General features: G+C 67.7%; 46 protein-coding genes, 1 tRNA gene, 1 other RNA gene and 1 riboswitch (2 of these 49 only partly in view). Of the genes, 30 read left to right on the top strand and 18 right to left on the bottom strand.

Annotated elements, in window-relative coordinates:
* Positions 1–1,566, bottom strand: the 5' portion of a protein-coding gene (locus ACQGNJ_RS15505; RefSeq protein ID WP_426690150.1) for an SLC13 family permease. It extends 276 nt beyond the left edge of the window; the window shows 1,566 of its 1,842 coding nt (coding positions 1–1,566); its start codon is at positions 1,564–1,566; the stop codon falls past the left edge of the window.
* 311 nt (positions 1,567–1,877) lie between these two features.
* On the opposite strand from ACQGNJ_RS15505, the gene ACQGNJ_RS15500 reads away from it, so the two are divergent.
* Complete coding sequence (locus ACQGNJ_RS15500) at positions 1,878–2,252, top strand: endonuclease domain-containing protein (protein WP_426690149.1); 375 nt, start codon at positions 1,878–1,880, stop codon at positions 2,250–2,252.
* Positions 2,253–2,334: 82 nt separating this feature from the next.
* Here the strand turns inward: ACQGNJ_RS15500 and trmB are convergent, their stop codons facing one another.
* Positions 2,335–3,039 (bottom strand): tRNA (guanosine(46)-N7)-methyltransferase TrmB, encoded by a 705-nt coding sequence (gene trmB / locus ACQGNJ_RS15495; RefSeq protein WP_426690148.1) that lies wholly within the window; start codon positions 3,037–3,039, stop codon positions 2,335–2,337.
* Between the two features lie 96 nt (positions 3,040–3,135).
* A complete protein-coding gene (locus tag ACQGNJ_RS15490) occupies positions 3,136–5,316 on the bottom strand; it encodes a DUF6600 domain-containing protein (RefSeq protein WP_426690147.1) in 2,181 nt (726 codons plus the stop codon).
* 405 nt (positions 5,317–5,721) lie between these two features.
* Between ACQGNJ_RS15490 and ACQGNJ_RS15485 the strand changes: the two genes are divergently transcribed.
* From ACQGNJ_RS15485 to ACQGNJ_RS15465, 5 genes are all read left to right on the top strand, one after another.
* Positions 5,722–5,795: transfer RNA gene (locus ACQGNJ_RS15485), tRNA-Gly, on the top strand.
* Positions 5,796–5,834: 39 nt separating this feature from the next.
* Positions 5,835–6,287: an ATP-dependent zinc protease family protein gene (locus ACQGNJ_RS15480; RefSeq protein ID WP_426690146.1), complete on the top strand. Its 453-nt coding sequence runs from the start codon at positions 5,835–5,837 to the stop codon at positions 6,285–6,287.
* 10 nt (positions 6,288–6,297) lie between these two features.
* Positions 6,298–7,218 carry a 30S ribosomal protein S6--L-glutamate ligase gene (gene rimK, locus ACQGNJ_RS15475; RefSeq protein WP_426690145.1) on the top strand — a complete coding sequence of 307 codons (921 nt, stop codon included), beginning with the start codon at positions 6,298–6,300 and terminating at the stop codon, positions 7,216–7,218.
* Between the two features lie 311 nt (positions 7,219–7,529).
* Positions 7,530–8,216 carry a response regulator transcription factor gene (locus ACQGNJ_RS15470; RefSeq protein ID WP_007809337.1) on the top strand — a complete coding sequence of 229 codons (687 nt, stop codon included), beginning with the start codon at positions 7,530–7,532 and terminating at the stop codon, positions 8,214–8,216.
* Positions 8,200–9,483, top strand: a complete 1,284-nt coding sequence (locus ACQGNJ_RS15465) for a sensor histidine kinase (protein ID WP_426690144.1) — start codon at positions 8,200–8,202, stop codon at positions 9,481–9,483. Before ACQGNJ_RS15470 ends, ACQGNJ_RS15465 begins: the two co-directional genes overlap by 17 nt.
* A gap of 319 nt (positions 9,484–9,802) precedes the next feature.
* Here ACQGNJ_RS15465 and ACQGNJ_RS15460 read toward each other — a convergent pair whose 3' ends face one another.
* The 4 genes from ACQGNJ_RS15460 to ahcY all read right to left on the bottom strand — a co-directional run bounded on the left by ACQGNJ_RS15460 (position 9,803) and on the right by ahcY (position 13,994).
* Positions 9,803–10,720 carry a branched-chain amino acid transaminase gene (locus ACQGNJ_RS15460; RefSeq protein ID WP_426690143.1) on the bottom strand — a complete coding sequence of 306 codons (918 nt, stop codon included), beginning with the start codon at positions 10,718–10,720 and terminating at the stop codon, positions 9,803–9,805.
* A 78-nt stretch (positions 10,721–10,798) separates the two neighbouring features.
* Positions 10,799–11,380, bottom strand: coding sequence for a DUF4124 domain-containing protein (locus ACQGNJ_RS15455; protein ID WP_426690142.1), 582 nt, complete (start codon positions 11,378–11,380; stop codon positions 10,799–10,801).
* Between the two features lie 25 nt (positions 11,381–11,405).
* Positions 11,406–12,230, bottom strand: a complete 825-nt coding sequence (metF, locus tag ACQGNJ_RS15450; RefSeq protein ID WP_426690141.1) for a methylenetetrahydrofolate reductase [NAD(P)H] — start codon at positions 12,228–12,230, stop codon at positions 11,406–11,408.
* A gap of 324 nt (positions 12,231–12,554) precedes the next feature.
* Positions 12,555–13,994: an adenosylhomocysteinase gene (ahcY, locus tag ACQGNJ_RS15445; RefSeq protein ID WP_426690140.1), complete on the bottom strand. Its 1,440-nt coding sequence runs from the start codon at positions 13,992–13,994 to the stop codon at positions 12,555–12,557.
* An 81-nt stretch (positions 13,995–14,075) separates the two neighbouring features.
* Positions 14,076–14,207, bottom strand: a riboswitch (S-adenosyl-L-homocysteine riboswitch).
* A 111-nt stretch (positions 14,208–14,318) separates the two neighbouring features.
* Between ahcY and ppc the strand changes: the two genes are divergently transcribed.
* The 10 genes from ppc to ACQGNJ_RS15395 all read left to right on the top strand — a co-directional run bounded on the left by ppc (position 14,319) and on the right by ACQGNJ_RS15395 (position 30,247).
* Entirely contained in the window at positions 14,319–17,024 is a 2,706-nt protein-coding gene (gene ppc / locus ACQGNJ_RS15440; RefSeq protein WP_426690139.1) for a phosphoenolpyruvate carboxylase, read from the top strand.
* A 182-nt stretch (positions 17,025–17,206) separates the two neighbouring features.
* On the top strand, positions 17,207–18,460 hold the full coding sequence (locus ACQGNJ_RS15435) for an efflux RND transporter periplasmic adaptor subunit (protein ID WP_426690138.1): 1,254 nt from the start codon (positions 17,207–17,209) through the stop codon (positions 18,458–18,460).
* 73 nt (positions 18,461–18,533) lie between these two features.
* Complete coding sequence (locus tag ACQGNJ_RS15430; protein ID WP_426690137.1) at positions 18,534–19,298, top strand: ABC transporter ATP-binding protein; 765 nt, start codon at positions 18,534–18,536, stop codon at positions 19,296–19,298.
* A complete protein-coding gene (locus ACQGNJ_RS15425) occupies positions 19,295–21,751 on the top strand; it encodes an ABC transporter permease (RefSeq protein WP_426690136.1) in 2,457 nt (818 codons plus the stop codon). Before ACQGNJ_RS15430 ends, ACQGNJ_RS15425 begins: the two co-directional genes overlap by 4 nt.
* A gap of 33 nt (positions 21,752–21,784) precedes the next feature.
* Positions 21,785–24,226 (top strand): ADOP family duplicated permease, encoded by a 2,442-nt coding sequence (locus tag ACQGNJ_RS15420; RefSeq protein ID WP_426690135.1) that lies wholly within the window; start codon positions 21,785–21,787, stop codon positions 24,224–24,226.
* Positions 24,227–24,228: 2 nt separating this feature from the next.
* The gene (locus ACQGNJ_RS15415) at positions 24,229–26,640 is read left to right on the top strand and encodes an ABC transporter permease (protein ID WP_426690134.1); all 2,412 of its coding nucleotides are present in this window, start codon (positions 24,229–24,231) and stop codon (positions 26,638–26,640) included.
* A 56-nt stretch (positions 26,641–26,696) separates the two neighbouring features.
* On the top strand, positions 26,697–28,097 hold the full coding sequence (locus ACQGNJ_RS15410) for a sigma-54-dependent transcriptional regulator (protein ID WP_426690133.1): 1,401 nt from the start codon (positions 26,697–26,699) through the stop codon (positions 28,095–28,097).
* Positions 28,087–29,421 carry a sensor histidine kinase gene (locus ACQGNJ_RS15405; protein WP_426690132.1) on the top strand — a complete coding sequence of 445 codons (1,335 nt, stop codon included), beginning with the start codon at positions 28,087–28,089 and terminating at the stop codon, positions 29,419–29,421. The genes ACQGNJ_RS15410 and ACQGNJ_RS15405 overlap by 11 nt, the downstream gene beginning before the upstream one ends.
* 101 nt (positions 29,422–29,522) lie before the next feature.
* Positions 29,523–29,762 (top strand): hypothetical protein, encoded by a 240-nt coding sequence (locus ACQGNJ_RS15400; RefSeq protein WP_426690131.1) that lies wholly within the window; start codon positions 29,523–29,525, stop codon positions 29,760–29,762.
* Entirely contained in the window at positions 29,750–30,247 is a 498-nt protein-coding gene (locus ACQGNJ_RS15395) for a TA system VapC family ribonuclease toxin (RefSeq protein WP_426690130.1), read from the top strand. The genes ACQGNJ_RS15400 and ACQGNJ_RS15395 overlap by 13 nt, the downstream gene beginning before the upstream one ends.
* A gap of 27 nt (positions 30,248–30,274) precedes the next feature.
* Here the strand turns inward: ACQGNJ_RS15395 and ACQGNJ_RS15390 are convergent, their stop codons facing one another.
* From ACQGNJ_RS15390 to ACQGNJ_RS15340, 11 genes are all read right to left on the bottom strand, one after another.
* The gene (locus ACQGNJ_RS15390; RefSeq protein ID WP_426690129.1) at positions 30,275–30,550 is read right to left on the bottom strand and encodes a GIY-YIG nuclease family protein; all 276 of its coding nucleotides are present in this window, start codon (positions 30,548–30,550) and stop codon (positions 30,275–30,277) included.
* A gap of 4 nt (positions 30,551–30,554) precedes the next feature.
* Positions 30,555–31,184 (bottom strand): glutathione S-transferase family protein, encoded by a 630-nt coding sequence (locus ACQGNJ_RS15385; RefSeq protein WP_426690128.1) that lies wholly within the window; start codon positions 31,182–31,184, stop codon positions 30,555–30,557.
* Positions 31,185–31,335: 151 nt separating this feature from the next.
* The gene (locus ACQGNJ_RS15380) at positions 31,336–33,210 is read right to left on the bottom strand and encodes an ATP-binding cassette domain-containing protein (RefSeq protein ID WP_426690127.1); all 1,875 of its coding nucleotides are present in this window, start codon (positions 33,208–33,210) and stop codon (positions 31,336–31,338) included.
* A gap of 109 nt (positions 33,211–33,319) precedes the next feature.
* On the bottom strand, positions 33,320–34,519 hold the full coding sequence (gene metK / locus ACQGNJ_RS15375) for a methionine adenosyltransferase (protein WP_426690126.1): 1,200 nt from the start codon (positions 34,517–34,519) through the stop codon (positions 33,320–33,322).
* Positions 34,520–34,797: 278 nt separating this feature from the next.
* On the bottom strand, positions 34,798–35,361 hold the full coding sequence (locus ACQGNJ_RS15370) for a methyltransferase family protein (RefSeq protein ID WP_426690125.1): 564 nt from the start codon (positions 35,359–35,361) through the stop codon (positions 34,798–34,800).
* 104 nt (positions 35,362–35,465) lie between these two features.
* Positions 35,466–36,452 carry a tRNA dihydrouridine synthase DusB gene (dusB, locus tag ACQGNJ_RS15365; protein WP_426690666.1) on the bottom strand — a complete coding sequence of 329 codons (987 nt, stop codon included), beginning with the start codon at positions 36,450–36,452 and terminating at the stop codon, positions 35,466–35,468.
* Between the two features lie 40 nt (positions 36,453–36,492).
* Positions 36,493–37,773, bottom strand: a complete 1,281-nt coding sequence (locus ACQGNJ_RS15360) for a nucleoside permease (RefSeq protein WP_426690124.1) — start codon at positions 37,771–37,773, stop codon at positions 36,493–36,495.
* Positions 37,774–37,879: 106 nt separating this feature from the next.
* Positions 37,880–38,464, bottom strand: a complete 585-nt coding sequence (locus ACQGNJ_RS15355; protein WP_426690123.1) for a uracil-DNA glycosylase family protein — start codon at positions 38,462–38,464, stop codon at positions 37,880–37,882.
* A 90-nt stretch (positions 38,465–38,554) separates the two neighbouring features.
* Positions 38,555–39,925: an FAD-binding oxidoreductase gene (locus tag ACQGNJ_RS15350; RefSeq protein WP_426690122.1), complete on the bottom strand. Its 1,371-nt coding sequence runs from the start codon at positions 39,923–39,925 to the stop codon at positions 38,555–38,557.
* Positions 39,926–39,951: 26 nt separating this feature from the next.
* Positions 39,952–40,308 carry a YraN family protein gene (locus ACQGNJ_RS15345; RefSeq protein ID WP_426690121.1) on the bottom strand — a complete coding sequence of 119 codons (357 nt, stop codon included), beginning with the start codon at positions 40,306–40,308 and terminating at the stop codon, positions 39,952–39,954.
* Positions 40,308–42,245, bottom strand: a complete 1,938-nt coding sequence (locus ACQGNJ_RS15340) for a penicillin-binding protein activator (RefSeq protein ID WP_426690120.1) — start codon at positions 42,243–42,245, stop codon at positions 40,308–40,310. The genes ACQGNJ_RS15345 and ACQGNJ_RS15340 overlap by 1 nt, the downstream gene beginning before the upstream one ends.
* Before the next feature lie 81 nt (positions 42,246–42,326).
* Here ACQGNJ_RS15340 and rsmI point away from each other — a divergent pair, with 81 nt between their 5' ends.
* From rsmI to ACQGNJ_RS15270, 14 genes are all read left to right on the top strand, one after another.
* Positions 42,327–43,154: a 16S rRNA (cytidine(1402)-2'-O)-methyltransferase gene (gene rsmI / locus ACQGNJ_RS15335; RefSeq protein ID WP_426690119.1), complete on the top strand. Its 828-nt coding sequence runs from the start codon at positions 42,327–42,329 to the stop codon at positions 43,152–43,154.
* 82 nt (positions 43,155–43,236) lie between these two features.
* Positions 43,237–43,603: RNase P RNA component class A (gene rnpB, locus ACQGNJ_RS15330), an RNA gene on the top strand.
* 326 nt (positions 43,604–43,929) lie between these two features.
* A complete protein-coding gene (gene mraZ, locus ACQGNJ_RS15325; protein ID WP_426690118.1) occupies positions 43,930–44,376 on the top strand; it encodes a division/cell wall cluster transcriptional repressor MraZ in 447 nt (148 codons plus the stop codon).
* Between the two features lie 43 nt (positions 44,377–44,419).
* On the top strand, positions 44,420–45,346 hold the full coding sequence (rsmH, locus tag ACQGNJ_RS15320) for a 16S rRNA (cytosine(1402)-N(4))-methyltransferase RsmH (RefSeq protein ID WP_426690117.1): 927 nt from the start codon (positions 44,420–44,422) through the stop codon (positions 45,344–45,346).
* Positions 45,347–45,351: 5 nt separating this feature from the next.
* Positions 45,352–45,612 (top strand): cell division protein FtsL, encoded by a 261-nt coding sequence (gene ftsL / locus ACQGNJ_RS15315; protein ID WP_426690665.1) that lies wholly within the window; start codon positions 45,352–45,354, stop codon positions 45,610–45,612.
* Positions 45,609–47,423, top strand: coding sequence for a peptidoglycan D,D-transpeptidase FtsI family protein (locus ACQGNJ_RS15310; RefSeq protein ID WP_426690116.1), 1,815 nt, complete (start codon positions 45,609–45,611; stop codon positions 47,421–47,423). Before ftsL ends, ACQGNJ_RS15310 begins: the two co-directional genes overlap by 4 nt.
* Positions 47,420–48,928 (top strand): UDP-N-acetylmuramoyl-L-alanyl-D-glutamate--2,6-diaminopimelate ligase, encoded by a 1,509-nt coding sequence (locus ACQGNJ_RS15305; RefSeq protein ID WP_426690115.1) that lies wholly within the window; start codon positions 47,420–47,422, stop codon positions 48,926–48,928. The genes ACQGNJ_RS15310 and ACQGNJ_RS15305 overlap by 4 nt, the downstream gene beginning before the upstream one ends.
* Positions 48,925–50,298 carry a UDP-N-acetylmuramoyl-tripeptide--D-alanyl-D-alanine ligase gene (locus tag ACQGNJ_RS15300; protein ID WP_426690114.1) on the top strand — a complete coding sequence of 458 codons (1,374 nt, stop codon included), beginning with the start codon at positions 48,925–48,927 and terminating at the stop codon, positions 50,296–50,298. The genes ACQGNJ_RS15305 and ACQGNJ_RS15300 overlap by 4 nt, the downstream gene beginning before the upstream one ends.
* A complete protein-coding gene (gene mraY, locus ACQGNJ_RS15295; RefSeq protein WP_426690113.1) occupies positions 50,288–51,388 on the top strand; it encodes a phospho-N-acetylmuramoyl-pentapeptide-transferase in 1,101 nt (366 codons plus the stop codon). The genes ACQGNJ_RS15300 and mraY overlap by 11 nt, the downstream gene beginning before the upstream one ends.
* Before the next feature lie 129 nt (positions 51,389–51,517).
* Complete coding sequence (gene ftsW, locus ACQGNJ_RS15290; RefSeq protein WP_426690112.1) at positions 51,518–52,753, top strand: putative lipid II flippase FtsW; 1,236 nt, start codon at positions 51,518–51,520, stop codon at positions 52,751–52,753.
* Positions 52,750–53,823, top strand: a complete 1,074-nt coding sequence (gene murG, locus ACQGNJ_RS15285; protein WP_426690111.1) for an undecaprenyldiphospho-muramoylpentapeptide beta-N-acetylglucosaminyltransferase — start codon at positions 52,750–52,752, stop codon at positions 53,821–53,823. Before ftsW ends, murG begins: the two co-directional genes overlap by 4 nt.
* Positions 53,820–55,259 (top strand): UDP-N-acetylmuramate--L-alanine ligase, encoded by a 1,440-nt coding sequence (gene murC / locus ACQGNJ_RS15280; RefSeq protein ID WP_426690110.1) that lies wholly within the window; start codon positions 53,820–53,822, stop codon positions 55,257–55,259. Before murG ends, murC begins: the two co-directional genes overlap by 4 nt.
* On the top strand, positions 55,256–56,275 hold the full coding sequence (locus tag ACQGNJ_RS15275; protein WP_426690109.1) for a D-alanine--D-alanine ligase: 1,020 nt from the start codon (positions 55,256–55,258) through the stop codon (positions 56,273–56,275). The genes murC and ACQGNJ_RS15275 overlap by 4 nt, the downstream gene beginning before the upstream one ends.
* On the top strand, positions 56,272–56,989 hold the 5' portion of the coding sequence (locus tag ACQGNJ_RS15270; protein ID WP_426690108.1) for a cell division protein FtsQ/DivIB. 17 nt of this gene lie beyond the right edge of the window; only the first 718 of its 735 coding nucleotides appear in the window; it begins with the start codon at positions 56,272–56,274; the stop codon falls past the right edge of the window. The genes ACQGNJ_RS15275 and ACQGNJ_RS15270 overlap by 4 nt, the downstream gene beginning before the upstream one ends.

Below are 56,989 nucleotides of genomic sequence, written 5' to 3'. Positions count from 1 at the left end.
CAGCAGGGTGAGCACCGCCAGGCACAGTTGCAGCACCCAGGGGGCGGCGCCGCCCAGATGTTCCAGCACCACCTGCGCGATCCATGCCGCGGTGCCGGTGGCGTCCATCGACCAGCCCAGCGGGATCAGGCAGGCGGTGACGAAGATGGTCTTCCAGTTGATCGCCTTGTAGCCCTCGTCCATGTTCAGCACGCCGGTGAGCAGCATGCCGATCGCGCCGGTCATCATCGCCACCGACAGGTCGAGGTTGGTGAACAGCGCCAGGCACTTGGCCAGCACGAAGAAGCCCACCGCCTGCCAGATCTTGCCGGGGCGCTGCTGTTCCTTCGGGATGTCGGTGACTACCACCAGATCCTTGTCTTCCGCGGCCAGCGCCAGGTCACGCCAGTTGCTGTGCAGCACCACGGTGTCGCCGGCGCGCAGGGTGACGCCGCGCACGTCTTCGCGCAGCACCTTGTCGCCGCGGGTCACCGCCAGTACCGAAATGCCGAAGCGCTTGCGCAGGCGCAGTTCGCCCACGGTGTGCTTGATGAAGCGCGACACCGGTGGAATCACCACTTCGGAAATGCCCGCGCGGGTCGGGTTGAACAGCTCGCCGAGCTGGCGCATGCGGGTGGACAGGCGGCACAGCTGGTTGTTGGCGAACTGGTTGAGCTGTTCGCGCGGACCGAGCACGCCGAGCACCGAGCCGACCCAGATCACGTGGTCGGCCGGCGGCGCCATGCGCGCGTCGTTGCCGCTCTTGATCGCCAGGATCAGCGGCGCCTGATGCAACTGCTCGGCCTCGCCGATGCTCATGCCGACCAGCGGGCTTTCGGCGGTGACGGTGAGCTCGGCGGTCTCGCCGACGATGCCGTAGGTTTCGGCGAAGTAGCTTTCGGTGCGCCCGGGCGTCACCTTCAGTCGCTCGTCCTCATGTCCGGGCAGCAGCTTGCGTCCGAAGAAATAGAAATACGCCACGCCCACCACGGCCAGCGCCAGCCCCACCGGGGTGACGCTGAACAGGCCGAACTTCGGGATCGTGTGCGCGCCGGGCGGCAGGTTGACGTTGGCGCTGGCGATCAGGTCGTTCAGCACGATCAGCGGCGAGTTCGCGATCAGCGTGGTGTTGGTGGCGGTGAGGATGCAGAACGCCATCGGCAGCAGCAGCCGCGAAATCGGCACGCCGGTGCGCGCGGACAGGCGGCTGCTGACCGGGATCATCAGCGCCGCCAGCGCCTGGCTGGGAATCACCGCGCTGAACAGGCTGGCGACCATGTTGATCACCATGCCCAGGCGCGACTCCGCACCGCGCGCCATGCGCATCACGAAGTTGGCGGTGAGGTTGAGCACGCCGGCGCGGTCCAGCCCCTCGCCCATGATCATGATCGCGATGATCGCGATCACCGCGTTGCCGGCGAAACCATTGAACACACGCTCGGACGGAATCAGCCCGGTCAGGCCGATCACCACCACCACCAGCAGCGCCACCATGTCGGCGCGGATCCACTCCAGCACCAGCATCAGCATGGTGAAGCCCACCAGCCCCAGCACCAGAATCATTTCCGGGGTGAGCGAGAGCGCCATCAGCTGACGTCCCGGCGGCGCAGCGGCTTGCAGTGGATACGGCGGGGCAGTGGAAGCTTCACGCTGCGGTCGATTCGTCCCTGGGTGGATGTTCGTGAGTATAAGCGGGGTAGTGCGGTTGCTGGTGAACCCAAGGCCAAGAGCGAACCCCACCCCGGCCCTCCCCTATTGCATAGGGGAGGGAGAAGTGTGGCCATGAGGGAGGCAGATGTAGGGCGACGGAGCACGCGCTTTTGCTCCTCCCCCTGCTGGCAGGGGGAGGTTGGGAGGGGGTAAAGCTCTTCTTTCAGACCCAAGCGAAAGGACTCGCCGTGCACATCAAATGGATCCGCGCCCGCCGCTTGCGCAATGAAGGCACCGACGCCGAACGCCGGCTCTGGCACCACCTGCGCCAGCGCCAACTGGCCGGCCACAAGTTCCGTCGCCAATATCCACTGGCCGGCTACATCGTGGACTTCGTCTGCGTGCCGGCGCGGCTGGTGATCGAGCTGGATGGTGGGCAGCATCTGGATGCGCTCGACTACGACCGGCGGCGCAGCGGGATTCTTGCGCGTGAAGGCTACCGCGTGCTGCGCTTCTGGAATGACGATGTGCTGCTGCGCACGGCGGATGTGCTCGGGGAGATTTTTCGGGCGCTGGAGGAAAGGTCAAAAGCGACCCCACCCCAGCCCTCCCCTACGTTGTAGGGGAGGGAGCAAGGCGGTCACGCGTCCGATCTGCTCCCTCCCCTGTGAAACAGGGGAGGGTCGGGGTGGGGTCGCTCTTGCCTCAGCTCTTGCGGTAAAGCAGGTCCCACACCCCATGCCCCAGCTTCAGGCCGCGCCGCTCGAAGTGGGTCTCGATGCGCCACGCGGGCTTCTCGGCGTACTGGCCGGGGCCGAGCTGGTTGCGCCAGTCGGGGGCGGCCTCCATCACTTCCAGCATGTGTTCGGCGTAGGGTTGCCAGTCGGTGGCCAGGTGCAACAGTCCATTCGCAGCCATCCGCGAAGCGAGCAGGGCGACGAACTCGGGCTGGATCAGGCGGCGCTTGTTGTGCCGCTTCTTGTGCCATGGATCGGGAAACCAGATGCGCGCCTCGGCCAGCGTGCCGGGGGCGATCTCGTGCTCCAGCACTTCGACGGCATCGTGCTTGTACAGGCGCACATTGCCGGCATCGCGTGCGGCCAGCGCGTTCATCAGCCGGCCCACGCCGGGGCCGTGCACTTCGACGCCGAGGAAATCGCGCGCCTGGTCATGCTCGCTGGCCCAGGCCAGCGCCTCGCCGTTGCCGAAGCCGATTTCCAGCACCAGCGGCGCGCTGCGGCCGAAGTCCGCGGCGAAGTCGCGCGGTGCGCCCCGGTAGTCGAGGCCGAAGCGCGACCACAAGGTGTCGAAAGCGCGTTGCTGCGCCGGGGTCATGCGCCCTTCGCGCAGCACGAAGCTGCGGATGCGGCGCATGTAGTCGGGAGTGGGGGAGTCGATGTGGTCGGGCATCTGCGTATTGTAGGGCCTTGGCCTGGTTTGGCCGGCTGCACGCTCTTGCTCCCTCCCCTGCTTGCAGGGGAGGGTTGGGGTGGGGTCGCTCTTGACTCAGTGCTGCCGGTCTTCCCGATCCCGACGCTCCGCCGCTTTTCCGGGCGAGGGCCGCGGGGCGCTCTGCTGCTGTCGGGGTGCTTCCATGCGCGGCGGTGGCGCCGGTCGCGGCGGTGGCTGGTAGCGCGGCGGCGCCGGCTCGTTGCGGGTGGGCATCGGGCGCGGGGTTTCCTGCATGTATTGGCGCGGGCTGGGCTCGGCTCGCTGGAAGCGCGGCTGCGGCTGCGGACGTTCGAAGCGTGGTTCGGCGACGTTGCGCGTCGGCGGCCGCGCGGCCGCCGGCTGATCCTCGCGCTGGAAACGGGCGCGGTCATACGGCGCCGGGCGCGGGTTGTCGTCGCGGTTCTGCGGCAGCGGGCGCGCGTAGCTCGGGTTCGCCGACGGGGTGGGCTGGCTTGGGGCGATATAGCTCACCCCCGGCCTCGGCATGTTGCCGCGACGGTCGCTGTCGTTGCTGCCGCGTGGATGGGCGAAGCGGGCCGAACGCACCTCACCGTTGTCACCGGCGAAGTCGGCGCGACGATCCCGACCGACCGGCGTGATGCGGGGAACGACCGGCAGCTGTTCGTTCGTCGTGACCGGTCGGCGAACACCGCCGAGGTCGCGGCCGTCCATCGGCGGATGCCGCGGGGTGTCGTCGCGGCCAAGCACGCGGACGCGTTCGGGTGCGTTGTCGCCCGCCGCGTTGCCACGACCGGAGACCGCGTCGCGGATGCCCGGCGGCGCGCGGCGCGCCACCACCGCGCGGTCAAAACCGCCGGCGGGCAGGTTGCGCACGTGACTGGTACGCGCGGTGCGCTCGCCCTGGCCGATGGGGCGCACGCTGGCGATGTCGCGCGGACGCATCGGCGCGTCGCCGAGTTTGCGCGGATCGACATGCAACCGGTCGCGCTGCACGCGGCCGCCCGCGGCGAAGCTCGCGCCGGATACCGCAGTGAAGCCGCGCGACGCATGGTGATCGGCGTGGTTGTCGCCACGATCGAAGTCGCCGCGACGATAGCGGTTGTAGTGCTCGTCGATGTCGCGCCGCGGATCATGCCCGCCGTGCACGCGGATGTTGTAGACATTGACGTTGGTGTAGTAGCGGCGGCCGCAGCGGTACCACGGGTTGTAGATTTCTCCCGGCCCCAGCGGGAACCAGCCCACCGGCGCGCCGCCAATGCCGACCGACCAGCCCCCGCCGCCGACGAAGGCAACCAGCGCCGGCGCGTAGATCGCGCGCGCGCCACGCGGGCCCGGAATCCAGCCCCAGCCGCGCGGCGTGTAGGCCCAGCGGCCGTAGTGATAAGGCGCGTAGCCCCACGGCGCGTCGTCGATCCAGCTCCAGCCCCACGGCGCGATATACGCCCAGTGACCGTTGCGGTACGGCGCCCAGCCGGCATCGACACCGCGCGGATACCACACCGCGCCATATTCGCTGCTGTCCTGCCAGCCGCCGTACTGGTCCAGGTCCTGGTAGCCGACCACATCCTCGGAGACATACTGGCGGCTGGTCGACTGCGCGTAGCGGTCATCGCGCTCGCTGGCCCAGCGGTCGAAGGCGTCGCCGCCGCCAAGGTCGTTGATCGTCACCATGCTCAGGCTGGCGTCGCCAAAGCGATAGCTGCGACCGGGATTGATCGAGCGCTGCGCATTGTTTTCGCCGAACACGGTGGCGGCGCCGTCGAGCGCAGCCACGCGCGTGCTGCCGTCGCGCGGGTCGACATCGACGCGGAACGTGCCGGGCTGATCCACCACCAGCGCCACCGCCGGCGTGTCGATTTCGTAGCTCTCGCCGTCGTCGAGGTGGCGCACGGTGAGGCTGAGGCTGCCCTGGGTCAGTTCAATCTGGGCCAGTTGGTCGTTGAGGTCGAGCAGACCCAGATCGGTCCGCCCATCGATGCGCAGCGTGCCGCCATCGAATTCCAGCTCGGCGCGCGCGCCGTCGGCACTGGAGAGCTTGTCGCCGCTGGTCAGCGGGCGGTTGACGTTCGCATCGCTCCAGTCCTTCGCGCCGGAAGGCAGGAAGCCCAGGTCGCCGCCGACATAGGACAGACGCGCCACCCGGGTCGGCGGATCGGCGCTGTCGTCGGTATCCGCTTGCGCCTGTGCCAGTCCGGCGACCAGGCACAACAACAGCAAGACCGGCACACGCCAGCCACGGCGCCACGAAACGGAAGACTCGGCAAACCTGGACATGCGGCTCTCCTTGGCGAGTGCGGATGAGGCGAGTGCGGGGCAGGGGGGCGTCATGTTGCTGTGAACGTGCAGTGTCAGGCAAACGATGACCCCGCGCCGAGTATGCGCAGGTGATCGTTCAGCACGCGTTGGGCCGCTGGCTCCGGCTTCGCCCCGCTTTGCTCCGTCCCCTGCTCGCCCAAGTCAAAAGCGCACCCCCTCCTGACCTCCCCCTGCGAGCAGGGGGAGGGACCGGTCGTGAGGTTGCGCGCCCTTGCTCCCTCCCCTGCTCGTCCCGCAAGGGGACTTCCTTCGGTCGCAGGGGAGGGTTGGGCGACCGAAGGGAGTGCTTTAGCCGGGGGGCGCTGTTCACTCGCAGCAACTTCCCAATCACGCGAATCCCGAGTTACCATCCGCGGGCCAAATGCGGGTGTAGCTCAATGGTAGAGCTGTAGCTTCCCAAGCTACTGACGAGGGTTCGATTCCCTTCACCCGCTCCACTCGCCGCGCCATCGATCCCCGAGTTTTCCACGAACCACATGGCGGATCTGATTACCTTGGGTTGGCGGGAGCGGCTGGCGTTGCCGCAGCTGGGCATCGACATGCTCAAGGCGAAGCTCGACACCGGCGCGCGCAGCAGTTCACTGCATGTGGATACGCTGGACACGTTCCAGCGCGACGGCGGCACCTGGCTGCGTTTCACCCTGCATGTCGGTCGGCGGCAGCCGATGGCGATCTGCTGCGAGGCGCCCGCGCTGGATCGGCGCACGGTGACCGACACCGGCGGGCGGCGCACTGAGCGCTGGTTCATCCGCAGTGAGGTAGAACTGGCCGGGCAACGATTCGACATCGATATCAACCTTACCGATCGTCGGCATATGCTGTTTCCGATGTTGCTGGGTCGCAGCGCGCTGTTCGAGCGCTTTGCGGTGGACCCGGCGCGTTCCTATACCCAGCCGCGGCCATCGACGACAGCCGCGGCATTGCCATGACGGCCTGCCCATGAAAATTGCGATCCTGTCGCGCAATACCCGACTGTATTCGACCAAGCGCCTGGTCGAGGCCGCCCGCGTGCGCGGCCACGTGGTGCGCGTATTCGATCCGCTGCGCTGCTACGTGCGGATCGCGCCGGGTGCGTCGTCGATCCGCTTCAAGGGCAAGGAAGTGCGCGACATCGACGCGGTGATTCCACGCATCGGCACCAGCAGCACGTTCTACGGCACGGCGGTGCTGCGCCAGCTGGAGATGATGGGCGTGTACACGCCGAACCCGTCCGACGCCGTGCTGCGCGCGCGGGACAAGCTGCGTTGCCTGCAGATCCTGGCCGCCCAGGGCATCGACATGCCGGTGACCGTGTTCGGCGACAACCCGGATGACACCGACGACGTGCTGGCCCTGCTCGGCGATCCGCCGCATGTGATCAAGTTGAACGAGGGCAGCCAGGGCACCGGCGTGGTGCTGGCCGAGAAGCGCGCCGCCTCACAAAGCGTGATCGAGGCGTTCCGCGGCCTGTACGCGAATTTTCTGGTGCAGGAATTCGTGGCCGAGGCGAAGGGCAGCGACCTGCGCTGTTTCGTGGTCGGCAACCAGGTGGTGGCGGCGATGCAGCGCGATGCTTCGCCGGGCGATTTCCGCGCCAACCTGCACCGCGGCGGCAGCGCGAAGGCGGCCACGCTCAGCGCCGACGAGGAACGGATCGCGGTGGCGGCGGCCGGTGCACTGGGGCTGGGCATTGCCGGCGTCGACCTGCTGCGCTCCAACCGCGGACCGTTGCTGCTGGAGGTGAATGCATCGCCCGGCCTGGAAGGCATCGAGGCGGCCACCGGCGTGGACGTGGCGGCGGCAATCATGGCGTTGCTCGAAGCGCAGGATTGTGGCGGGCGAACCGAGCCACGCAGCCGCCGTCGGCCGGCAAAGGTCTGACGGTCAGCGCGGCCGGCCGGCCGCGGGGCCTGAATTGACGCCGGGTTAACTCACCCGTAACCAGGCAAGCTCTATAAAGCTCCCACTGTTTTTTGCGACGTCGCGGCCGGCAAGGCGCGGGGACGGCAGACGATGGTATCGGGGCAGTAACTTGGGCCCAGGTGGGCGACGGCGAGTCGTGCATCTGGGCTTTTTCTTGCCCGGACGGAGGCGCGTTCAGATTTCTTTCGCTGCCGCCGCGCCGCGTTCACACAAGATTGTTAAGCTGGAAGCTCCAGCCGGCCCGTGCGCCGGCTGTGCAGGAGTGACACATGCGCGTACTGGTGATCGAAGACAACAGCGATATCGCGACCAACATCGGCGATTATCTGGAAGACCGGGGCAACGTGGTCGATTTCGCGGGCGACGGCGTGACCGGCCTGCACCTGGCGGTGGTGCACGATTTCGACGTGATCGTGCTGGATCTCACGCTGCCCGGCATGGACGGCCTGGAAGTGGCGCGCAAGCTGCGCCACGAGGCGCACAAGCAGACGCCGATCCTGATGCTGACCGCGCGCGACGCGCTGGAGCAGAAGCTGACCGGCTTCGAGTCCGGCGCCGACGACTACATGACCAAGCCGTTCGCGCTGCAGGAACTGGCCGCACGGCTGGAGGTGCTGGCGCGCCGCGGCAAGGGTCCGCAGAGCCGCGTGCTGAAAGTGGCCGACCTCACCTTCAACCTCGACACGCTCACCGTGAACCGCGAAGGCAAGTCGATCCAGTTGAACCCGATCGGCCTGAAGTTGCTGCAGGCACTGATGGAAGCCAGTCCGTCGGTAGTCACCCGGCAGGATCTGGAACAGAAAGTGTGGGGCGAGGAATTGCCCGACAGCGATTCGCTGCGCGTGCATATCCACGGCCTGCGCGCGGCCATCGACAAACCATTCGAGAAGCCGCTGATCCACACGCGGCACGGCATTGGCTATCGGATGGTCGAGCCGGATGCAGTCCAGGCGTAAGCTTCGCTTTCGATTGATCGTCTCCTTCGCGCTGTTCGGCTTCGGCCTCAGCGCGTTGTTTGCCGTGGCCGCGCTTTACGTGCGGGCCAAGGTGGAAGACCAACTGGTGGTGTCGGCGCTTCAGCATGACGTCGACCAGGCGGTGGAGAACAAGCACCTGCACCCCGACCTGCCACTGAAGTCCGATCTCATCGATGCCTGGCTGTGGAGCGAGCGCACGATCTACAAGGCACCGCTGGCCTGGCAGAATCTGGGGACCGGCGTCTACGACATGAAGGACCTGGACGAGTCGGGCCGGCCTCGCCATTACAAGCTGGCAGTGAGCCGCAAGTACGGCTTGATCGCCTTCGTCATCTATGACATCAGTCGCGAGGACCTGGGCAAGCAGCAGCTGATCCTGTCGCTGGTCGGCGCGGTGCTGTTGTTCAGCCTGCTGTCGCTGGCGATCGGCCTGTGGCTGTCGCGCAAAGTGCTGAAACCGGTCAGTGAGCTGGCCGCGCGCCTGCGCGATTTCCGCAAGGCCGGCAAGGCCGAGCCACTGGCGCCGCACTTTGCCGACGACGAGGTGGGCGAGCTGGCGCATGCGCTGGACGAGTATTCGGCGCGGCTTACCGCGATGGTCGAGCGCGACCGCGAGTTCAATTCCGACGTCAGCCATGAACTGCGCACGCCGCTGGCGGTGATCGCCAGCACCACCGAACTGCTGCAGGGCTCGCCCGACCTCACCGAAAAGCTCAGCGAACGGCTGAAGCGGATCGAACGCGCCTCGCGCCAGGCCACCGAACTGATCGAGGCGCTGCTGCTGCTGTCGCGTGCCGAGCGTCGCGGCCCGACCCGCGGCGAAACCACCGAGGTCGGCAAGGTGGCTGCCGATGTGATCGAAAGCCAGCGTCCGCAGGTGCGCGGCAAGCCGCTGACCATCGAGCTGCAGGCCGACGAGCTGGTCAACGTGAATGCACCGGCCTCGGTGTTGTCGGTGGCGCTGACCAATCTGATCGGCAACGCGATCAAGTACACCCTGGAAGGCAGCGTGCAGGTGGTGGTGGCCAACGGTGCCATCGAAGTCATCGACACCGGCCCGGGCATCAAGCCCGAAGATGCCGAACGCCTGTTCCAGCGCGGCGTGCGCGGCGAAGGCGCCGGCGGCAGCGGTGCCGGCCTCGGCCTGGCGATCGTGCGACGACTGTGCGAACTCTATGCCTGGGATGTGTCGATGCGCCCGCGCAGCGACACCAACGGCGCGATCGCCAGCATACGGTTCAGCTGATTCTTGCCGCGCTCACCTTGCGGCGAAGAGCGACCCCACCCCAGCCCTCCCCTGCAAGCAGGGGAGGGAGCAGAGCGCGCAGCCACACGAATGATTCCTCCCCCTGCGCAGTCCCTTGAGGGGCAAGCAGGGGAGGGAGCAGAGCGCGCAGCCACACGCACGATTCCTCCCCCTGCGCAGTCCCTCAAGGGACTTCCTTCGGTCGCAGGGGGAGGGCAGGAGGGGGTGCGCTTTTGACTTTGGCACCGCGGCGAAGAGCGACCCCCACCCCAGTCCTCCCCTGCAAGTAAGGGAAGGAGCAGAGCGCGAAAGTGCGGCTTCAGACCTGTTCCAGCCAGCCCCACTTGTCGTGGGTGCGGCCGTCGAACAGGCCGAAGAACAGTTCCTGCAGGCGGCGGGTGACGCGGCCGGCGGTGCCGTTGCCGATCTGCTTGCCGTCGACCGAGCGGATCGGGGTGACTTCGGCGGCGGTGCCGCACATCAGGATCTCGTCGGCGAGGTAGAGGTATTCGCGCGGCAGGTCGCGTTCGACCACCTCGATGCCGTCTTCGCGGGCCAGCGTTTTCAGCGTGTCGCGGGTGATGCCGGTGAGGATCGAGGCGCTGGCCGGCGTGGTGTGCAGCACGCCGTCGAACACCAGGAACAGGTTCTCGCCGGCGCCTTCGCTGAGCAGGCCGTTGGAAGCCAGCGCGATGCCTTCGCCGAAGCCGAGGCGGCGGGCTTCACGCGCGATCAGCTGACCGGAAAGATAATTGCCGCCAGCCTTGGCGCCGGCCGGAATGGTATTCGGCGCGAAGCGCTGCCAGCTCGACACGCAGGCGGTGATGCCGTTCTCCAGCGCCTCCGGCCCGAGGTAGGGGCCCATCGGCCAGGCCGCCACGGCGACGTCGATCGGGGTTTCCGCGGACAGCCCGAAACCACCCAGGCCGCGATAGGCGACCGGACGCAGATAGGCCGCACCCAGCCCGTTCTTCTTGATCACCGCGCGGCAGGCCGCGGCCAGATCGTCGACGGAATACGGCAGCACCATGTCGTAGATGCGCGCGGACTGGTACAGCCGGTTCAGGTGGTCGGTGAGACGAAAGATCGCCGCGCCGTCGGGCGTGGCGTAGCTGCGGATGCCCTCGAACACCGAGGAGCCGTAATGCAGGGCGTGGGACATCACGTGGGTGGTCGCCTCGGCCCACGGCTTGATGTCGCCGTTCTGCCAGATCCACTCGGGGTACTGCTGGGCCATGTCGATTCTCCAATGGGGACCGCTCATGATAACTGCTGCCGGCGCGGCCGGCGTCAATGCCCGGCCCGGTCGGCAACCTCAGTCAGCGTTGCGCAGCCACAGGCAGCCGGCCTGGCGCACGATGTTGAAGCGCAGCTCGCGCGGACCGCCGCTGCCGTCGTTGTCGGCGGTATGCAGCACCAGCTGGTTGCCTGCCGGTGGCGGTGCCGCCGGTGCGACCTCCATCGCGAACGGATCGTCGAGGCTGGCGGCGGGTGCGGGGTCCGCTGGCCGGTCTTGCGGCACGCTCACATCCAGCAGCGGCTGCTTCATCAGCCGGGTCAGCGAGCGGATATCGGCGATGGCTGCGCCGCGGCCATAGCCGTCCCACAGCATGATGCCCGCCAGCCGGTTCGCGTCGCGACTGGCGAAAGCGTTGATCACACTCTGCCGCAGGTCGCCCAGGTTGGCTGCACACAGGGTTGGTGGCGCGGTGGAGGTGACGGCCGGCGCGGTCGCCGCGCTGGCGGTCACCGGCGTGGCCTGCAGGGCGGCGCACGGCTGGTCGGTGAAGACTGCATTGCCGTTGGCGCCGATGCAGCGATGAATCGGCGTCTGCGCCGCGGCGGGCGCGGCGCAGGCGAGCGCAATCAGACACAGCAGGGCGGCCAGGTGATGCATTCTCCCAGCATACCCGGCCCGTGCCTCAGGAAAGTTGCTGCAGCACCGCCTGCGTCGCGCGAGCGCGGTTCAACGTATAGAAGTGCAGGCCGGGCGCGCCGCCATCGAGCAGGCGCCGGCACAGTTGCGCCACCACTTCGGCGCCGAGTGCGCGGATTGCGTCGGCGTCGTCGCCGTGCGCCTGCATGCGCTTGGCGATCCAGCGCGGGATCTCCGCGCCGCACATGTCGGAAAAACGCCGCAGCTGGCTGAAGTTGGTGATCGGCATGATGCCCGGCACGATCGGCACCTCCACGCCCAGCTTGCGCACGTCGTCGACGAAGCGGAAATACGCATCGGGATTGAAGAAGTACTGGGTGATCGCGCCGTTCGCGCCGGCGTCGATCTTCGCCTTGAAATGCTGCAGGTCGCGCAGCGCATCGTCGGCCTGCGGATGGGTTTCCGGATACGCCGCCACCTCGATGTGGAAGTGGTCGCCGCAATGCTGGCGGATGAAAGCCACCAGCTCGGCGGCATAGCGGAAGTCGCCCGCGGTGGCCATGCCCGAAGGCATGTCGCCACGCAGCGCCACGATGCGCCGGTAGCCCGCCGCGCGATAACCATCCAGCAGCTCACTGATCTCCGCCCGGGTGCCGCCCATGCACGACAGGTGCGGCGCCACCGGCAAGCCGTGGCGCGCGTGCAGCCGCGCCACCGTGTCGCCGGTATAGCTGAGCGTGGAGCCGCCGGCACCGAAGGTGACCGAGGCATATTCCGGCTGGTGCGCCTTCAGCACCTGCGCGGCGCGGTCCAGCTGCGCGCGCTGTTCGTCGGTCTTGGGGGGGAAGAACTCGAAGCTGATCGAAGGCATCGCAGGGGCATCCGGTAGGCGGTGCCGGCGAGTATATATCTTTGTGTCGCGATGGAGCGATAGATCAAGAGCAGCCCCACCCCGGCCCTCCCCTGCGACCGAAGGAAGTCCCTTGAGGGGCGAGCAGGGTAGGGAGCAGAGCCGCCGGGTAGATTCCTCCCCCTGCTTGCCCCTAAGCGCGCGGTCTCAGGGTGGATTCCTCCCCTGCGCAGCAGGGCGAGGGCAGGAGGGGGTGCTCTTGATCTTGCCCACAAAAAAAGCGGGGCGCATCGCTGCGCCCCGTTTCGATTCAGTCCGGGGAAGCCGATCCCCGCGGCCTGCCCATCAGTAGCGGTAATGCTCCGGCTTGTACGGGCCTTCCTTCGGCACGCCGAGATAGGCAGCTTGCGCATCGCTCAGCGTGGTCAGCTTCACGCCGATCTTCTCCAGATGCAGGCGCGCCACCTCCTCGTCGAGCTTCTTCGGCAGGATGTAGACCTTGTTCTCGTAGGTGTCCCTGTTTGCCCACAAGTCGATCTGGGCCAGCGTCTGGTTGGCGAACGAGTTGGACATCACGAAGCTCGGATGGCCGGTGGCGCAGCCCAGGTTCACCAGCCGGCCTTCGGCCAGCAGGAAGATCGCGCGGCCGTCGGCGAACACGTACTTGTCGACCTGCGGCTTGATGTTGATCTTCTCCACGCCGGCCATCGTGTTCAGCGCATCGACCTGGATCTCGTTGTCGAAGTGGCCGATGTTGCAGACGATGGCCTGGTCCTTCATCGACTTCAGGTGCTCAAGCGTCAGCACGTCCTTGTTGCCGGTGGTGGTGACGTAGATGTCGCCGCGGCCCAGCGTGCTTTCGACCGTGTTGACCTCGAAGCCTTCCATCGCCGCCTGCAGCGCGTTGATCGGATCGATCTCGGTCACCACCACGCGCGAACCGTAGGCACGCAGCGAGGCGGCGCAACCCTTGCCGACGTCGCCGTAGCCGCAGACCACGGCCACCTTGCCGGCCAGCATCACGTCCATCGCGCGCTTGAGGCCATCGGCCAGCGACTCGCGGCAGCCGTACAGGTTGTCGAACTTGCTCTTGGTGACCGAGTCGTTGACGTTGATCGCGGGGATCAGCAGCGACTTGGCCTCGGCCAGCTGGTACAGGCGATGCACGCCGGTGGTGGTCTCCTCGGAGACGCCCTTCCAGTCCTTCACCACGGTGTGCCAGTAACCCGGGCGCTCGGCGTGCACGCGCTTCAACAGGTTCTTGATCACCTTCTCCTCGTGCGAGGAGGCCTTCTCGTCCACCCACGTCGAGCCGTTCTCCAGCTCGTAGCCCTTGTGGATCAGCAGGGTCACGTCGCCGCCATCGTCGACCACCAGCTGGGGCCCGAGGAAACCGCCCTTGCCGTCGGGGAACGACAGCGCGTCCAGCGTGCAGTCCCAATACTCTTCCAGCGTCTCGCCCTTCCAGGCGAACACCGGCGTGCCGGTCGCGGCGATGGCCGCGGCGGCGTGGTCCTGGGTGCTGAAGATGTTGCACGAGGCCCAGCGCACGTCGGCGCCGATGTCCTTCAGCGTCTCGATCAGCACCGCGGTCTGGATCGTCATGTGCAGCGAGCCGGTCACGCGCACGCCCTTCAGCGGCAACGTGGCGGCGTGCTTCTTGCGGATCGACATCAGGCCGGGCATTTCGTGCTCGGCGATGTCCAGTTCCTTGCGGCCGAACTCGGCGAGCGAGATGTCGCGGATCTTGTAGTCGTGGCTGGTTTCTTTCAGTACGGCGTTCATCAGGTATCTCCGGTTTGGTGCGAGCTTCCTCCGGAAAGCCCGGCCATGGATGGCCGGTTTTTCGCCAAGGGATTCGCGTAAAACAACCGGGCGCCGTTGTGGAACGTGCCGCGCCGAGCCTGGCCGTCTTGCGTGAACAGTCCGCCGGTCTACGTGCGGGCGCGGCGAATGGATTCGCCGTCACGGTCAACGGTCGCAGCGCCCCTCGGCGGGCAGTGCAAAGCAGACATTGTAGCCGCTGGCATGAGCTTATGCCGCATCAGCGGGTGTTGCGGGCGTCAGGATTGGTTACGCTGGAAGCTTGATCGGCCAAGGAGCAGTAGCGTGGAAGAAAGTCGCGAACCCGAGTTCCTGCCGCCGGACGGCGCGTTGCGCGAGGACGTCAGCCGACTCGGCGCGATGGTCGGCAGGATGCTGGCCGAGCAGGGCGGCGAGGCGTTCTTCGAGCGGGTCGAGCAGGTGCGCACCGCGGCCATCCACCGGCGCCGCGAAGGCGCTTCGGTGGATGAACTGGCCGACTCGCTGGCCGGCCTGGATGCCGCCCATGCCGAGGCGCTGGCGCGCGCCTTCGCCACCTACTTCCAGGCGGTGAACACCGCCGAGCGGGTGCATCGGATCCGCCGTCGCCGCGACTACCAGCGCGAAGGCAGTGCGCCGCAGCCGGAGTCGCTGCTGGCCGTGCTGGGCCGGCTCAAGGCCGAGGGCGTGGGTGTCGACGAACTGGTCGGCTGGCTGGACCGGCTGTGGATCGAGCCGGTGTTCACCGCCCATCCCACCGAGGCGGTGCGCCGCTCGCTGCTGGAAAAGGAGCAGGCGATCGTGGCCTCGCTGATCGACGGCTTCGATCCCCAGCGCACACCGCAGGAGCGTCGCGAAGACGATGCGCGCATCTACATGGCGCTGTCGGCCGGCTGGCAGACCGCCGAGGCCTCGCCGGTGCGGCCCAGCGTGCAGGACGAGCGCGAGCACGTGGACTTCTACCTGACCAACCCGCTGTACCGGATCGTGCCGGCGCTGTACGAGTCGCTGGCGCAGGCGCTGCAGGAAACCTGGGGGCTGGCGATCAAGCTGCCGCCGCTGCTGCGCTTCGCCACCTGGGTCGGCGGCGACATGGACGGCAACCCCAACGTGGGCGCCGACACCATCGCCGACTGTCTGGATTCGCAGCGTGCGATGGTGCTGGAGCGCTATCGCGCCGAAGTCGCCGCGCTGGCGCGCCAGCTCAGCCAGACCGAGGGCCGCAGCGGGGTCAGCGATGCGCTGCACGCGCGGCTGGCGGACTATCGCACACGCTTTCCCGCGGCCGCAGCGCAGATCCGTCCGCGACACGCCGACATGCCGTACCGCTGTCTGCTGCAGCTGATCGGCGCACGGCTGGAACTGACCCTGCAGAACGATCCCGCCGGCTATGCGTCCAGTGCGGAGTTGCTGGATGACCTGCAGCTGATTGCCGACAGCCTGTTCCAGCATCGCGGCGTGCATGCCGGCGCGTATTCGGTCGAGCGACTGCTGTGCCGCGTGCGCAGCTTCGGTTTCCATCTGGCGCGACTCGACGTGCGCCAGGATTCGCGCGTGCACGACGACGCACTGGCCGCCTTGCTCGGTGATGCCGGGTGGGCCGGGCGCAGCGCGGCCGAGCGCGCCGACCGCCTGCGTCCGCATGCCAGCGGCGAAGCCGGGTTTCCCGCTAGCGATGACGCCAGCGCCCGCTCGCTGCAGGCGGTGTTCACCACCTTGCGCGACAGCCGCCAGAGCCACGGCGTCGATGCCACCGGCCTGTACATCATCAGCATGGCGCGCACCGCCGCCGACGTGCTGGCCGTGCTGGCGCTGGCGCGGCGCGGCGGGCTGGTCGATCCATCAGGCAATGTGCCGCTCAATATCGCCCCGCTGTTCGAGACCGTCGACGACCTGACGAACGCGCCCGCCACCTTGCGCGCGCTGCTCGACGATCCGGTCTACCGCCGCCACCTCGCCGCGCGCGGCGACCAGCAGTGGGTGATGCTGGGCTATTCGGACAGCGGCAAGGACGGCGGCACGCTGGCGTCGCGCTGGGGCCTGCAGCGCGCCCAGGTGGAGCTGCTGGACGTGGCGCACGAAGCCGGCATTCACCTGGCCTTCTTCCATGGTCGCGGTGGCTCCGCCAGTCGCGGCGGTGCACGCATCACGCCGGCGCTGATGTCCTCGCCGCGCGGTGCGGTGGCCGGCGTGCTGCGGGTGACCGAGCAGGGCGAGGTGATCCATCGCAAGTACGGCATCCGCGCGCTGGCCCTGCGCAACCTGGAGCAGACCGTGGGCGCGGTATTGCGCGCGTCGCTGCGTCCACGCGACACCGAGCCGCGCGAGGAGCGCTGGCGCGAGCAGATGAATGCCCTGTCGGCGGCCAGCCGCAAGACTTACCGCGCGTTCGTCGAACGCGACGGCTTCGTCGACTATTTTCGCAGCGCCACCCCGGTCGACGTGATCGAGCGGATGACCCTGGGCTCGCGCCCGGCCAGCCGCCGCAGCATGCGTGGCGTGCAGGACCTGCGCGCGATTCCGTGGGTGTTCGCCTGGACCCAGTGCCGCTCGATCCTGCCCGGCTGGTACGGCCTGGGCAGCGCGCTGGAGCAGGGCGCCGCGCAGTTTGGCGAACACGCCCTGGTCGAGATGGCGCGCGACTGGCCGTTCTTCGCCAACCTGCTCGACGACGTGGAAATGGTGCTGGCCAAGTGCGACCTGGATATCGCCGAGGCATTCTCGAAACTGTCCGGTCCGTTGCATGACGAGTTCTTCGGCCTGATCCGCGACGAGTTCGCCAGCACCCGTCACTGGCTGCTGCGCCTGAAAGGCAGCGCTGCGCTGCTGCAGGGCGATCCGCGCCTGGCCGCCTCGATCCGCCTGCGCAATCCCTACGTCGATCCGATGAGCCTGCTGCAGGTGGATCTGCTGCAGCGCTGGCGCGCCGGCGACGGCAACGACGATGCGCTGCTGCAGGCGCTGGTTGCCTGCGTCAACGGCGTCTCGCAGGGCCTGCAGAACACCGGCTGAGGCGGCGGCAACGCCCTTGCCGCAGGAGCCCGCTGGCGGGCTCCTGCGGTTCCATGGATGGCGCTGTACGAGTCCGGACGCGACTGTCCGTTTGCGAACGCCGGCATCGATCCATGGACGGGCCTGATTCGTTGCAGAGCAACGATTTGTCTGCATGGCACGGGCCTTGCTCCGACAGGCTCATGGACATCGCCAACCCCCTCGCCGCCCGGCGCAGACGCCGCCGCAAGCAACTCGCCATCGGTGCCGGTGTGCTGCTGCTTGCCGGTCTCGTCATCGGTGCCGTCAACCTCGGCCCGGCCCTGCCCACGGTCGAACGTTCCGCCGCCTGGATCGATACCGTGCAACGCGGCGACATGCTGCGCGAAGTGCGCGCGCCCGGCACCCTGGTGCCGCGCGACATCCACTGGCTGGCCGCGCAGACCGGCGCGCAGGTGGCCCGCATTGAAGTGTGGCCGGGCACCCATGTCGAGCCAGACACGGTGCTGCTGCGGCTGAGCAGTCCGCAGGTCGACAGCGATCTGCGCACCGCGCAGGCGCAGGTCGCCGCCGCCGAGGCGCAGGTCGCCGCGAAGCAGGCCACCTTGCAGTCGCAGTTGCTGGACGAGCGCTCGTCGCTGGCGCAGGCGCAGGCCGACCATGCGTCGGCGAAGGTGAAGAGCGATGCCGATGCGAAGGCGATGGCACAGAATCTGATCCCGCGCGTGCAGTACGAACAGGAACTGATCGCCGTGAAGCAGCTGGAGCATCGTGCCGAGGTGGAGCAGCAGCGCGTGCAGGCCTTCGGCGCCGGCATCGCGGCGCAGATGGCCGCGGTGCGCGCCGAGCTGCAACTGCAGCAAAGCAATCTGTTGCTGCGCCAGCGCCAGTCCGACGCGCTCGACGTGCGTGCGGGCATCGCCGGCACCTTGCAGCAGATGGCGGTGCAGGAAGGCCAGCAGGTCGCCGTCGGCGCCGACCTGGCGCGGGTGGCACGTGGCGACGTGCTGATCGCGCGGTTGCGCGTACCCGAGGTGCAGGCCAAGGACGTGGCGCTGGGCATGCCGGTTCAAGTGAACACCTATAACGGCATGATCGACGGCCGCGTCACCCGCATCGATCCGGCGGTGGTGGACGGCAGCGTGCAGGTGGACGTGACGCCGACCGGTGCGCTGCCAGCCGGCGCGCGCCCGGATCTTTCGGTCGATGGCCGCATCCGCATCGCCGAACTCAAGCAGGTGCTGTCGGTAGGGCGTCCGGCCCAGGTCGAGGCGAACAGCGAGGTGAGCCTGTTCCGGCTGGACCCGGCGGGCAACACCGCCAGTCGCGTGAAGATACGCGTGGGCGCCACCTCGGTCGATCGCGTGCAACTGCTGCAGGGACTTGCGCCCGGCGATCGCGTCATCCTTTCCGACACCAGCCAGTGGGACAAATATGAGCGCATCAGGATCCAATGATGATCTCCACACGGGCTCCTACGAGAATCCCGAGCATCACCGTGAACAATTTTCTGAAATCGGCGGAGTCATCATGAACGACACCAGCAACGTCATCACCCTCGGCGGCATCCGCAAGGTATTCCAGGCCGACGAAGTGGAAACCCATGCGTTGAGCGACGTGCATCTGGACATCCGTCGCGGCGAATACGTGTCGATCTCCGGCCCGTCCGGCTGCGGCAAGACCACGCTGCTTTCCATCCTCGGCCTGCTCGACACCGCCAGCGCGGGCAGCTACGTGCTCAACGGGCATGACGTGGCCGCGCTCAACGCGGCCGAGCGCGCGCGCATCCGCAATGCGGAGATCGGCTTCATCTTCCAGGCGTTCAACCTGATCGGCGACCTGAGCGTGCAGGAGAACGTCGAACTGCCGCTGACCTACCGCAGCGGCATCGGCGCCGGCGAGCGGCGCGAGCGGGTGCAGGAAGCACTGGAACGCGTCGGCATGGCGCACCGCATGCGCCATTACCCGGCGCAGCTGTCCGGCGGCCAGCAGCAGCGCGTGGCGGTAGCCCGTGCACTGGTCGGCAAGCCGGCGATCCTGCTCGCCGACGAGCCGACCGGCAACCTCGACTCGCGCAATGGCGAGGCGGTGATGGCCCTGCTCGACGAACTGCACAAGGGCGGCGCCACCATCTGCATGGTCACCCATGACACCCGCTACGCCGAACTGGCCCAGCGCAAGATCCGCCTGTTCGACGGTCGCGTGGTCGACGAGGAAACCTACGATCGCCTGCGTCGCGAGGACGAGCAGCGCATCGATGCGTTGATCGGCCAGCGCGTGGAAGTCGGCGCGTGAAAGTGTGGCTCGGCGAAATCTGGCGAACCTGGCGCGCCAGCCTGCGCCGACCCGGTTTCCTCCTGCTGGCGGCTGGCGTATTGGCGCTGGGTGTGGGGTCGGCCAGTGCCGTCTTCACCATGATCGACGGCGTACTGCTGCGGCCCTTGCCCTATTCGGCGCCACAGCGGCTGGTAGCGCTCGGTCCGTTGCAACAAGGCACCGTACAGGCCGTGTCGCCGCAGCAATATCGGCAGCTTGCCGATTTGCCGGGCGTGGGTTCGCTGGGCATCTTCAAGGATGGTTTGACCGCCGCGAATGTCGCTGGTCATGGCGAGCCGATACAGGTGCCCGCACTGGAAATCGACCATGGCCTGCTGCCCACATTGCGTGTGCAACCTGCGCTGGGGCGCAACTTCACCACCGAGGAGGACCAGCCCCACGGTTCGCCCGTGGTCATCCTGTACCACGGCTTCTGGCTGCGTCGTTTCGCGGGCAGCCGCACGGTGATCGGGCAGACCCTGCAGGTGGAAGGCGTGGCGCACACCATCGTCGGCGTGCTGCCGGCGGGCTTCGATCTCGGGCAGGCCTCGATTGCGCTGCCCACCGCTTTCCCGGTGCACACGGGCGACGATGGCACCAATTACACCGCGGTGGCGCGGCTGGCGCCGGGCGTCACGCGCGCCGCGCTGGCCGCGCAGGTGCAGACGCGGCTGCATGCCTTCTATACCGCGCAGGGCAGCCACGCGTACGGCGGCGACTTCTGGCATCGCGCGCATTTCGGCGCGCAGGACTTCGGTGCGAATCAACATTCCGATCAGCGCGCGACGTCGCTGATGTGGCTGGCCTGCGCGTCGCTGCTGTTGTTGATCGTGCTGGTCAACCTCACCAACCTGATGATGCTGCGTGCGATGGGGCGCAGCCATGAGGCCTCGGTGCGTGGTGCACTCGGCGCGCCGACCTGGCGAGTGGCACTGCCTTCCATGGCGGAGGGCATGCTGATCGGCGTGGCTGGCGTGCTGTTCGGACAGGTCTTGGCCGCGCTGGGCTTGTGGGCCTTGCGCACGTGGATGCCGGCCGACTGGATGGCCGTGGAATGGACGCGTCCCGGTGGCCTCAGTCTGGGTTGGCTCGCATGGGGCCTGGCCATCGCCGTCGGCTTGTTCGGCGCCTTGGTTGCCACCGTGCTGGGTGTGTGGCGCGGCCGTGCGGCCTTGTCGATGGACAGCCTGCGCGAAGGCGGCCGCAGCGGGCCGAATCGCCGCAGCAGCCGGCTGGGCGGGCTGCTGGTGATCGCGCAAGTGGCGCTGGCCTCGCTGCTGTTGAGCGCGGCTGGCGTGTTCCTGCACACCTTGCTCGACAACGCGCGGGTCGATCTGGGCTTCGATGCGCGCAACGTGCTTACGTTCGAACTGGCGCCGCTCAAGGCAACGTATCCGGATGCTGCTTCGGTGCAGGGCTTGTCGCAGCGGCTGACCGATCGCCTGCGTCAAATCCCCGGCGTACGCGAAGCCGCGGCCGGCACCAACCTGCCTGCCGGCGATTTCAGCGGTCAGTGGAACATGGGCGGCCTGCATGTGCCGGGTGGTGAGGATTTCAACGAACAGTTCCATGCCGCCGATCCGGACTTCTTCAAGGTGTTCGGCATAAATCTGAGGCAGGGGCGCCTGTTTGCCCATGCCGATGTGCGCGGCGGCGAGGCGGTGGCCATCGTCAACCGGAAATTCGCCGACAAGTACTACAACGGCCACGCGCTGGGCCAGACCATCCAGCGGGGATCGGGCGCGGGCATGCTCTCCGCGCGCATCGTCGGCGTGGTGGCCGACACTTACCAGTTCGGACCGGAAGATCCGGATTCGGTGACGCCCATTCTCTACCTGCCGCTGGCGCAGATGCCGGACGACGAACTGCGCGTGTTTCGCATGTACGAGCCGTTGCGATTCGCCATCAAGGTACGGGGCAACCCCGAAAGCTACCGTGCTGCGGTCAAGCAGGCCGTGGCCGAGGTGGCGCCGGATCAGCCGGTCAATCATGTGCTCAGCATGGCGTGGATCGTGCACGACACCACCACCGATACGGAATTCAACCTCATGCTGGTCGGCCTGTTCGGCGGCCTGGCCCTGCTGCTTGCCGGCGTGGGCATGTATGCGGTGATGGCCGTGGCCGTCGCCGCGCGGGAACGCGAATTCGGCGTGCGCGCCGCACTCGGTGCGGCGCCGCGTCGGCTGTTGCTGCTGGTGTTGCGCGGTGGCCTGCTGCAGATCGGGTTGGGCCTGCTGGCCGGCGTGATGCTGGGTGCGACTGGATCAGGTGTGCTGCGTGCCGTGGTGGTGCAACTGGGACGCAGCGTGTTCGACCCCTGGTCCATCATCGTCGCGTGCGCGGTGTTGGCTTGTGCCGGTCTGCTCGCCTGCGCGGTGCCCGCTGTTCGCGCCGGACGCACCGCGCCGATGCGCGCCTTGCAAGGGGAATAAGTCGATGGAACAGACATCCTGCGAGGTTTTCCCATGAACATCTGGCTCAGTGAAATCTGGCGCGCCTGGCGCGCCAGCCTGCGCCGCCCGGGCTTCCTGTTGCTGGCGACCGGCGTGCTGGCGCTGGGCATCGGCGCCAGCGTGGCGGTGGCCACCTTGATCGCAAACACCTTGTGGCGGCCGCTGCCGGTGCCGCAGCCGGCGCAACTGGTGGTGTTCGGCCAGTTGCACGACAACGGTCATCCCGGCGGCATCTCGCCGCACGAATACCAGTACCTGGACAAGCTCGACGGCGTGACGTCACTGGGACTGGAGCGCCCCGGCTCGACGGTGAACGTCGCCGGCGCGGGCGCGCCGGCGCAGGTGCCGGTGATCTACATCGATCGCAACATGCTGCCCACGCTGGGCCTGCAGCCGGTGCTGGGACGCAACTTCGATGTGCAGGAAGATCGCCCGAACGGCCCGGCCGTCGTCATCCTCGGGCACGGCTTCTGGCAGCGCAGCTATGCCGGCGACATCCATGTGATCGGTCGCAGCCTTCGCGTCGAAGGCGTGCCGCGCACCATCGTCGGCGTGCTGCCGGCCGGATTCAACACCGTGCTCGGCGCCGGCGACGTGGTGCTGCCGACGGCGCTGCCGCCAGCGAGCCGCGACTACAACCACAACGGCACCGTGGCGATCGCGCGGCTGGCGCCGGGCGCCGACCTCACCGCGGTGTCGGCCCAGGTCGATGCACGCGAGCGTGCGATGTACCGCGACATGGCCATGGGCGGCAACTGGCAGAAGCCGCGCTTCGGTGCCGAAGGCCTGGCCTCGACCGTGCAGCAGGATGCGCGGCCGATGCTGCTGCTGTTCCTGGCCAGTGCGCTGCTGGTGCTGTTGATCGCGCTGGTCAACCTGACCAACCTGATGTTGCTGCGTGCGCTGTCGCGTAACCACGATGCCGCGGTGCGCAGCGCATTGGGCGCATCGTTGCCGCGCCTGATGCTGCCGGCGCTGGGCGAAGGCCTGCTGGTGGGCGGCGTCGGTGCCTTGCTGGGCATGGCGTTTGCCGTGCTTGGGCTGGCCTTGCTGCAAGGCTTCATTCCCGCCGAATGGCTGTGGGGCGGCCAGTTGCACATCGGTGCGGCGGCCTGGGCGTCGGCGTTCGGCGTGGGCCTGCTGGGCGCGCTGCTGGCCGCGGTACTGGCGCTGTGGCGCAGCCGCAGCGCGACCTCGGTGGACGAATTGCGCGAGGGTGGCCGCAGCGGCATCGGCCTGCACAGCGGCCGGCTGGGCCGCCTGCTGGTGGTGGCGCAGGTCGCGCTGGCGGCAGTACTGCTGTGCGCGGCCGGCGTGTTCATGCGCGGGCTCTACGACGCCTCGCAACTGCGGCTGGGCTTTGCCGACGACCACGTGCTCACGTTCGAACTGGCGCCGGTGAAGGCCGATTATCCGGACGTGGCCGCGATAAATGTCCTGTCGCAGCGGCTGGTGCAGCGGCTGTTGGCGATACCCGGTGTCACCGATGCTGCGGTGACCACCAACCTGCCGGCCAGCAACGACCTGTACGGGCAACTGCAGACCAACCCGCGTACGCCGGACGGCAAGGAGTTCGTGGCGCAGTACCACGGTATCGGCCCGGGCTTCCTCAAGCTGTTCTCCATCCCCCTGCGTGAAGGGCGCGACTTCAAGCCCGCCGACACGGCCGGCAGCGAACGGGTCGTCCTTGTCAGCCAGGATCTGGCGGACACGTATTACGGTGGTCACGCGGTGGGCAAGATGATCGACGTGCCTCGTGAGGGTGGCGGCGCATGGTCGCTGCGCATCGTCGGGGTGGTGGGTGCCACCTGGCAGCGCGGGCCGCTGCAGCCCTTGCAGCCGGTGCTGTACATACCGCTGGCGCAGATGCCTGAGCCATCGATGACGATCATCCGCGAGATGGAGCCGCTGCGCTTCGCCTTGCTCGGCCACGGCAACCCGCTGGACTGGCAGACCGGCGTGCGCGAGGCGTTGACGGAAGTGGCGCCGCAGCAGCCCATCGCGAACCTGCGCGACATGCGCGGCATCGTCCGCCAGACCACGCAGAACGCCCGGCTCAGCCTGTGGCTGATCGGCCTGTTCGCCGCGCTCGCACTGCTGCTGGCGGCGGCCGGCCTGTATGCGGTGATGGCGGTGGCGGTCGCCGCGCGCGAGCGCGAGTTCGGCGTGCGCAGCGCGCTGGGCGCCGCACCGCGGCGCTTGCTTGGCCTGGTGTTGCGCGGCGGTTTGTTCCAGATCGTGGCGGGACTGGCGATCGGCGTGGCGGTCGCGCTGGGTGCGGCGCATGCGGTGGCCGCGCTGCTGATGACCCTGCTCGGTCGCAGCAATGCTTTCGATCCGATGGTGATGCTGGGCGTCTGCGCGGTGCTCGCCGCTGCGGGCCTGCTGGCCTGCCTGTTGCCGGCGTTGCGCGCCGGTCGAACCCATCCCATGCGCGCGTTGCGCGGAGAATAGTCATGATCGTTCGTGAATTCCGCCATGCCTGGCGGCGACTGGTGAAGCGGCCCGGCTACACCGCGCTGTCGGCCGGCGTGCTTGGCGTGGGGCTGGGTGTGCTGTTGTTCCTGTTCGGCATGATCGATACGCTGATCGTGCATCCGCTGCCGGCGGCGGCCGATCAGCTGATGGCGATCGGACCGACCCGCGACAACGGCATGGGCATCTACGACGTCGACAGTGACGACTACCTGCAACGGCATGGGCGCTTGCAAGGCGCGGCGGTCGACGGCGCGTATGTGCCCGTGGGCATCAGCCTGGACCGGGGCAATGGCCCGGCTCGCTACGACGGCACGCGCTGGACGGCGTCGATGATGAGCATGCTTGACGTCCACCCGATACTCGGGCGCGCGTTCAGTGCGGCCGACGATCGGCCGGGTGCGGCAGCGGTGGTGCTGCTGGGCGAAACCTTGTGGCGGCATGATTTCCATGCCGATCCGGGCGTGCTGGGTCGCGCGGTGAGGGTGAACGGCGACTGGGCCACGGTGGTCGGCGTCATGCCGAAGGAGTTCGATTTTCCCTATGCCAGCCAGCTGTGGATGCCGCTGCCGTTGCGCGCCGGCGAGCACGAGGATGTGGCCATGGTGGCTCGGCTCACGCCTGGCGTCAGCCTGACCGAAGTACGCCAGCAACTGGACGCACTGAATGCCAGCCTGCGTCATGGCGCGCCAGTCGCCGATATGCAAATGCGCATGACGGTCAAGCCGCTGGGTGTGCAATTCGTGCCCGAGGACGTGCGTCACTGGGTGTGGCTGATGTTTGCGGCCGGTGCCCTGGTACTGCTGCTCGCCTGCGTCAATGTGGCCAACCTGCAGTTGGTGCAAACCTTGAATCGTCGTCGCGAGCTGGCCCTGCGCAGTGCCCTGGGCTGCAGCCGCGGGCGCTTGATGGCCGGTGTGCTGGCGGAGAGTATGTTGCTGGGGGCGATGGCTTTCATGGTGGCGTTGCCGATGGTGCATTTCGGCAAGCGCTGGATCGTGGGGGAATATCTGGGAGTGGGTCGCTCGGCCAGCAAGCTGCAACACCTCGGCATCGACGGCAGCGTGCTGATCTTCGCTGTCGTCGTCGCGCTGCTCACCACCGCACTGACCGGGTTGATTCCGGCATGGCGCGCCTCGCATGCCGGCATGTCCAGCGCGTTGCGCGAGGGCAGCAAGGGCTCCGGTGGCGCGTTCGCACGGGTGGCAAAGACGCTCGTGGTGCTGGAGATCATGCTCACCGTGGTGCTGCTGGTCGGCGCAGGTACCTTCATCCGCTCATTGGATCAGCTGTTCACGACCCCGCTGGCCGGCGGTGCCGATGCCAGCCATGTGCTGACTGCGCAAGTCGCGTTGCCGACCAGGGCCTATGCCGACGACAAGCAGCGCTTGCGCTTCTTTGCCAGCGTGACCGAACAGTTGCAAGCCGACGGCAACGTGCTCGACGTGACGGCAGCCAATACGGTGCCCGGCGCGCAGCTGGGTAGCCACGAGACGGTTTCCGCACTGGGCCAGGCACGCCCGGCGACCGGTTGGCCATGGGCGCAGATGGGTATTGTCGACGATCATTTCCTCGGCGCATATGGCGTGCACCTGGTCGAGGGGCGCTTCTTCGATGCGCGCGATCGCGCCGACAGCCTGCCGGTAACCGTGATCGATCGGAAAACCGCGCAGGCGCTATGGCCTGGGCGCGATGCCGTCGGGCAGCGGTTGGTGTTGTATCCCGGTCAGTCCTGGGCCAGCACGAGGACCGTGATCGGCGTGATCGAGCCGCTGCAAATGGACAACGAGTTGGAGAAGTCATTGCCGGGCTTGCTGATGCCGCTGCCGCAGTCGGCGGGATCTTCGCCGCTGGCCAGTGTAGGTCTGGCGCTGCGCACGCATGGCGATCCGATGGCGTTTGCGGCACGGCTCAACGCGATCGTGCATGGCGTGGATGCGCAGGCTGTGGTGTATGCGCCACGCAGTCAGACGACTGCGATCACTGCCGGGCGCGTGCATCTGGTGGTGCTGACCGAGGTGTTCGGTGCGCTCGGCCTGGTGGCGCTGCTGCTGGCGGCGGCAGGCCTGTACGGTGTGCTGGCGTTCTCGGTGGCGCAGCGCACGCGCGAGATCGGCATTCGCCGCGCGATCGGTGCCGATTCCGCGGCGATCGTGCGCACGGTGGGACGGCAGCTGATCTGGCAACTCGGCCTGGGTCTTGGCGTGGGCTTGCTGCTGGCATGGCCGTGGTCGGGTCTGTTGGCAGATTCCGGCCTGCACACCCAGGCGCACGACATGGCGGTGTTCGTGCCGGTGGTGCTGGTGGTGGTGATGATTACCCTGCTGGCGGGTTTGCTGCCGTTGATCCGCGCGTTGCGGGTGGATCCGCTGGTAGCCTTGCGTTACGAGTGAGGCCACCGAAATCGGTACCGTCCATTCAACCCCTCTTGCAGGAAGCTTCCAGCCCCATGGCGCGATCGACACCTTGTTCCACAGTCTTGCTGGTCGACGACCAGGCCGATGTGCGCGAGGCACTGCGCCTGCTGCTGAAGTCCGAGGGGATCGCCAGCGTGGGCGCGGACGGCCCCGCGGCGGCACTGGAGGCAGCGCGCCAGCGCGATTTCGGTTGCGCGCTGATCGACCTCAACTACACCCGCGACACTACCTCGGGCGCCGAAGGCCTGGCCTTGCTGGACGCCTTGCGCCAGCACGCGCCGGAGTTGCCGGTGGTGGTGATGACCGCGTGGGGCAACGTGCCGCTGGTGGTGGACGCGCTGCGTCGCGGCGCCGGCGATTTCGTCGAGAAGCCGTGGGACAACGCGCGCGTGCTGAGCATCGTGCGCACGCAGAGCGCGCTGGGCGAGAGCGCGCGCCGGCAGCGCCGGCTGGAAGCGGAGAACGCGTTGCTGCGTGGCGGTAGCGAAACCCTGATCGCCGAATCGCCGGCGATGCGGCGGGTGCTGGAGCTGGTCGCGCGGGTGGCGCCCAGCGATGCCAACGTGCTGGTGCTGGGCGAGAACGGCACCGGCAAGGGCGTGATCGCGCAGGCGCTGCATGCGCAATCGCGACGCGCCGCGAAGGCGCTGGTCAAGGTCAACATGGGCGGCATCGCCGAGAACGTGTTCGAGTCGGAGATGTTCGGCCACGTGCGCGGCGCGTACACCGATGCGAAGGGCGAGCGCATCGGTCGCTACGAGCTGGCCGACGGCGGCACGCTGTTCCTTGACGAGGTCGGCAACGTGCCGATCTCGCAGCAACCGAAATTGCTGCGCGTGCTGGAGGACGGCGAGTTCGAGCGGCTCGGCTCCTCGCGCACGCAGAGTGCGGACGTGCGGCTGGTCTCGGCCACCAATGCCGATCTGGCCGTCGAGGTCGAGGCAGGGCGCTTTCGCAAGGACCTGCTGTATCGCCTCAACACGCTGGAGATCCGCCTGCCGCCATTGCGCGAACGCCGCGACGACATCCTGCCGCTGGCGCGCAGCTTTCTCGAACGCAGTGCCGCGCGCTATGGCCGCCACGGGTTGAGCCTGGCGCCCTCGGCCGAACGCGCACTGCTGGCATGGCGCTGGCCCGGCAACGTGCGCGAACTGGGCCACCTGATGGAGCGCGCCGCGCTGCTGGCCGAGCACGACCTGGTCAGCGATTCGGCGCTGGCATTCGGCCCCGGGCCGAGTGTCGGCGACGCGACGGCGGGGCTGGACGACATGACCATCGAGCAGGCCGAAGCGCATCTGGTGCGACGTGCGCTGGAGCGCCACGGCAACAACCTGCAGCATGCCGCCGATGCGCTGGGCGTGACCCGCCAGACGCTGTACCGGCGCATGGAGAAGCACGGCCTGCGCGATCCTTCGTCCGACGATGCCGACTGACGCCGGCCGCCGCGGCAACCGGCTGCCCGCGTTCGAGCGGCGCGTGCTGCTGGGCAGCTGGCTGGTGGCCTTGCCGGCCCTGGTCGCCGTAGCCGTCTTGTTGATCCTCGGCGTGCCGGAGCGCGCGCCGTGCTGGTTGCTGGCGCTGATGGTGTTGCTGGCCACCGCGCTGATCGCGCGCTGGCAGCAGCGTCGCGTGACGTATCCGCTGTACACCCTGGCCGGCCTGCTGGAGGCGCTGCGCGAGGGCGACTACAGCCTGCGCGGGGTGGCAGGCGGTGTGCTCGGCGGCGCGATCTATGACGTCAATGCGCTGGCCGATCGCCTGCAGCAGGAGCGCCTGCAATTCGAGGATTCCGCGCGCCTGCTCGGCAAGACCCTCGATGCGCTGGACAGCGCGGTGCTGGTGTTCGATCACGAGACCCGTTTGCGCCTGCTCAACCCGGCCGCGCAGCGCCTGTTGGGCGACGATCGCCAGGCGCTGCTTGGTCGACGCGCCGACGAGCTGGCACTCGATGCGCTGCTGGCCGGTCCGCGCGAGCAGGTCGTCCGGCAGGTGTTTGCCACGCGCAGCGGGCGCTTCGAGATCCGCCACGCGCCGCTGCGCAACGAAGGGCGGCAAGGCCAGCTGCTGGTCATCAACGATGTGGGACGCGTGCTGCGCGAAGAAGAGCGCCAGGCCTGGCAGCGGCTGCTGCGCGTGCTTGGCCACGAGGTCAACAACTCGCTGGCCTCGATCCATTCGCTGGCCGGCACGCTGGCCACCGTGGTCGCGCGCGAGCCGCTGGCCGAGGACTGGCGCGAGGACACCCGCGGCGGCTTGCAGGTGATCGGCAACCGCGCCGAATCGCTCGGCCGCTTCCTGGCCGGCTACAGCAAGCTCGCGGCGCTGCCGCCGCCGCAAAAGCGCCTGATCGATCTGGCCGAACGGGTGGCCGCGGTGGCGCGACTGGAACAACGTCTGGCCGTGCAACTGGACGAGGGCGTGCCGCTGCCGGTGCAGGCCGACCCCGACCAGATCGAGCAGGCGCTGATCAACCTGCTGCGCAACGCGGTCGAAGCCAGCCTGTCCGGCGGCGGCCAGGTGCGCATGCGCTGGCGCGAAGAAGGCGAACGCGCGCTGGTGGAGGTTCTCGACGACGGCCCCGGCCTGCCCGGCAGCGACAACCTGTTCGTGCCGTTCTTCACCACCAAGCCTGGCGGCTCCGGCATCGGCCTGGCCCTGGTCCGGCAGATCGCCGAAGCGCACGAGGGCGGTGTCAGCCTGGGCGCCCGCGATGACGCCCGTGGTGTGCTGGCCACCTTGTGGCTGCCGCTACCGTAAGTGCGGATGGCTGTGCGCCTCGCTTCCAGGGGATCGTCTTGACCTGAGATGTGTGATGCGTGATGCTTGATGTTACCGACGCGTCAAGGAACATCATCATCATGCGCACCACCCTCAAGCTCGATGAAGACGTGCTGGCGGCGGCGCGTGCTCTGGCCCAGCAGCAGAACAAGACGCTGGGCGAGGTCGTTTCGGAATTGGCGCGCAAGGGGTTGGTACCTCCCGCATCGGCGCCGCAATACCGCAACGGGATTCGCCTGATGCCGGTACGTCCGGGGGCCAAGCCGATGACGCTCGAACAGATCAATGCGCTGCGCGACGACACGCCGTGGTCACCGTGAGGCGCAAGGCCAGGCCGGCGGTAGGTGAGTCTCGCGGTTCCTGTTCCGAGCCTGAGACGACCTGGCTGCTGGACGTCAATGTGTTGCTCGCCCTGCTCGACCCGATCCATCCGCAACACGCAGTTGCACACGCATGGTTTGCCACCGCGCGCGCATCATGGGCCAGTTGCAACCTGACCCAGAATGGCGCACTGCGCATCATGTCGCATCCGCGCTACGCCAACGCGGTGGCTTCAACCGCACAGGCGGCGGAACTGCTGACGGAGCTGTGCCAGCAGCCGGGGCATGTCTTCTGGTCGGCTGACCTCAGCCTGCTGGATTCCCCGCTGGTCGACCGGGATCGCCTGCTGCAGTCCGGCCAGGTCACCGACAGCTATCTGCTGGCGCTGGCCGTGAAGCACGGTGCCCGGTTGGCCACCTTCGACAAGCGGCTGGTGACCGGCGCAGTGCGCGGCGGCGAAGCGGCAAAGTACGTCATCGAGTGATGCCGGGCGCGGGTGGCAGGAGCGCTCCTACAGTTTGATGCTTGCGTGCAGGGCGGCGATGCGCTCATGGCGCGGCAACTTCTTCCACGCAATTTCCAGGCGCAAGGCGGTGCCGTGGTCGGCGACCCAGACCCAGCCCAGCAGTTGCTTCGGTGGATTGGAGCGGGTGAAGCGCGCGCCCTTGCCGGCGAGGTGTTTCGCGTAGCGTTGTTCGGGGTCACGCGCGATGCCGGTGTAGACGCGGCCGTCGGTGCATTCGAGCAGGTAGACGGCCCAGGCGTCGCCGTCGGGCGCATCGCTCATGCGCTCAGGCCCACTCGATCAGGCCTTCGCCCTCGCATACCTGCTTCCACGAAGGACGAGATTTCAACCGCGTGGCCAGTGCTGCCAGGTGTGGCCATTCGGTGGCCGGCCGCGGCATGTTGCGCGACCAGCGCATCAGCATCAGCGCGTACAGGTCGACCACGCTGAAACTGTCGCCGAGCATGTACGGTCCGTGCGCCGCCAGCTGCGCATCGACGTGCGACCAGCACTTCTCGATGCCGATGCGGGCGGCCTGCTTGATCGTGTCGGCGGCTTCCGGCAAATGGTCGCCGGGATAGAACCATTGGCGAAACAACGGTTGCAGATTGTTGGCCAGGTAGAACATCCATTGCAGGTAATCGGCGCGTCGGCTGCTGCCGGGGGCGGGCGCCAGGGCGGGCTCGGGGTGTCGCTCGACCAGCAGCATCGCCAGTGCCGCCGCTTCGCCATGCGGTACGCCGTCGATCACCAGGGTCGGCACCACGCCGTTCGGGTTGATCGCCAGATAGGCCGCGCTGCGCTGCTGGCCCGCCTCGATGTCGATCCGCTCCAGCGTGTGCGGCGCGCCGATTTCAAGCAAGGCCAGATGCACCAGCATGCTGGCCGAACCGGGGGCGTAGTAGAGCGTGTACATGGCGATCATCCGCAGAGGTAATCCGCAAATGATACGCCGGGAGGAAGGGCGAAAAGCGAGTGGAGAGGAGTGAGAAAGGAGGGAAGGCACGGCGCGCGAGGTCTCTGCTCTGCACTCACTTCTCACTCCTCTCCACTCACTCCCGCTTCGCTCAGCCGTCCAGTTCGCTCCAGCGCGCATACGCGGCATCCAGCTCGGCCTGCAACGCGGCGACGGCTTCGTTGGCGCGGGTGATGGTGGCGGCGTCCCGCTTGAAGAACGCGGGATCGTTCATCGCCTGGCCGTGGGCGGCGATCTCGGTTTCCAGCTGCTCGATCCGCTTCGGCAGCAGCTCCAGCTCACGCTGTTCCTTGAAGCTGCGCTTGACCTTGGCTGCGGCGGGTACCGGCACGGCCGGCGCGGCGGCCGCGCTCTTGCCGGCGGTTGGCGCGCTGCGCGGGGCAGGGCGCTGGCGCAGCCAGTCGGTATAGCCACCGACGTATTCGCCGATCTGCCCTTCGCCTTCCAGCACCAGGGTGCTGGACACCACGTTGTCGAGGAAGGCGCGGTCATGCGACACCAGCAGCAAGGTGCCCTGGTAGTCGGTCAGCAGTTCCTCCAACAGCTCCAGCGTTTCCACGTCCAGGTCGTTGGTCGGTTCATCCATCACCAGCAGGTTGGACGGCTGGGCGAACAGCTTGGCCAGCAGCAGGCGGTTGCGCTCGCCACCGGAGAGGCGGGTGATCGGCGCGCGCGCGCGTTCCGGCGAGAACAGGAAGTCCTGCAGGTAGCCGATGATGTGCTTGCGCTCGCCATTGAGCTCGATGAACTCGCGGCCTTCGGCCACGTTGTCCAGCGCGTTCAACTTGTCGTTGAGCTGCAGGCGGTGCTGGTCGAAGTAGGCGATCTGTATGCCGGTGCCCAGCTCGGCGGTGCCGCGCAGCGGCTGCAATTCACCCAGCATGATCTTCAGCAGGGTGCTCTTGCCGGCGCCGTTCGGGCCGATGATGCCGATGCGGTCGCCGCGCATGATCGTGGTGGACAGATCCTCGATCAGCACGCGGCCATCGTAGGCCTGGTGCACGTGCTTGAGGTCGATCACCTTCTTGCCCGAGGACTGCGCGTTGGCCGCGGTCATCCGCACGTTGCCACCCAGGTTGCGCCGCTCGGCGCGCTCGTTGCGCAGCGCCTTCAACGCACGCACGCGGCCTTCGTTGCGGGTGCGCCGGGCCTTGATGCCCTGGCGAATCCACACCTCTTCCTGCGCCAGCTTCTTGTCGAACAGCGCGTTGGCCTGCGACTCGGCGTGCAGGCGCTCCTCGCGGCGGCGCAGGTAGTTGTCGTAATCGCCGGGCCAGTCGGTCAGCGCGCCGCGATCGATCTCGACGATGCGCGTGGCCAGCGCGCGCAGGAAGCTGCGGTCATGGGTGACGAAGATGATGCTGCCGGCGAACTGCTTGAGGAAGCTTTCCAGCCAGCCGATCGCCTCGATGTCGAGGTGGTTGGTCGGCTCGTCCAGCAGCAGCACGTCGGGCTTGCGCACCAGCGCCTGGGCCAGCAGCACGCGCCGCTTCATGCCGCCGGACAGGGCGGCGAAGTCGGTTTCGCCGGGCAGTTCCAATTGGCTCAGCACGTCGCTGACGCGGCGGTCCAGGTCCCAGCCATGCTGGGCTTCGATCTGGTGCTGCACGTCGCCCAGCGCCTCGAAGTCGGCAGGCGTGTGCAGCTCGTTGAGCAGGTGGTGATAGCGCGCCAGCAGGTGACCCAGGTCACCCAGCCCGTCGGCGACCACGTCGAACACGCTGCCCTCGGTGCCTTGCGGCACTTCCTGCGCCATGCGCGCCACCACGATGCCGTTCTGCACGCGCACCTCGCCGTCATCGGCATGCAGCTCCCCGGCAATCAGCTTCATCAGGGTGGATTTGCCTTCGCCGTTGCGGCCGACGATGCAGACACGTTCGTTCGGCTCGATCGACAAATTGACGTGTTCGAGCAGGAGGGGGCCGCCGATGCTGAAGTCGACGTTTTGCAATTGGATAAGAGACATCCGCCCATTGTAGCTGGTGCGGCGGTCATACCCATGACGGACATGCCTGCGTGCGATAAAAAACGGGCCGCACAAGGCGGCCCGTTCGTTTGCAGCGTGCGGGATCGGCTTACTTCAGCCCGGCGTCCTTGCGCAGCGCCTCGGCGCGATCGGTCAGCTCCCACGAGAAGGCGGTGAAGGTGTTGCCGTTGGCGTCCTTCATCTGCTGCGGGGTACGGCCGAAGTGGCCGTAGCTGGCGGTCTGCTGGTACATCGGGTGGATCAGGTCGAGCATCTTGAGGATGCCGTACGGGCGCAGGTCGAAGTGCTTGCGGATCAGCTTCTCGATCTTCTCGTCGCTGATCTTGCCGGTGCCGAACGTGGTCACCGAGATCGAGGTCGGATGCGCCACGCCGATCGCATAGCTGACCTGCACCTCGCAGCGGTCGGCGATGCCGGCAGCCACGATGTTCTTGGCCACGTAGCGCGCGGCATAGGCAGCCGAACGATCGACCTTGGACGGATCCTTGCCGGAGAACGCACCGCCGCCGTGGCGCGCCCAGCCGCCGTAGGTGTCCACGATGATCTTGCGGCCGGTCAGGCCGCAATCGCCCACCGGGCCGCCGATCTCGAACTTGCCGGTCGGGTTGATGTGGAACTTGGTGCCCTTGTGCAGCCACTTGGCCGGCAGCACGGGCTTGAGGATCAACTCGCGCACGGCTTCGATCAGGTCCTTCTGCTTCACGCCCGGATCATGCTGGGTCGACAGCACCACGGCGTCGATCGCGGTGGCGATGCCGTTCTCGTAGCGCAGCGTGACCTGGCTCTTGGCGTCCGGGCGCAGCCACGGCAGCGGCGACTTCTTCGCCTTGCGCACCTTGGCCTGCTGCTCGACCAGGCGATGCGAGAAGTGGATCGCCGCCGGCATGAAGGTCTTGGTTTCGTTGGTGGCGTAGCCGAACATCAGGCCCTGGTCGCCCGCGCCCTGGTCTTCGGGCTTCTTGCGATCCACGCCCTGGTTGATGTCCGGCGACTGCTTGCCGATCAGGTTGATCACGCCGCAGGTGGCGCCGTCGAAGCCGACCTGGCTGGAGTCGTAGCCGATGTCGACGATCACCTTGCGGGTGATCGCTTCGAGGTCGATCCACGCATTGGTGGTGATCTCGCCGGCGACGATCGCCACGCCGGTCTTGACCATCGTTTCGCACGCCACGCGGGCAGCCGGATCCTGCGCGATGATCGCGTCGAGGACGGCGTCGGAGATCTGGTCGGCGACCTTGTCCGGATGGCCTTCGGAGACCGATTCGGAGGTGAACAGGTAGTTGGACATCGCGGTTTATATCCTTTTGTGCGGATAGAAAGATAAATGAAGTCGGGCATCATACATCCCCGCCCCGGATTTTGCAGCCTGCCGGCTTTTCAGCGGCAGCGGGGTTGGGCCGGCGTTCAGCCGTTTGGACGGCTGAACGCCGGCGAATGCCGGTGGGCTCGCCACCGATCGGCTGCGCCGAAGGCCTTCTTCACGCGCTGCGCCCGGACCCGCTGCGGCAACCACGGGTCGATCGGTTCGCGCGGCGTGCTGCCGGTGGGCGGCGCCGAGCGCCGGTTTCAGTAGACCCACGGAATCAGCCGTCGGGTTCGCGACGAGTAATCCTTCCAGCGCTGGCCGAACGCCTGCGCCAGCACCGCCTCCTCGATCCGGATGCGCCAACTGAACACGCTCACGGTCGCCACCACCACGAGCGCCAGCGAAGCGGCATTGCCCAGGCACAGCGCAAACCCCAGAAAGGCCATCAGCGCACCGGTATAGGACGGGTGGCGCATGAATGCGTAAGGGCCGCTGTGGATCAGTGGCTGATCTTCGGCAATCGCCACGTTCACGGTGAACCAGCGCCCCAGGTAGCGGATCGCGTACCAGCGCAGGGCCAGTCCGGCCACGAAGATCACCAGGCCGGCGAAGTAGAAGGCTTGCGCGTGGGGCAGTGCCAGACCGGGCAGCGCGTAGGCAAGCGCCACGCCCCCCAGCATCGCCGCGGCCACGACGGCCCAGATCAGCGGCAGCGAGTGTCGATCCTTGTTGGTCGCCTGGCTGCCGGCACGGCGCAACAGCGACAGCGCCAGTTCGGACAGGCCGAAGGCGACCCCGATCACCACGGGAGCAGGCAGGTACATGGCGCGGTGTCCGCTGGGAAGGCAGCCACTATGCAGAAAGCCGCCGGCCAACGCCATGCCGTTGTCCCGTACGGCCCGCAGCCACCAGGCCGGCAGTCGTCAGCTCAGGCGGCCAGGTGCAGGTCCTGCTGCAGCAGCTCGAAATAGTTGCCGGTCAGGCGCAGCTGCTCGCTGGCCGTTTCGGCACGATTGACCACCTGGCGGAATGCGGCATTTTCCGGCCGATCCTTCGCGTACCAGCCCAGGTGCTTGCGCGCGATGCGCACGCCGGCCTGCTCACCGTAGAACGCGTAGAGCTGTTCGAGGTGGCCGAGCAGGATGCGCGCCACCTCGGCCGGTTGCGGTTCGGGCAGCAGTTCACCGGTAGCCAGGAAGTGCGCGATCTCGCGGAAGATCCACGGTCGCCCCTGCGCGCCGCGGCCGATCATCAGCGCATCGGCGCCGGTCACATCGAGCACGTGGCGGGCCTGTTGCGGCGTGTTCACGTCGCCATTGGCCAGCACCGGGATATGCACCGCGGCCTTCACCGCGGTGATCGTGGCGTACTCGGCATCGCCTTCGTATTTGTCGGCGCGGGTGCGGCCGTGCACGGCGAGCGCGGCGATGCCGTTGTCCTCGGCGATGCGCGCGATGTTCAGTGCATTGCGGTTCTGTCGATCCCAGCCGGTGCGGATCTTCAGCGTCACCGGCACCTCGACCGCATCGACTACCGCCTTCACGATGCGCGCGACCAGCGGCTCGTCCTGCAGCAGCGCCGAGCCGGACCACACGTTGCACACTTTCTTGGCCGGACAGCCCATGTTGATGTCGATGATCTGCGCGCCGTTGGCCACGTTGAAACGCGCGGCCTCGGCCAGCATCGCCGGGTCGTAGCCGGCGATCTGCACGCTGACCGGCTCGGGTTCGCCGACGTGGTCCATCCGCTGCAGCGACTTGCGCGTATGCCACAGCCGTGGGTCGGCGTTGGTCATTTCCGACACGGCCAGGCCCGCGCCCAAGCGCTTGCACAGCAGCCGGAACGGCTTGTCGGTGACGCCAGCCATCGGGGCCAGCACCACGCGCGGGTCGATCAGGTAGGAGCCGATACGCATGGGCACATTGTAGCGGGCCGCGGCTGCGGCCATGCACTGGTCAGTGCGCGGGCACCGCCCGCTGCGCCGCCAGCGGATCGTGCCGGTGCTTGAACAGAGGCACGAACAGCAGCGCCATCACCAGCGCGTAGCCGGCGAACGCCAGCCAGATGCCACGCCAGTCCTTGCAGATCAGGGCCGCGTCGTTGCACGCGTGGTTGGTGAAGAAGTGGTCGATCACGAAGCCGGCGATCAGGCTGCCCAGTACCGCGCCGATGCCGTTGGTCATCAGCATGAACAGGCCCTGCGCGCTGGCGCGGATCTTCGGGTCGGCCTGGCTTTCCACGAACAGCGAGCCGGAGATGTTGAAGAAGTCGAACGCCATGCCGTAGATGATGCAGGAGAGCACGATCATCCACAGCCCGCCGGCGGGGTCACCGAACGCGAACAGGCCGAAACGCAGCACCCACGCCAGCATGCTCATCGTCATCACCGCCTTGATGCCGAAGCGCTTGAGGAAGAACGGGATGGTCAGGATGAACGCGGTTTCGGAAAACTGCGAGATGGAGATGATGATGGTGGAGTACTTCACCGCCAGCAGGTTGGTGTATGCGGGCACCTTGACGAAATCGCTGAGGAACGCGTCGCCGTAGGCGTTGGTCAGCTGCAGCGCCGCGCCGAGCAGCATCGCGAAGATGAAGAACACCGCCATGTTGCGGTTCCTGAACAGCGTGAACGAGGTCAGCCCCAGCCGGTCGGCGAGGCCGCGGCCTTCGGCGGCGCGCAGCCGCGGCGGGCACTTGGGCAGGGTGAAGGCATACAGGCCCAGCAGCAGCGAGGCGGCCGCGGCGACGTGGAACTGCCCGGGCGAGGCCTTGAAGCCGAGCAGGCTGGTGGTCCAGGTCGCGGCGATGAAGCCGATCGTGCCCCACACCCGGATCGGCGGGTAGGTGTTCACCACGTCCAGGCCGTCCTGCTTGAGCGCGTTGTAGGTCACCGTGATCGCCAGCGAGATGGTCGGCATGTAGAAGCACATGTTCAACAGCATCATCCAGAACATCTGCTCGGGGTCGCGCGCGTGCGGGATCGAGAACAGGACCACGGCGCCGGCGATCTGCAGCACGCCGTACAGGCGTTCGGCGTTGACCCACTTGTCGGCCACGATGCCGACCAGCGAAGGCATGAACAACGAGGCGATGCCCATGGTCGAGAAGATCGCGCCGAAGCTGGTACCCGACCAGTGCTGGGTCTGGAACCACCAGGTGCCGATGGTCAGCAACCAGGCGCCCCAGATGTAGTACTGGAAGAAATTGAGTACGGTAAGACGGAGCTTGAGGCTCATGGACGAGGGTTCCCCTGCAAGGCCGGGGTCGGCCCCGTGGCCACGATGTTGTAGCGGGGCAGGTTAGACGACGCCGGCGCCGGGCGGCAAGGTGCAATGCGGCAGCTCAATCCGGCAGAGCCAGCACATCGGCCACGCGCTGGCGCAGCACCGGCAGCAGATCGGTCTCGAACCACGGGTGGTGCATCACCCACGGCCGGTTGCGCGGGCTCGGGTGCGGCAGCGGCAGCACGCCGCGGGCCAGGTGCGTGCGCCAGTTGCGTACGGTATCGGTGAGCGTGGCGTCCCGCGCCTCGCCGAGCATGCCCACCTGCGCGTACTGCCCGATGGCGAGCGTCAATTGCACCCCGGTGAGCAGTGAAAACAGGCGTGGATGCCAGATCGCCGCGCACGCCGGTCGCGGCGGCAGGTCGCCGCTCCTGCCCTTGCCCGGGAAACAGAAATCCATCGGCACGATCGCCACGCGCTCGGCGTCATAGAACGCGGCGCGGTCGATCTGCAGCCAGTCGCGCAGACGCTCGCCGCTGACGTCGTCGAACGGGATGCCGCTTTCCTCCACCTTGCGCCCCGGCGCCTGGCTGACGATCAGCAGCCGCGATCGCGTCGACGCCTGCAGCACCGGCCGCCGTCCCGGCGGCTGCTGCATCGCGCAGGTGTGTCCGCAGCGAATCTCCGCCAGCAGGGCGTCCATGTCGCGCTGCCTTGCTTTGTCAGTGCTCTTCCCGTTTTCCGTCTGCAACGACTTTCACCTTGCGCTTCTGCAAATCCCGAATCCCGGCCCTCAAACCACCTTGCCGGGATTGAGGATGCCATCCGGATCGAACGCGGCCTTGACCGAGCGCATCAGCGCGATGGTCGATTCGCCCAGCGCCAGCGGCATGAACTCGCGCTTCACCACGCCGATGCCGTGTTCGCCCGAGAGCGTGCCGCCCAGCGCGATCACCAGGGCGAACAGTTCGGGCAGCGCCGCATAGCCGCGTTCGATCTCGTCGATGTCGCGCGGCAGCAGGTTCACGTGCAGGTTGCCGTTGCCGGCGTGGCCGAAGCACACCAGCGGCACCGCATGCTTGGCGGCCAGCGCCTGCGCGCCGGCGACCAGTTCGGGCAGGCGGCTCACCGGCACCACCACGTCCTCGTTGATCTTGTGCTCGGTCACCGCACGCTGGGCGAACGAGAGCGCCTTGCGCGCGGCCCACAGCGCGGCGTTTTCGTCGGCGTCCGCTGCGATGTCCAGCGCGATCAGGCCTTCGCCGCGTGCGGCGCGTGCCACGGCGTCCTGCGCGAAGCCCACGGTCTCCGACGTGCCGTCGACCTCGATCAGCAGCAGGGCGCCCGCCTGCGGTACGTCGGCATCCGGCACGTGATCGCGTGCCAGCTTGAGCGCCAGGGCGTCCATGAACTCCAGCGTCGCGGGCGTCACCGGCTGCGCCATGATGCGCGCCACCGCCTGCACCGCACAGGCCGTGTCGCGATACGTGGCGCGCAGCGAGCGCATGGCGGCCGGCCGCGGCGTGAGTTTCAGCGTGGCCTCGGTGATGAGTGCCAGCGTGCCCTCCGAACCGACCAGCAGGCGCGTCAGGTCGTAGCCGGTGGAATCCTTGGTGGTGTGCGTGCCGGCGACGAAGCCCGCGCCGGTCCCGGCTACCGCACGCAGGCCCAGCACGTTGTCGCGCGTGGCGCCGTACTTCAGCGCGCGCGGTCCGCCGGCATTGCAGGCGAGATTGCCGCCTATCGTGCACCATGGTGCCGAACCCGGATCGGGCGCCCAGAAAAATCCGTGCGGCGCCAGCGCCAGCTGCAGGGCTTCATTGGTGACGCCCGGCTCGACCACCGCCAGGCGATCGTCCGGCGCGATGCGCACGATGCGATCCATCCGCTGGAAATTCGCCACCACGCCGCCGGCCAGCGGCACCGCGGCGCCGGTGGAGCTGGTGCCGCCGCCGCGCGCGGTGAGCGGCACGCGATGTTCGCGGCAGGCGCGTACCAGCGACTCCACCTGCGCATGCGTGGTGGGGTACACCACCACGTCGGGCCGATGCACATGGCGCGAATGGTCGCGCGCTGCGGCGCGCAGCGCGTCGTCACCGCTGCCCAGTGCGTCGCCGGGAAAGATCGCGCGCAGGGTATCGAGCAGGGAAGCGGGCAGGGTCATGCCGTGATTATCGCACCGGGTGGGGTTCAGCCCGCCTCGAACGCACCACGCAACCATTGCCGCTCCAGCGCGTCGACCGGCCCGTCGTAGCTGACCACGTCGAAGCGGCAGGCCGCACGTGCGTGTTGCGGGTGCGCAGCCAGCCAGTGCTGCGCCGCCAGGATCAGTTTGCCTTGCTTGGCGGCGGTCACCGACGTGGCGGCGTCGCCATGGCTGGCGCTCTTGCGGTAGCGCACCTCGACGAAGACCACGGTGCTGCCGTCACGCATCACCAGGTCCAGCTCGCCGTGACGCGTGGTGTAGTTGCGCGCCAGCAGCTTCAGGCCGGCGCGTTCGAGTTCGCCGCAGGCGCGCTGTTCGAAGTCGTCGCCGGCGGCGCGCATCAGCGCGTTTCGGGCTGGAAGGTTCCGCCGGACGACGGACTCGCCGGCATCGGCTCGGCGTTGGCGGGCGGCGCGGTCGATGGCATGTCGTCCATCTGCAGGCTGCCGCCGAGAGGGCGCGCCAGGCCATCCTGGAAGCGCGCCCAGATCAGCACGCGGCGCACGCGGCCGAACTGGTCGGCGGCGAGCTGGCCGCTGGCGCCCGGCAGGTAGCTGCCCGGATGGGCGCGCATCCACTCGATGTAGGGCACCAGGTTCCAGGCGTCCATGCCGAAGGCGAACAGCCGCGCTGCGCCGCCGCGGGCGGCGGGCAGGCGCGCGGCGATGTCGTCGCGACTGGGCAGGCCCGGCTGGGCGTCGAACAACCACGGTGCGTCGCAGAATTCCAGGCCGTCGAGGTCGCGATTGGCGGCAGGGTCGTCGCTGCCTTCGTAGACATGCGAGGTGCCGAACACTGGCAGGTTGACCTGGGCGATGTGCAATTGCGGCAGCAGCACGCGCGCCTGTTGCGGACGCATGCTGATGAAGATGCCGCTGTCGACCACCACGGGACTTTCCGGCGCTGTGCTGCTGGCGCTGGTGGCCGGTGCGTCGATGGTCGGTGCGAGGTTGGTGGGAGCGGGGCTGGTGGGCAGTTTCATGCCGGCGATCACGTCGGCATAGCTGTTTACGCCTGGCGGCAGGGTGACGGTGCCGAGCAGCTCGCCGCCGCGTGCCGTCAGTTCGGCCTTGAAGGCACTGCCTGCGCGCTGCGCGAAATCGTCGGTGGAGACGAACGCATAAGCCTTGCGGATGCCGCGTTCGATCATGTGGTCGGCGGCCTGCGCGCCTTCGGTCTCGGGCAGCAGGCCGAACTCGCTGGTGTCGCCGGCGGGCAATTGCTTGTCGTCGGGATGATTCAGCGCCAGCAGCGGCACCGGCAGCTGCGGCTGGCTGAACACGGCGGCGACTTCGGCGCGGGTCAGCGGCCCGACCACCAGTCGCGCGCCGTCGCGCACCGCCTGCTGGTAGGCCTTGACGGCGCCATCGGCGGTGCCTGCGGTGTCGTACAGGCGGATCGATGGACGTGGCGCGTGATTGCGTCCGGCATCGAGGTAGGCGGCGAAGAAGCCTTCGCGGATGGCGGTGCTGGCGGCGGCAAAGTTGCCGTCGCTCGGCAGCAACAGGGCCACCTGCGTGGGTACCTTGTAGCCTTCGCGCACGTTGGCATCGGCACCGGGCAGCAGGGTGCCGACCGGTTGCTGCAGTTCGGGCGCGGCCTGCGCCACGGTGACGCCGAGCCGGGTCAGCGCCTCGTTCACCCACGGCAGCATGCGGTCGCCGCGCTGCAGGCCGGCGGCACGCTGCTTCAGCGCATCCACGCCGACCTGGTTGAGCAGGGCGAGAATCTGCTGGCGATTCTGGCCATGGTCGAAACCGCTGAGCTGTTCGTCCAGTTGCACGCGGGTACGCGCGGCGCCCCAGTTGTCGCCGCTGGCGGCCATCGCACGGGCACGCCATTCCAGCAGGCGTGGCTGCAATGCAGCGGGCACCATGACATTGGGTTGCGTGGTGAGGCGCAGCGCCGTCGCGGCATCGTGCTGGTCCAACGCCAGCTCGGCGCGCAACAGGTCCAGTCGCACCGGTTCGTCGCCGCTCAGGTTCTGCCGCTTGATGGTGGCCAGCACCGGCGCGGCGAGTGCCAGCTGACCTTCCTCGCGCCAGGCCTCGGCGGCGTACAAACGATAGCTGTCGGCATGCGCGCGCGATTGCCCGGCCAGCGCCAGCCACGCCTGCGCAGCCTGATCGAACTGGCCTTGCGCGGCCAGCGCGCCGGCACTTTGCGCGGCTGCCAGTTCCGCCGGCGAGCGTGGTGCGTTGGCCGGCACGCAGGCGGCCAGCAGCAGCGAAAACAGCAATGCGGTCGCGGCGACGCGCGAGAGGCGCATGAAGCGCATGGGAAATCCCTTGATCGTCATGGTCGTCAATGCGCGATCATAGCGGATTGGTTTGTCGCCTCGCGGTGCAGGAGTTCCCGGATGTCATCAGTTCAGTCAGGTTGCCTGTGGGTGGTTGCCACGCCGATCGGTCACCGTGAGGATTTCTCGGCGCGTGCCATCGCCACCTTGCGCGAGGTGGCAGTGATCGCGGCGGAGGACACGCGCCACAGCCGGCCCTTGCTGGTCCACCACAACATAGATACCCCGTTGATCGCGCTGCATGAGCACAACGAGCGCGATGCAGTCGAGGCGATCGTGCGGCGGATGCAGGGCGGCGATTCGGTGGCGCTGATCTCCGATGCCGGCACGCCCTTGATCAGCGACCCGGGTTTCCGGCTGGTGCGTGCGGCGCGTGCAGCCGGCATCCGCTGCATCCCGGTGCCGGGTGCGTGTGCGGCGATCGCTGCGCTGTCGGTGGCCGGCCTGCCCAGTGACCGCTTCGTGTTCGAGGGTTTCCTGCCGCCGAAAGCCGCGGCGCGGCGCAGTCGCTTGCAGGAGCTGGCCGGCGACGCGCGCACGCTCATTTTCTATGAGTCGTCGCATCGCGTCGCCGAAAGCCTGGCCGACATGCGCGATGTGTTCGGTGCGGAGCGCGAGGCGGTGCTGGCGCGCGAGTTGACCAAGCTGTTCGAAACCGTGCTGGACAAGCCGCTGGCGGAGCTGGCGGCGCAGGTGCTGGCTGACCCGGACCAGCAGCGTGGTGAGCACGTGATCCTGGTTGCCGGGCGCGGCGAGGAGGTGGATGCGAAGCTGGCCGAGGGCCAGCGCGTGTTCGCCATCCTGCGCGACGAGCTGCCACCGGCCAAGGCGGCGAAGCTGGCGGCGGCGATCAGTGGCGCGCCACGCAAACTCTTGTACGAAGGGTAGGAGCGCACCCTGTGCGCGATGCTCTTGCGTGACATGACGAAAAGCATCGCGCACAGGGTGCGCTCCTACTAGACTTGTCCACGGAGTCGGCCGGACAGTCGCGTCGCGCGCAAGCGCATCGAGGAAAGTCCGGGCTCCACAGGGCAGAGTGCCAGGTAACTCCTGGGCAGCGTGAGCTGACGGCCAGTGCAACAGAGAGCAGACCGCCGAACGGCATCTTCGGATGTGCGTGGTAAGGGTGAAAGGGTGCGGTAAGAGCGCACCGCGTACGGGGCTAACGCCGTACGGCACGGTAAACCCCACTCGGAGCAAGACCAAATAGGGGAACGATAACGCGGCCCGCGTTGTTCCCGGGTAGGTTGCTGGAGCCAGGCGGCGACGCCTGGCCGAGAGGAATGACTGTCGCGTCGCAAGACGTACAGAACCCGGCTTACAGGCCGACTCCACCTCTTCGTGCACACCTCGCCACCTCGACCTGCGGGTCGGGGTGGCGAGTGGGTGTGTCCGCGTGAACGAATGTTCATCCCGAAACCCGGAAAAGGGCTGACTTCGCGTGGATTTCACGCCTTTATGGCGGGAAGTGACGCGGGGGAAACCACAAAAAATTCCCTGCTTTCAAACACCTTGCTGGTGTTCCTGAGAATATGCTGCATGTGTGGTCAGGATTTCGCCTTTACTCCTTGATTCACAAGCGAAATTACCTTGACAGTCTCATGGCACGAGATTATCGTGGGTTCCAGTGTGAAATCGTGGGATTTCGTGGAGTCTGCTGATCGTGTTCCAGGGCGAAACCGCCATCACCATCGACGACAAGGGTCGCCTGACCATTCCGACAGCGTATCGGGAGCAGGTGGCGGGCGAGTGCGCCAATCGTCTGGTGATCACCTACAACCCGTTCGAGCCGGGCTGCCTGTGGCTGTTCCCGCATGCCGAGTGGGAAAAGGTGCGCGATCAGGTCAACGCGCTGCCCAAGGTCAAGGCCGCCCATCGCGACATGCAGATGAAGCTGGTCGGCGCCGCGGCGGTGGTCGAGCCCGATGGCGCGGCGCGTGTCCTGCTGCCGTCCAGCCAGCGTGCCACCACCGGGATCGAGAAGAAGGCGGTACTGCTGGGCATGGGCAACAAATTCGAGCTGTGGAGCGAACAGGCCCACCTGGCCAAGATCCGCCAGAGCATCGGCGAAGACGACATCACCAACGAAATGGCCGAACTGCGCCTGTAAACGGGCGCGGCAACACACGAAAAAACGGGAGCGGGAGTGCGGCATGGCCGAGCAAGTTTTGCGGCACATCCCGGTGATGCTGGGTGAAGCAGTGGAGGGACTCGCCGTGCATGCGGGCGGGCGTTATCTCGATGGAACCTTCGGTCGCGGCGGTCACGCTCGCGCGGTTTTGTCACGCCTGGGCCCTGACGGCCGTCTGCTGCTGATGGATCGCGACCCCGCCGCCATCGCCACCGCGCAAGCCGAATTTGCCAACGACCCGCGGGTGTCGATCCGCCACGCCAATTTCTCCAGCCTGGCCGAGTGGGACGAAACCGCCGCCGGCCTCGACGGCGTGCTGCTCGATCTGGGCGTGTCCTCGCCGCAGCTGGACGAAGCGGCCCGCGGCTTCAGCTTCATGGCTGACGCGCCGCTGGACATGCGCATGGACACCAGCCAGGGCGAGAGCGCGGCGGATTTCCTGGCCCAGGCCAGCGAGCGCGAGATCACCGATGTGCTGTGGAACTACGGCGAAGAACGGCATAGCCGGCGCATTGCCCGCGCCATCGTGACCGATCGCGACGCCACCCCGTTCACCCGTACCGGCCAGCTGGCGGCGCTGATCGAGCGCCTGGTGGGTCGGCGCGAGCCAGGCAAGCATCCGGCCACGCGCAGCTTCCAGGCACTGCGGATCCGCGTGAACGGTGAGCTGGACGCCCTGCAGCAGGGCCTGAACGCCGCGCTGGAGCGATTGCAGCCGGGCGGCCGGCTGGCGGTGATCAGTTTCCACTCGCTGGAGGATCGCGCGGTGAAGCTGTTCATCCGCGACCACGCCGGCCGCGTGCAGAACAGTCGCCGCGGGCCGCCAGTGCAGGCCGCGCCGGCACAGCTGGCCGCGGTCGGCAAGGCGCAGTTCCCGTCCGACGCCGAGCTGGCGGCGAATCCGCGCTCGCGCTCGGCGGTATTGCGCGTGGCGGAGAAACTGGGATGAAGGCGATCGGCGCCATCTGCCTGCTGATGCTGCTGACCGCCGTGCTGGCCAGTGCGATCGGCGTGGTGTGGACGCGCCATGAAAGCCGTGTGCTGTTCGTCAACCTGACCGCGCTGCAAAACCAGCGCGATGAACTGAACATCGAATACGGCAAGCTCGAACTGGAGCAGGCCACCTATGCCGAACCGCGTCGCATCGATGACGAGGCACGGCAGAAACTGGGCATGGTCGATCCGCGCCCGCAAGACATCCGGTTGCTGCGATGAGCTGGCGCAAGCACGTCAAGCCGTCCCAGCCAGGTCGCCGCCGCGCTGCTGGTCCCAGCGCGCGCCGGCGGATGGTGGTGGTGGTCGGGCTGCTCGGTCTGGTTTCGGTCGCGCTGGTCGCTCGCGCGTTCGACCTGCAGGTGGTGCGCAAACAGTTCTACCAGCGCCAGGGTGATGCGCGCTTCGTGCGCGAGGTGCCGATTCCGGTATCGCGCGGCACCATCTTCGACCGCAATGGCGAGCCGCTGGCGGTGTCGACGCCGATGATGTCGATCTGGGCCAATCCGTCCGAAGTGCTCGACAACGACGACCGCATTCCCGCGCTGGCGCAGACGCTGGGTGTGGATGCGGATGGCCTGAAAGCCCAGCTGGCGCAGCGTTCCGACCGCGAATTCGTCTATCTGCGCCGGCAGATGGCACCGGCCGCGGCGCAGGCCGTGCTTGATCTGGGCATTCCCGGCATCAACGGCCAGCGCGAGTTCAAGCGCTACTACCCGTCCGGTGAGGTGACCGCGCACGTGCTGGGCTTCACCAATATCGATGACCGCGGCCAGGAGGGACTGGAACTGGCGTACGACGAATGGCTGGCCGGCAAGCCGGGCGCCAAGCGCGTCATCCGTGATCGCATGGGCCACGTGGTCGAGGATCTGGAGCAGGTGCGCGCGCCGAAGCCAGGTCAGAACCTCACCCTGAGCATCGACCGGCGCATCCAGTTCCTCGCCTACAGCGAACTGAAGAACACGCTGGAGAAATCGCAGGCCGACTCCGGCTCGATGGTGGTGCTCGACATCAAGACCGGCGAAGTGCTGGCGATGGTCAACCTGCCCACCTACAACCCGAATGCGCTCGGTGGCAGCAAGCCGAGCCAGCGTCGCAACCGGGCGATGACCGACGTGCTCGAGCCGGGTTCGACGGTAAAACCCATCCTGATGGCGGCGGCGCTGTCCAGCGGCAAGTACACGCCGACCAGCCCGCTGATCGACACCACCGGCGGGCACTGGTTCTTCCAGGGCCACGACATCCACGACACCCACAACTACGGCGTGCTGACGCCGACTGGCGTGATCACCAAGTCCAGCAACGTGGGCGCGGCGCGCATCGCGATGACGCTGGATACACCGCTGATGTACGACACCTATCGCGCGTTCGGCTTCGGCAACAGCACCGAGAGCGGCTTCCCCGGCGAGGCCTCCGGCTACCTGCGCATCGGTCGCGACTGGCGCCCGCTGGAAAAGGCCATCCTGGGCTATGGCTACGGCCTCAACGTCACCGTGCTGCAGCTGGCCAATGCCTACGCGACGATTGCCGACGGCGGCGTGATGCACACGCCGACCTTCATCAAGGACAACAGCAACACGGCCAGGCAGATCATCTCGCCTGAAGTGTCGCGCCAGTTGCTGCAGATGATGGAGACGGTGACCGGTCCGGGCAGCACCGGCACCACCGCGCGCATCGCCAACTACAGCGTGGCCGGCAAGACCGGCACGGCGCACAAGGCGAACGCGGGTGGCTATGCCAAGAGCAATTACACGGCGGCGTTCGCCGGCATCGTGCCGGCGTCCAACCCGCGCCTGGCGGCAGTGGTGGTGATCGACAATCCGCAGAAGGGCAGCTACTACGGCGGCACCGTGTCCGGTCCGGTGTTCTCCAAGGTGATGGAGGGCGCGCTGCGCCTGCTCGACGTGCCCCCGGACAACATCGGTCGCTGGTATGTCGGCGGCCCGCTGCAGAACGTGGACGGGCTGGTCGGCAGCAAGCCGCCGGCGGATGCGCCGATTGACGATGCTCCGATCGATGGAGACTCGCCATGAGCACCGGTCATCTTGACCAATTGTTGCTCGGCATCGCCGACGCGCAGCTGGCGGCCAGGCCCGAGGCCGGTCGCCTGATGGTTTCCGGACTGGCACTGGATTCGCGGCGAGTGGCGCGCGGCGATGCATTCTTTGCCTTGAACGGCACTCAGGCACACGGCATCACCTTCGCCGCCGGCGCCGTGCAGCGCGGCGCCCGCGTCGTGCTGGCCGAAGCGCCGGCCGTTGATGATGTCGCTGCGCTCGAGGTTCCGGTGCTGTGGATCGATGGCTTGCACGAGCAAGTCAGCGAGATCGCCGCACGCTTCTACGAGCGTCCCAGCGAGGCGCTGCGGATGGTCGGCGTCACCGGCACCAATGGCAAGACCTCGTGCGTGCAGTTGCTGGCGCAGGCGCTGACCCTGCTCGGCCATCGCGCCGCTTCGATCGGCACCCTCGGTGCCGGCGTGCACGGCCAGTTGCATGAAGGCGAGCGCACCACGCCCGATGCGATCAGCGTGCAGGCACAGCTGGCGGCATTTCGGGATGACCGGGTCAGCCACGTGGCGATGGAGGTCTCGTCCCATGCGCTGGTGCAGGGGCGCGTGGCCGCGGTGGATTTCGAGGTCGCCGCGTTCACCAATCTCACCCGCGATCACCTGGACTATCACGGCAGCATGGAAGCCTACGGCGCGGCCAAGGCCAGCTTGTTTGCCTGGCCAGGACTGCGCAGCGCGGTGATCAACGCCGACGACACGTTTGGCTGCGAGCTGGCCACCCGGGTGCCCGAGGGCGTGCAGAAGCTGCGCTTCAGCATGGCCGGTGACGGCGACGCGGAAATCGCCGCCAGCGACATCGTCACTTCGGTCGAGGGTCTGGCCTTCCATCTGCGTACCCCTTGGGGTACCCGGGCAATTCGCAGCCACCTGCTCGGCCGCTTCAACGTGGCCAACCTGCTTGCCGTGGTGGGTTGCCTCGGTGCGCTGGGCGAGCCGTTCGCGCGCATCGTCGATGCGGTGGCGCAGCTGCAGCCGGTCAACGGACGCATGAGCCGGCTCGGCGGCGCGCCGGGCCAGCCGCTGGTGGTCGTCGATTATGCGCATACGCCCGACGCGCTGGAGCAGGCGCTGAACGCGGTGCGCGCGCATTGCGCCGGCAAGCTGATCTGCGTATTCGGTTGCGGTGGCGAGCGCGATGTGGGCAAACGCCCGCTGATGGGCGAAATTGCGGCGCGACTGGCCGACGTGGCCATCGTCACCGACGACAATCCGCGCGGCGAAGATGGCGATGCGATCGTGGCGCAGATCGTCGCCGGCATGACCGCGGCGCCGGCGATGACGGTGGAGCGGGACCGCGCCCAGGCGATCGCCGATGCACTGCAGCTGGCGCACGCCGGTGATGTGGTGCTGATCGCCGGCAAGGGTCACGAAACCTATCAGGACGGCGCGACCGGCAAGCATCCGTTCGACGATCTGCTGGTGGCGCGCGCAGCGCTGGAGCAGTTCGGCCGGGAGCATCGCGCATGATGGCGCTGAGCACCATCGCCGTGTGGACCGGTGGCCGCCTGCTGCATGGCGATGCCGAAGTCACCGGCGTTGCCATCGACACGCGCAAGCTGCAGCCCGGCGACCTGTTCGTGGCGATCAAGGGCGAGCGCGCCGACGGCCACGACTATCTGGCCGAGGCCGCCTCCCGCGGTGCGGTGGCCGCGATGGTCACGCGCAGGGTCGACAGTGAACTGCCGCAGGTGCTGGTGAACAACGCCGAGCTGGCGCTGGGCGACCTGGCCAGCGCGATACGCGCCCAGCGCAATGTGCGCGTGGTCGGCATCACCGGCTCCAATGGCAAGACCACGGTGAAGACGCTGGTTGCCTCGATCCTGTCGCGACACGGGCGCACCCATGTCAGCGGCGGCAACTACAACAATGAACTGGGGCTGCCGTTGAGCCTGCTGGCGATGCCGGCCGATACCGAATACGCGGTGTTCGAGATGGGCGCGGGCAAGCCCGGCGACATCGCCTATCTGGCCGCCATCGCACGGCCCGATATCGGCCTCGTCACGCTCATCGCGCCGGCGCATCTTGAGCGCATGGGCAGCATCGAAGGCGTGGCCGAGACCAAGGGCGCCCTGTATCAGGCGTTGCCGGCCGACGGCACGGCAATCATCAATGCCGACGACGCATTCGCCAGCTTCTTCGCCGGACTGGCAGGTTCGCGCCAGGTACTGCGCTTCGGTCTGGACCATCCGGCCGATGTCGGCGCGGACATCGTCGAGCAGCGCATGGATGGTTCGCGGTTTGTGCTGAGCACGCCGCAAGGCGACGCCGAAGTGAGCCTGCCGCTGCCCGGGCGGCACAACATCGCCAATGCACTGGCGGCTGCCGCGGTGGCGCTGGCGCTGCAGGTGCCGCTGGACACCATCGTCATCGGGCTCGAGCAGGCATCCGGCGTGGCCGGCCGCTTGCGCCGCGAAGTGGCCGGCGGCGGCTGGACCGTGATCGACGACAGCTACAACGCCAACCCCGGCTCGATGGCGGCGGCGATCGACACCTTGCTGCTCGCCGACGGCGAGCGCTGGCTGGTGCTGGGCGACATGGCGGAGCTGGGCGCCGACGCGCAGGCGCTGCACGCCGGCATCGGCGCGATGGCGCGCGCGCGCGGCATCGAGCGGCTGTTCGCGGTGGGTCCGCTGGGTGCCGCCACCGTCGAGGCGTTCGGCACCGGTGCCGAGCATTTCGACGACAAGCCGACGCTGGTCGCCGCACTGCGCTCGCGGCTGCATCCGGAAGTCACCTGTCTGGTGAAGGGCTCGCGTTCGGCCGGCATGGAACAGGTGGTGGCCGCCCTGGTGGGAACGGCGGAAACGAACAACGGGGAGGCATTCCATGCTGCTTGAGCTGGCGGACTGGATGGCACGGCATTTCACGGCGCTGCATCTGTTCCAGTACATCACCTTCCGCACGATCATGGCCGCGCTCACCGCGCTGGCCATGTCGCTGCTGTGCGGTCCATGGCTGATCAACCGGCTGGCCGCGCTGAAGGCCGGCCAGGTGGTGCGCAGCGATGGTCCGCAGACGCACCTGGTCAAGGCCGGCACGCCGACCATGGGCGGGGTGATGATCCTGCTGTCGGTCACCGTGGCGACCTTGCTGTGGGCCGACCTGCACAACCGCTACGTGTGGGTGGTGCTGGCGGTGTTGCTGAGCTTCGGCGCGATCGGCTTCTACGACGACTACCGCAAGCTGGTGTTGAGGGACAGTCGGGGCCTGGCCAGCCGCTGGAAGTATTTCTGGCAGTCGGTGTTCGGCCTGGGCGCCGCGCTGTTTCTCTACTACACCGCACCTCACGCTCCCGCTGGCGTGCCATTGGCGGAGACCGCGCTCTATCTGCCGCTGTTCAAGCACGTGGTGCTGCCGCTCGGGCTGTTCTTCGTGGTGATCACCTACTTCATGATCGTCGGCTTCTCCAACGCGGTGAACCTCACCGACGGCCTGGACGGGCTGGCGATCATGCCCACCGTGCTGGTCTCCGGCGCGCTTGGTGTGTTCGCCTATCTGGCCGGCAACAAGGTGTTTTCGGAATACCTCGGCATTCCCTCGATTCCCGGTGCGGGTGAGCTGGCGATCTTCACCGGCGCACTGGCCGGGGCCGGGCTGGGCTTCCTGTGGTTCAACACCTATCCGGCGCAGGTGTTCATGGGCGACGTCGGCGCGCTGGCGATGGGCGCGGCGCTCGGCTGCGTGGCGGTGATCGTGCGGCAGGAGGTGGTGCTGCTGGTGATGGGCGGCGTGTTCGTGATGGAAACCGCCTCGGTGATGATCCAGGTGGCCAGCTTCAAGCTCACCGGCAAGCGCGTGTTCCGCATGGCGCCGATCCATCACCACTTCGAATTGAAGGGCTGGCCGGAGCCTCGCGTGATCGTGCGCTTCTGGATCATCAGCGTCGTGCTGGTGCTGATCGGCCTTGCCACGTTGAAGGTGCGCTGATCATGAGAGCCGGGATTCGGGATTCGGGAATCGGGATTCGTAGAGGCGGGCGCACCGCGATGCCGCGGATGTGCGTGCGCTCTTGCGAATTCCGATTCCCGAATCCCGAATCCAGCACCGGAGGTGCCCATGTTTGACGCCACCACCCAGGCCAAACGCCGAACCGGACCGCGCGGCAGCTTCGACCTGTGGTTGCTGGTCGCGCTGATCGGGCTGGCCAGCGTGGGCGTGGTGATGGTGACCTCGAGCTCGATTTCGGTGGCTGACAGCCAGCACATCGGTGCGTTCTACTTCCTGAAAAAGCACTTGCTGTTTCTCGGCCTGGGCCTGTTCGCCGCGGGCGTGGCCATGCGCACCGAGCTGAAGCTGCTGGAGAAGTTCGCGTTTCCGCTGCTGGCGCTGGCCTTCCTGCTGCTGCTGGCGGTGTTCGTGCCGCACTTCGGCATGCGCATCAACGGCGCGCGGCGCTGGCTCAACCTGCTGGTCACCACGTTCCAGCCAGTGGAGGCGGTGAAACTCATTCTGGTGGTCTACGTCGCCAGCTACCTGGTCCGCCATCGGGAGAGCGTGGAGACGAAGTTCCTCGGCCTGTTCAAGCCGGTGATGGTGGCCGGCATGATCGTGCTGCTGCTGCTGGCGCAGCCGGACTTCGGTTCGGCCACGCTGGTGATCGCGGTGACCATCGCGATGGTCTGGCTGGGTGGCGCGCGACCGATCTTCCTGTTCCTGATGGGCTTGCCGCTGATGCCGCTGCTGTATGTCGCGGCCACCGGCGAAAGCTACCGCATGAAGCGGCTGACCTCGTTCATGGATCCGTGGAAGGATCCGTTCAACGACGGCTTCCAGCTGACCCAGTCGCTGATGGCGATCGGCCGTGGCGAATGGACTGGTGTGGGCCTGGGTTCCAGCGTGCTGAAGCTGTCCTACCTGCCCGAGGCACATACCGACTTCATCTTCGCGGTGATCGGCGAGGAGCTGGGGCTGGCCGGGGTGATTCTGGTGATCAGCCTGTTCGGGTTGGCGGTGGGGCGTGGCCTGTACATCGGCCTGAAGGGGGTCGAAGTCGGTCAGCGTTTTGCGGGTTACGTTGCGTTCGGCATCTCGCTGATGCTGGCGATGCAGGCGTTCGTCTCGGTCGGCGTGAATCTCGGCGCCTTGCCGACCAAGGGCCTGACCTTGCCGTTGATCAGCTACGGCGGCTCGTCGATGGCGTTGACCTGTGCCATGGCCGGCGTGCTGCTGCGTGCCACTTTCGAAATCAATCGCGCGCTGGACGCGCGCCAGATGGCCACCCGCATGCCGTCGGCCATTGTGGCAACCGATGCGAATGTCGCGGCGAAGCCGCGCGAGGCGGTGGCCGCATGACCGTGCAGCGTCCCGTGCTGATCATGGCCGGTGGCACCGGTGGTCACATTTTCCCCGGCCTGGCCGTGGCCGACTGCCTGCGCGCCCAGGGCGTGCCGGTGGTCTGGCTGGGTGCGGTCGGCGGCATGGAGACCAGGGTGGTGCCGGCGCAACGGATCGAGCTGCGCACGGTGGTGGTCGGCGGTTTGCGCGGCAAGGGCTGGAAGACGCGCCTGCTGGCGCCGCTGATGCTGTTGCGCGCGTTGTTCGCCTCGATCAGTGTGCTGCGCCAGGTGAATCCGCGCAGCGTGCTGTCGATGGGCGGCTACGTTGCCGGCCCGGGTGGACTCGCCGCCTGGCTGTTGCGTCGCCCGCTGCTGGTGCATGAGCAGAATCGCGTGGCCGGCTTCACCAACCGTCAACTGGCCCGATTGGCGAAACGCGTGCTGGCCGGTTTCGCCGATGCGCTGCCGCAGGCCGAATGGGTCGGCAATCCGGTGCGCAGCACAATCGCGGCGTTGCCGCCGCCGGCTGCGCGCATGGCCGGGCGCGACGGTCGACCGCGCCTGCTGGTTCTGGGCGGCAGCCTGGGCGCCCGCGCGTTGAATCTCGCCTTGCCGCAGGCGCTGGCCCAGCTGACGCCGGCGCAGCGACCCGACGTGTTGCACCAGTGCGGCAGCCGCGGCCTCGACGAGGCGCGCCAGGCGTACGCGAAGGCCGGCGTCGAGGCACAGGTGGTGGCGTTCATCGATGACATGGCCGCCAGCTATGGCTGGGCCGATCTGGCGGTCTGTCGCGCCGGCGCACTGACCCTGGCCGAACTGGCCGCCGCGGGACTCGGCGCGGTACTGGTGCCGTTCCCGCACGCGGTGGACGACCACCAGACGCGCAATGGCGAAGTCTTGATGGCGGCGGGAGCGGCCGAACTGATGCAGGAGAGTGAGCTGGACGTACAGATTCTGGCGCAGCGACTGGAATCGCTGCTGGGTGATCGCAACCGACTGCTGGCGATGGCCGAGGCTGCGCGCACGCTGGCCAAGCCCGATGCCGCACAGGTGATTGCGCAGGCCTGCCTGGAGGTTGCCGCATGACCCCGCGTCGCTTGCACGCCCACGAAGATCCGATGAGCACCTTCCGCCGGGTGCATTTCATCGGCATCGGCGGTGTCGGCATGAGCGGCATCGCCGAGGTGCTGCACAACCTGGGCTACGCGGTGTCCGGCTCCGACCGCGCGAACTCGCCGACGGCGCAGCGCTTGCAGCAGCTGGGCATCGCCGTGCACATCGGCCATGCGGCGGAGCACATCGGTGATGCCGACGTGGTGGTCACCTCCAGCGCGATAAAGCAGGACAACCCGGAGCTGGTCGCCGCGCGTGCGGCACGCATCCCGGTGATTCCGCGCGCCGAGATGCTCGGCGAATTGATGCGCTTCCGCCGCGGCGTGGCAATTGCCGGCACGCATGGCAAGACCACCACCACCAGCCTCACCGCCAGCGTGCTGGCCGAAGCGGGCTACGATCCGACCTTCGTGATCGGTGGCCAGCTCAATGCGGCCGGCGCCAACGCGCGCCTGGGCACCGGTCAGTATCTGGTCGCCGAAGCCGATGAATCGGACGGCTCGTTCCTGCTGCTGTCGCCGGTGATCGCGGCGGTCACCAACATCGACGCCGACCATCTGGAGAACTACCACGGCGATTTCGCCGAGGTGAAGAAGGCCTTCGCCGACTTCCTGCACCGGCTGCCGTTCTATGGCCTGGCCGTGCTGTGCGTGGATGATCCCGAGGTGGCCGTGCTGGCGAAGTCCACCACGCGTCGCGTGATGACCTACGGCATCGACACGGCGGATGCCGACGTGCGCGCACTGAATGTGAGCCAGCACGGTTTCGAAATGCACTTCGAGCTGCAGTTGCCGGGGCGCGATGGATTGCTGCCGGTGAAGCTCAACCTGCCGGGCCGGCACAACGTGCTGAACGCGCTGGCCGCCGCGGCGATCGGCTGGCAGCTCGGGGTCGAGGCGAGCGCCTTGGCACGTGCATTGGAGAATTTCGAAGGCGTCGGCCGGCGTTTCCATCGGCGCGGCGAACTCGCACTGGATCAGGGCAGCGTGCTGCTGATCGACGACTACGGTCATCACCCGCGCGAACTGGCCGCCGTGTTCGCCGCCGCCCGCGGCGGCTGGCCGGAGCGTCGCCTGGTGGTGGGTTTCCAGCCGCACCGCTACAGCCGCACGCGCGACCTGCTGGATGACTTCGCCAACGTGCTGGCCGAGGCCGACGTGCTGGTGCTGACCGATGTCTACCCGGCCGGCGAAGCGCCGATTGCCGGCGCCGACGGCCGCGCGCTGGCCCGTGCCGTGCGCGCGCGCGGCAAGGTCGATCCGGTGCTGGTCGAGCATCCGCGCGATCTGAAAGACAGCCTGCCGACCCTGCTGCGCGATGGCGATCTGCTGATGCTGCTCGGCGCCGGCGACATCGGCTCGGCGGCGGTCGAGCTGGCCCAGCTCGGCCACCTGAGGACAAACAAGTGAGTACCCAAGAGAAGATGGCCAGGATCAGCGACCCCGCCCAGTTCGGCCGCGTCGCGGTGGTGATGGGCGGCAGCTCGGCCGAGCGCGAAGTGTCGCTGGATTCCGGCCGCAACGTGCTGGCCGCGCTGCAGGCACGCGGCATCGACGCGCAGGCGATCGACGGCATTCCGGCCTTGCTCGATGCACTGCGCGCCGGCCACTTCGCGCGCGTGTTCAACATCCTGCATGGCCAGCATGGCGGCGGCGAAGACGGCGTGCTGCAAGGCGCGCTGGAGTCGCTCAACGTGCCTTACACCGGTTCGGGCGTGCTCGGCTCCGCGCTGTCGATGGACAAGACCCGCTCCAAGCGCGTGTGGCAGTCGCTGGGTCTGCCGACGCCGAAGTTCGTGGCCTTGCCGCGCGGCGCGGATGTGCATGCGGCGGCGAAGCAGGTTGGTTTCCCGTTGATCGTGAAGCCGGCTTGCGAAGGCTCCAGCGTGGGCGTCACCCGCGTGTTCGACGAGTCGCAGCTGGACCAGGCAGTCGAACTGGCGGCGAAGTATCCCGGCGACCTGTTGATGGAGACGCTGATCGAGGGCGACGAGCTGACCGTCGCCATTCTCGGCCGCCAGGTGCTGCCGTCGATCCACATCGTGCCGAAGGGCGCTTTCTACGATTACAACGCGAAATACATCGCCGAGGACACGCTGTACCTGTGCCCGGGCCTGGAAGGTGACGCCGAGGCGGAACTGCGCGCGCTGGCCTTGCAGGCCTTCGATGCACTGGGCTGCGCCGGCTGGGGTCGGGTCGACGTGATGCGCGACCGCGCCGGCGGCAACTGGCTGCTGGAAGTGAATACCGCGCCGGGCATGACCTCGCATTCGCTGGTACCGAAAGCGGCTGCTGCTGCCGGCATCGATTACCAGGAACTGTGCTGGCGCGTTCTGGAAACCAGTTTTGGACCGCAAGTCGCCGGCTCCAGCGATTCCCGAATGCCGAATCCCAAATTCCCCGACTCCACCGGAGGCGCCCAGTGAAGGGAACCGTCCGCCTCGTCGCCTGGTGTCTGGCCATCGTGCTGGTCGCGCTGCCGATCGTCGGCGTGTTGCGCGGCTGGTTTGCGGCCGACCGCTGGCCGGTGACCCAGTTGACGGTGCAGGCCGAGTTCAAGCACGTCAGCGAAAGCGACATCCGCGCCGCCGTGCGCCCACGGCTGGGCAAGGGCTTCTTCGCGCTGGATCTGGATGCCGTGCAGAAAGCCGTGGCCGCGCTGCCATGGGTGGAATCGGTCGAGGCACGCAAGCGCTGGCCCGATACCCTGCAATTGCGCATCTACGAACGCCAGCCGTTTGCCCGCTGGAACGACAGGCAGCTGATCAGCCGCCAGGGACTGGTGTTCGACGCGCCGGGCATGGACCACATCGGCGACCTGCCGGAACTGCATGGTCCGGATGCCCGGCTGGCCGAGGTGGTGAGCTTCTATGCCGAAACGCGCAAGGCCTTCACCGGCACGCATCTGCAGATCACCGGCGTGTCGCTGACCGAACGCGGCAGCTGGAGTATCGGCACGGCCAGCGGCGCGCAGATCGTGATCGGCGATCGCGAGGAGGCCGGCCGCCGCCTGCGCCGCTTCCTCGATGTCTACCCGCAGCTGGTCGTCGGACATGCCGACGGCTTCAGCTACGCCGACCTTCGCTACACCAATGGATTCGCCGTGCGCTGGCCGCAAGCGGCCGCCGCCAACGCTGGGG

The sequence above is a fragment of the Rhodanobacter ginsengiterrae genome, assembly GCF_050026815.1.
Lineage (GTDB): Bacteria > Pseudomonadota > Gammaproteobacteria > Xanthomonadales > Rhodanobacteraceae > Rhodanobacter > Rhodanobacter ginsengiterrae.
The sequence above is the reverse complement of the archived record's forward strand: the minus strand, read 5'-3'. Positions and strand labels throughout refer to the sequence as shown.

What these genes read in the sequence shown, in the direction of transcription:
- trmB (WP_426690148.1), bottom strand. Translation starts at nt 3,039, where the DNA reads ATGCCCGACCACATCGACTCCCCCACTCCCGACTACATGCGCCGCATC.
- ACQGNJ_RS15490 (WP_426690147.1), bottom strand. Translation starts at nt 5,316, where the DNA reads ATGTCCAGGTTTGCCGAGTCTTCCGTTTCGTGGCGCCGTGGCTGGCGT.
- ACQGNJ_RS15480 (WP_426690146.1), top strand. Translation starts at nt 5,835, where the DNA reads ATGGCGGATCTGATTACCTTGGGTTGGCGGGAGCGGCTGGCGTTGCCG.
- rimK (WP_426690145.1), top strand. Translation starts at nt 6,298, where the DNA reads ATGAAAATTGCGATCCTGTCGCGCAATACCCGACTGTATTCGACCAAG.
- ACQGNJ_RS15470 (WP_007809337.1), top strand. Translation starts at nt 7,530, where the DNA reads ATGCGCGTACTGGTGATCGAAGACAACAGCGATATCGCGACCAACATC.
- ACQGNJ_RS15465 (WP_426690144.1), top strand. Translation starts at nt 8,200, where the DNA reads ATGCAGTCCAGGCGTAAGCTTCGCTTTCGATTGATCGTCTCCTTCGCG.
- ACQGNJ_RS15460 (WP_426690143.1), bottom strand. Translation starts at nt 10,720, where the DNA reads ATGGCCCAGCAGTACCCCGAGTGGATCTGGCAGAACGGCGACATCAAG.
- ACQGNJ_RS15455 (WP_426690142.1), bottom strand. Translation starts at nt 11,380, where the DNA reads ATGCATCACCTGGCCGCCCTGCTGTGTCTGATTGCGCTCGCCTGCGCC.
- metF (WP_426690141.1), bottom strand. Translation starts at nt 12,230, where the DNA reads ATGCCTTCGATCAGCTTCGAGTTCTTCCCCCCCAAGACCGACGAACAG.
- ahcY (WP_426690140.1), bottom strand. Translation starts at nt 13,994, where the DNA reads ATGAACGCCGTACTGAAAGAAACCAGCCACGACTACAAGATCCGCGAC.
- ACQGNJ_RS15435 (WP_426690138.1), top strand. Translation starts at nt 17,207, where the DNA reads ATGGACATCGCCAACCCCCTCGCCGCCCGGCGCAGACGCCGCCGCAAG.
- ACQGNJ_RS15430 (WP_426690137.1), top strand. Translation starts at nt 18,534, where the DNA reads ATGAACGACACCAGCAACGTCATCACCCTCGGCGGCATCCGCAAGGTA.
- ACQGNJ_RS15420 (WP_426690135.1), top strand. Translation starts at nt 21,785, where the DNA reads ATGAACATCTGGCTCAGTGAAATCTGGCGCGCCTGGCGCGCCAGCCTG.
- ACQGNJ_RS15415 (WP_426690134.1), top strand. Translation starts at nt 24,229, where the DNA reads ATGATCGTTCGTGAATTCCGCCATGCCTGGCGGCGACTGGTGAAGCGG.
- ACQGNJ_RS15410 (WP_426690133.1), top strand. Translation starts at nt 26,697, where the DNA reads ATGGCGCGATCGACACCTTGTTCCACAGTCTTGCTGGTCGACGACCAG.
- ACQGNJ_RS15405 (WP_426690132.1), top strand. Translation starts at nt 28,087, where the DNA reads ATGCCGACTGACGCCGGCCGCCGCGGCAACCGGCTGCCCGCGTTCGAG.
- ACQGNJ_RS15400 (WP_426690131.1), top strand. Translation starts at nt 29,523, where the DNA reads ATGCGCACCACCCTCAAGCTCGATGAAGACGTGCTGGCGGCGGCGCGT.
- ACQGNJ_RS15390 (WP_426690129.1), bottom strand. Translation starts at nt 30,550, where the DNA reads ATGAGCGATGCGCCCGACGGCGACGCCTGGGCCGTCTACCTGCTCGAA.
- ACQGNJ_RS15385 (WP_426690128.1), bottom strand. Translation starts at nt 31,184, where the DNA reads ATGTACACGCTCTACTACGCCCCCGGTTCGGCCAGCATGCTGGTGCAT.
- ACQGNJ_RS15380 (WP_426690127.1), bottom strand. Translation starts at nt 33,210, where the DNA reads ATGTCTCTTATCCAATTGCAAAACGTCGACTTCAGCATCGGCGGCCCC.
- metK (WP_426690126.1), bottom strand. Translation starts at nt 34,519, where the DNA reads ATGTCCAACTACCTGTTCACCTCCGAATCGGTCTCCGAAGGCCATCCG.
- ACQGNJ_RS15370 (WP_426690125.1), bottom strand. Translation starts at nt 35,361, where the DNA reads ATGTACCTGCCTGCTCCCGTGGTGATCGGGGTCGCCTTCGGCCTGTCC.
- dusB (WP_426690666.1), bottom strand. Translation starts at nt 36,452, where the DNA reads ATGCGTATCGGCTCCTACCTGATCGACCCGCGCGTGGTGCTGGCCCCG.
- ACQGNJ_RS15360 (WP_426690124.1), bottom strand. Translation starts at nt 37,773, where the DNA reads ATGAGCCTCAAGCTCCGTCTTACCGTACTCAATTTCTTCCAGTACTAC.
- ACQGNJ_RS15355 (WP_426690123.1), bottom strand. Translation starts at nt 38,464, where the DNA reads ATGGACGCCCTGCTGGCGGAGATTCGCTGCGGACACACCTGCGCGATG.
- ACQGNJ_RS15350 (WP_426690122.1), bottom strand. Translation starts at nt 39,925, where the DNA reads ATGACCCTGCCCGCTTCCCTGCTCGATACCCTGCGCGCGATCTTTCCC.
- ACQGNJ_RS15345 (WP_426690121.1), bottom strand. Translation starts at nt 40,308, where the DNA reads ATGCGCGCCGCCGGCGACGACTTCGAACAGCGCGCCTGCGGCGAACTC.
- ACQGNJ_RS15340 (WP_426690120.1), bottom strand. Translation starts at nt 42,245, where the DNA reads ATGCGCTTCATGCGCCTCTCGCGCGTCGCCGCGACCGCATTGCTGTTT.
- rsmI (WP_426690119.1), top strand. Translation starts at nt 42,327, where the DNA reads ATGTCATCAGTTCAGTCAGGTTGCCTGTGGGTGGTTGCCACGCCGATC.
- rsmH (WP_426690117.1), top strand. Translation starts at nt 44,420, where the DNA reads ATGGCCGAGCAAGTTTTGCGGCACATCCCGGTGATGCTGGGTGAAGCA.
- ACQGNJ_RS15310 (WP_426690116.1), top strand. Translation starts at nt 45,609, where the DNA reads ATGAGCTGGCGCAAGCACGTCAAGCCGTCCCAGCCAGGTCGCCGCCGC.
- ACQGNJ_RS15305 (WP_426690115.1), top strand. Translation starts at nt 47,420, where the DNA reads ATGAGCACCGGTCATCTTGACCAATTGTTGCTCGGCATCGCCGACGCG.
- ACQGNJ_RS15300 (WP_426690114.1), top strand. Translation starts at nt 48,925, where the DNA reads ATGATGGCGCTGAGCACCATCGCCGTGTGGACCGGTGGCCGCCTGCTG.
- mraY (WP_426690113.1), top strand. Translation starts at nt 50,288, where the DNA reads ATGCTGCTTGAGCTGGCGGACTGGATGGCACGGCATTTCACGGCGCTG.
- ftsW (WP_426690112.1), top strand. Translation starts at nt 51,518, where the DNA reads ATGTTTGACGCCACCACCCAGGCCAAACGCCGAACCGGACCGCGCGGC.
- murG (WP_426690111.1), top strand. Translation starts at nt 52,750, where the DNA reads ATGACCGTGCAGCGTCCCGTGCTGATCATGGCCGGTGGCACCGGTGGT.
- murC (WP_426690110.1), top strand. Translation starts at nt 53,820, where the DNA reads ATGACCCCGCGTCGCTTGCACGCCCACGAAGATCCGATGAGCACCTTC.